Annotated in this window: 57 protein-coding genes and 3 tRNA genes (2 of these 60 cut by a window edge); 31 read left to right on the top strand and 29 right to left on the bottom strand. The window is 62.3% G+C overall.

Annotation, left to right across the window (positions count from 1 at the left end; all coding sequences use genetic code 11):
- The 7 genes from IV500_RS02320 to IV500_RS02290 all read right to left on the bottom strand — a co-directional run.
- On the bottom strand, positions 1-653 hold the 5' portion of the coding sequence (locus IV500_RS02320; RefSeq protein ID WP_196395190.1) for a YsnF/AvaK domain-containing protein. 76 nt of this gene lie to the left of the window's left edge; only the first 653 of its 729 coding nucleotides appear in the window; its start codon is at positions 651-653; its stop codon lies off the left edge, out of view.
- A gap of 28 nt (positions 654-681) precedes the next feature.
- On the bottom strand, positions 682-1,299 hold the full coding sequence (locus IV500_RS02315; protein ID WP_196395189.1) for an Asp23/Gls24 family envelope stress response protein: 618 nt from the start codon (positions 1,297-1,299) through the stop codon (positions 682-684).
- Positions 1,300-1,344: 45 nt separating this feature from the next.
- Entirely contained in the window at positions 1,345-1,932 is a 588-nt protein-coding gene (locus tag IV500_RS02310) for a DUF6286 domain-containing protein (protein ID WP_196395188.1), read from the bottom strand.
- The gene (locus IV500_RS02305; RefSeq protein WP_196395187.1) at positions 1,929-2,363 is read right to left on the bottom strand and encodes an Asp23/Gls24 family envelope stress response protein; all 435 of its coding nucleotides are present in this window, start codon (positions 2,361-2,363) and stop codon (positions 1,929-1,931) included. The genes IV500_RS02310 and IV500_RS02305 overlap by 4 nt, the downstream gene beginning before the upstream one ends.
- Positions 2,360-2,539: a hypothetical protein gene (locus IV500_RS02300; protein ID WP_196395186.1), complete on the bottom strand. Its 180-nt coding sequence runs from the start codon at positions 2,537-2,539 to the stop codon at positions 2,360-2,362. Before IV500_RS02300 ends, IV500_RS02305 begins: the two co-directional genes overlap by 4 nt.
- Positions 2,540-2,597: 58 nt before the next feature.
- The gene (locus tag IV500_RS02295; RefSeq protein WP_230854347.1) at positions 2,598-3,101 is read right to left on the bottom strand and encodes an Asp23/Gls24 family envelope stress response protein; all 504 of its coding nucleotides are present in this window, start codon (positions 3,099-3,101) and stop codon (positions 2,598-2,600) included.
- Positions 3,102-3,783: 682 nt separating this feature from the next.
- Complete coding sequence (locus tag IV500_RS02290) at positions 3,784-4,605, bottom strand: CPBP family intramembrane glutamic endopeptidase (RefSeq protein ID WP_312875791.1); 822 nt, start codon at positions 4,603-4,605, stop codon at positions 3,784-3,786.
- A gap of 147 nt (positions 4,606-4,752) precedes the next feature.
- Between IV500_RS02290 and IV500_RS02285 the strand changes: the two genes are divergently transcribed.
- On the top strand, positions 4,753-5,499 hold the full coding sequence (locus tag IV500_RS02285) for a formylglycine-generating enzyme family protein (RefSeq protein WP_196395185.1): 747 nt from the start codon (positions 4,753-4,755) through the stop codon (positions 5,497-5,499).
- Positions 5,500-5,643: 144 nt separating this feature from the next.
- On the opposite strand, the gene IV500_RS02280 is transcribed toward IV500_RS02285, so the two are convergent.
- Positions 5,644-6,315 (bottom strand): maleylpyruvate isomerase family mycothiol-dependent enzyme, encoded by a 672-nt coding sequence (locus tag IV500_RS02280; protein ID WP_196395184.1) that lies wholly within the window; start codon positions 6,313-6,315, stop codon positions 5,644-5,646.
- A 157-nt stretch (positions 6,316-6,472) separates the two neighbouring features.
- Between IV500_RS02280 and IV500_RS02275 the strand changes: the two genes are divergently transcribed.
- Positions 6,473-7,255 (top strand): class I SAM-dependent methyltransferase, encoded by a 783-nt coding sequence (locus IV500_RS02275; protein ID WP_196395183.1) that lies wholly within the window; start codon positions 6,473-6,475, stop codon positions 7,253-7,255.
- Positions 7,256-7,420: 165 nt separating this feature from the next.
- Here the strand turns inward: IV500_RS02275 and IV500_RS02270 are convergent, their stop codons facing one another.
- Positions 7,421-8,416: an alpha/beta hydrolase gene (locus tag IV500_RS02270; RefSeq protein ID WP_196395182.1), complete on the bottom strand. Its 996-nt coding sequence runs from the start codon at positions 8,414-8,416 to the stop codon at positions 7,421-7,423.
- A gap of 893 nt (positions 8,417-9,309) precedes the next feature.
- Positions 9,310-9,915 carry a phosphatidylglycerol lysyltransferase domain-containing protein gene (locus IV500_RS02265; RefSeq protein WP_196395181.1) on the bottom strand — a complete coding sequence of 202 codons (606 nt, stop codon included), beginning with the start codon at positions 9,913-9,915 and terminating at the stop codon, positions 9,310-9,312.
- Positions 9,916-10,970: 1,055 nt separating this feature from the next.
- Here IV500_RS02265 and IV500_RS02260 point away from each other — a divergent pair.
- Positions 10,971-11,387: a GNAT family N-acetyltransferase gene (locus IV500_RS02260; RefSeq protein ID WP_230854346.1), complete on the top strand. Its 417-nt coding sequence runs from the start codon at positions 10,971-10,973 to the stop codon at positions 11,385-11,387.
- A gap of 94 nt (positions 11,388-11,481) precedes the next feature.
- Positions 11,482-12,246 (top strand): ATP-binding protein, encoded by a 765-nt coding sequence (locus IV500_RS02255; RefSeq protein WP_230854345.1) that lies wholly within the window; start codon positions 11,482-11,484, stop codon positions 12,244-12,246.
- 300 nt (positions 12,247-12,546) lie between these two features.
- On the opposite strand, the gene IV500_RS02250 is transcribed toward IV500_RS02255, so the two are convergent.
- The 3 genes from IV500_RS02250 to IV500_RS02240 form a co-directional block, all read right to left on the bottom strand.
- Positions 12,547-12,885 (bottom strand): hypothetical protein, encoded by a 339-nt coding sequence (locus IV500_RS02250; protein WP_230854344.1) that lies wholly within the window; start codon positions 12,883-12,885, stop codon positions 12,547-12,549.
- Positions 12,886-13,155: 270 nt separating this feature from the next.
- Positions 13,156-14,124: a formimidoylglutamase gene (gene hutG, locus IV500_RS02245; protein ID WP_196395180.1), complete on the bottom strand. Its 969-nt coding sequence runs from the start codon at positions 14,122-14,124 to the stop codon at positions 13,156-13,158.
- 94 nt (positions 14,125-14,218) lie between these two features.
- The gene (locus IV500_RS02240; protein WP_196395179.1) at positions 14,219-15,664 is read right to left on the bottom strand and encodes an NCS2 family permease; all 1,446 of its coding nucleotides are present in this window, start codon (positions 15,662-15,664) and stop codon (positions 14,219-14,221) included.
- A gap of 176 nt (positions 15,665-15,840) precedes the next feature.
- Between IV500_RS02240 and IV500_RS02235 the strand changes: the two genes are divergently transcribed.
- Positions 15,841-16,458, top strand: a complete 618-nt coding sequence (locus IV500_RS02235; RefSeq protein ID WP_230854343.1) for a copper resistance CopC family protein — start codon at positions 15,841-15,843, stop codon at positions 16,456-16,458.
- Here IV500_RS02235 and IV500_RS02230 read toward each other — a convergent pair.
- Positions 16,455-17,042 (bottom strand): FAD-dependent oxidoreductase, encoded by a 588-nt coding sequence (locus IV500_RS02230; RefSeq protein WP_196395178.1) that lies wholly within the window; start codon positions 17,040-17,042, stop codon positions 16,455-16,457. The two genes, IV500_RS02235 and IV500_RS02230, sit on opposite strands and share 4 nt — an antisense overlap.
- A 351-nt stretch (positions 17,043-17,393) precedes the next feature.
- Here IV500_RS02230 and IV500_RS02225 point away from each other — a divergent pair, with 351 nt between their 5' ends.
- Positions 17,394-18,410: a universal stress protein gene (locus IV500_RS02225; RefSeq protein WP_196395225.1), complete on the top strand. Its 1,017-nt coding sequence runs from the start codon at positions 17,394-17,396 to the stop codon at positions 18,408-18,410.
- Between the two features lie 37 nt (positions 18,411-18,447).
- On the opposite strand, the gene IV500_RS02220 is transcribed toward IV500_RS02225, so the two are convergent.
- The gene (locus IV500_RS02220; RefSeq protein WP_230854342.1) at positions 18,448-20,052 is read right to left on the bottom strand and encodes a C40 family peptidase; all 1,605 of its coding nucleotides are present in this window, start codon (positions 20,050-20,052) and stop codon (positions 18,448-18,450) included.
- A gap of 344 nt (positions 20,053-20,396) precedes the next feature.
- Entirely contained in the window at positions 20,397-20,804 is a 408-nt protein-coding gene (locus IV500_RS02215) for a metallopeptidase family protein (RefSeq protein ID WP_196395177.1), read from the bottom strand.
- Positions 20,805-20,951: 147 nt separating this feature from the next.
- Here IV500_RS02215 and IV500_RS02210 point away from each other — a divergent pair.
- The 8 genes from IV500_RS02210 to IV500_RS02175 all read left to right on the top strand — a co-directional run bounded on the left by IV500_RS02210 (position 20,952) and on the right by IV500_RS02175 (position 23,727).
- A tRNA-Glu gene (locus IV500_RS02210) sits at positions 20,952-21,024 on the top strand.
- Between the two features lie 76 nt (positions 21,025-21,100).
- Positions 21,101-21,174: transfer RNA gene (locus IV500_RS02205), tRNA-Asp, on the top strand.
- Between the two features lie 58 nt (positions 21,175-21,232).
- A tRNA-Phe gene (locus IV500_RS02200) sits at positions 21,233-21,308 on the top strand.
- 162 nt (positions 21,309-21,470) lie between these two features.
- Positions 21,471-21,935, top strand: a complete 465-nt coding sequence (locus IV500_RS02195) for an Asp23/Gls24 family envelope stress response protein (protein ID WP_196395176.1) — start codon at positions 21,471-21,473, stop codon at positions 21,933-21,935.
- Positions 21,932-22,123, top strand: coding sequence for a DUF2273 domain-containing protein (locus IV500_RS02190; protein ID WP_196395175.1), 192 nt, complete (start codon positions 21,932-21,934; stop codon positions 22,121-22,123). The genes IV500_RS02195 and IV500_RS02190 overlap by 4 nt, the downstream gene beginning before the upstream one ends.
- Entirely contained in the window at positions 22,120-22,503 is a 384-nt protein-coding gene (locus IV500_RS02185) for a hypothetical protein (protein WP_196395174.1), read from the top strand. The genes IV500_RS02190 and IV500_RS02185 overlap by 4 nt, the downstream gene beginning before the upstream one ends.
- Positions 22,504-22,516: 13 nt before the next feature.
- A complete protein-coding gene (locus tag IV500_RS02180) occupies positions 22,517-23,110 on the top strand; it encodes a DUF6286 domain-containing protein (protein ID WP_230854341.1) in 594 nt (197 codons plus the stop codon).
- Positions 23,107-23,727, top strand: a complete 621-nt coding sequence (locus IV500_RS02175; RefSeq protein ID WP_196395173.1) for a hypothetical protein — start codon at positions 23,107-23,109, stop codon at positions 23,725-23,727. Before IV500_RS02180 ends, IV500_RS02175 begins: the two co-directional genes overlap by 4 nt.
- Positions 23,728-23,745: 18 nt before the next feature.
- Here IV500_RS02175 and IV500_RS02170 read toward each other — a convergent pair whose 3' ends face one another.
- The gene (locus IV500_RS02170) at positions 23,746-25,656 is read right to left on the bottom strand and encodes a glycoside hydrolase family 13 protein (RefSeq protein ID WP_230854340.1); all 1,911 of its coding nucleotides are present in this window, start codon (positions 25,654-25,656) and stop codon (positions 23,746-23,748) included.
- 158 nt (positions 25,657-25,814) lie between these two features.
- Here IV500_RS02170 and IV500_RS02165 point away from each other — a divergent pair, with 158 nt between their 5' ends.
- The 5 genes from IV500_RS02165 to IV500_RS02145 all read left to right on the top strand — a co-directional run bounded on the left by IV500_RS02165 (position 25,815) and on the right by IV500_RS02145 (position 30,567).
- Positions 25,815-27,095 (top strand): ABC transporter substrate-binding protein, encoded by a 1,281-nt coding sequence (locus IV500_RS02165; protein ID WP_196395172.1) that lies wholly within the window; start codon positions 25,815-25,817, stop codon positions 27,093-27,095.
- Positions 27,096-27,378: 283 nt separating this feature from the next.
- The gene (locus IV500_RS02160; RefSeq protein ID WP_230854379.1) at positions 27,379-28,293 is read left to right on the top strand and encodes a carbohydrate ABC transporter permease; all 915 of its coding nucleotides are present in this window, start codon (positions 27,379-27,381) and stop codon (positions 28,291-28,293) included.
- Entirely contained in the window at positions 28,290-29,180 is an 891-nt protein-coding gene (locus IV500_RS02155; protein WP_196395170.1) for a carbohydrate ABC transporter permease, read from the top strand. Before IV500_RS02160 ends, IV500_RS02155 begins: the two co-directional genes overlap by 4 nt.
- Positions 29,180-29,449, top strand: a complete 270-nt coding sequence (locus IV500_RS02150) for a hypothetical protein (protein ID WP_196395169.1) — start codon at positions 29,180-29,182, stop codon at positions 29,447-29,449. Before IV500_RS02155 ends, IV500_RS02150 begins: the two co-directional genes overlap by 1 nt.
- Before the next feature lie 104 nt (positions 29,450-29,553).
- The gene (locus tag IV500_RS02145) at positions 29,554-30,567 is read left to right on the top strand and encodes a LacI family DNA-binding transcriptional regulator (RefSeq protein WP_230854339.1); all 1,014 of its coding nucleotides are present in this window, start codon (positions 29,554-29,556) and stop codon (positions 30,565-30,567) included.
- A gap of 9 nt (positions 30,568-30,576) precedes the next feature.
- Here the strand turns inward: IV500_RS02145 and IV500_RS02140 are convergent, their stop codons facing one another.
- The 3 genes from IV500_RS02140 to nadE are packed head-to-tail and all read right to left on the bottom strand — an operon-like array spanning position 30,577 to position 33,088.
- Positions 30,577-31,419 carry a DUF8083 family protein gene (locus IV500_RS02140; protein ID WP_196395167.1) on the bottom strand — a complete coding sequence of 281 codons (843 nt, stop codon included), beginning with the start codon at positions 31,417-31,419 and terminating at the stop codon, positions 30,577-30,579.
- A gap of 3 nt (positions 31,420-31,422) precedes the next feature.
- Complete coding sequence (locus tag IV500_RS02135; protein WP_196395221.1) at positions 31,423-32,226, bottom strand: exodeoxyribonuclease III; 804 nt, start codon at positions 32,224-32,226, stop codon at positions 31,423-31,425.
- Positions 32,227-32,266: 40 nt separating this feature from the next.
- Positions 32,267-33,088: an NAD(+) synthase gene (gene nadE / locus IV500_RS02130; protein WP_196395166.1), complete on the bottom strand. Its 822-nt coding sequence runs from the start codon at positions 33,086-33,088 to the stop codon at positions 32,267-32,269.
- A 113-nt stretch (positions 33,089-33,201) separates the two neighbouring features.
- Between nadE and pyrE the strand changes: the two genes are divergently transcribed.
- Complete coding sequence (gene pyrE, locus IV500_RS02125; protein WP_196395165.1) at positions 33,202-33,774, top strand: orotate phosphoribosyltransferase; 573 nt, start codon at positions 33,202-33,204, stop codon at positions 33,772-33,774.
- A 16-nt stretch (positions 33,775-33,790) separates the two neighbouring features.
- On the opposite strand, the gene IV500_RS02120 is transcribed toward pyrE, so the two are convergent.
- Positions 33,791-34,531 carry an HAD-IIA family hydrolase gene (locus IV500_RS02120; RefSeq protein WP_196395220.1) on the bottom strand — a complete coding sequence of 247 codons (741 nt, stop codon included), beginning with the start codon at positions 34,529-34,531 and terminating at the stop codon, positions 33,791-33,793.
- A 205-nt stretch (positions 34,532-34,736) separates the two neighbouring features.
- On the opposite strand from IV500_RS02120, the gene IV500_RS02115 reads away from it, so the two are divergent.
- From IV500_RS02115 to IV500_RS02100, 4 genes are all read left to right on the top strand, one after another.
- Positions 34,737-35,399 (top strand): TrmH family RNA methyltransferase, encoded by a 663-nt coding sequence (locus IV500_RS02115; protein ID WP_196395164.1) that lies wholly within the window; start codon positions 34,737-34,739, stop codon positions 35,397-35,399.
- Positions 35,400-35,493: 94 nt separating this feature from the next.
- Entirely contained in the window at positions 35,494-36,513 is a 1,020-nt protein-coding gene (gene fbaA / locus IV500_RS02110; RefSeq protein ID WP_196395163.1) for a class II fructose-bisphosphate aldolase, read from the top strand.
- A complete protein-coding gene (locus tag IV500_RS02105) occupies positions 36,513-36,935 on the top strand; it encodes a DUF3151 domain-containing protein (protein ID WP_196395162.1) in 423 nt (140 codons plus the stop codon). The genes fbaA and IV500_RS02105 overlap by 1 nt, the downstream gene beginning before the upstream one ends.
- 295 nt (positions 36,936-37,230) lie before the next feature.
- Positions 37,231-37,893: a GntR family transcriptional regulator gene (locus IV500_RS02100; protein WP_196395161.1), complete on the top strand. Its 663-nt coding sequence runs from the start codon at positions 37,231-37,233 to the stop codon at positions 37,891-37,893.
- Between the two features lie 53 nt (positions 37,894-37,946).
- Here IV500_RS02100 and IV500_RS02095 read toward each other — a convergent pair whose 3' ends face one another.
- The 7 genes from IV500_RS02095 to IV500_RS02065 form a co-directional block, all read right to left on the bottom strand.
- On the bottom strand, positions 37,947-39,377 hold the full coding sequence (locus tag IV500_RS02095; RefSeq protein WP_230854337.1) for an MFS transporter: 1,431 nt from the start codon (positions 39,375-39,377) through the stop codon (positions 37,947-37,949).
- An 85-nt stretch (positions 39,378-39,462) separates the two neighbouring features.
- Positions 39,463-40,674, bottom strand: a complete 1,212-nt coding sequence (locus IV500_RS02090) for a M20 family metallopeptidase (RefSeq protein ID WP_196395160.1) — start codon at positions 40,672-40,674, stop codon at positions 39,463-39,465.
- Complete coding sequence (locus IV500_RS02085; protein WP_196395159.1) at positions 40,671-41,921, bottom strand: aminotransferase-like domain-containing protein; 1,251 nt, start codon at positions 41,919-41,921, stop codon at positions 40,671-40,673. Before IV500_RS02085 ends, IV500_RS02090 begins: the two co-directional genes overlap by 4 nt.
- Positions 41,922-41,924: 3 nt before the next feature.
- A complete protein-coding gene (locus IV500_RS02080; protein ID WP_196395158.1) occupies positions 41,925-43,106 on the bottom strand; it encodes a M24 family metallopeptidase in 1,182 nt (393 codons plus the stop codon).
- 58 nt (positions 43,107-43,164) lie between these two features.
- Positions 43,165-44,664, bottom strand: coding sequence for an NAD-dependent succinate-semialdehyde dehydrogenase (locus IV500_RS02075; RefSeq protein WP_196395157.1), 1,500 nt, complete (start codon positions 44,662-44,664; stop codon positions 43,165-43,167).
- A 10-nt stretch (positions 44,665-44,674) separates the two neighbouring features.
- A complete protein-coding gene (locus tag IV500_RS02070) occupies positions 44,675-47,701 on the bottom strand; it encodes an FAD-binding and (Fe-S)-binding domain-containing protein (RefSeq protein ID WP_196395156.1) in 3,027 nt (1,008 codons plus the stop codon).
- Positions 47,702-47,716: 15 nt separating this feature from the next.
- Positions 47,717-48,982: an aspartate aminotransferase family protein gene (locus IV500_RS02065; RefSeq protein ID WP_196395155.1), complete on the bottom strand. Its 1,266-nt coding sequence runs from the start codon at positions 48,980-48,982 to the stop codon at positions 47,717-47,719.
- A gap of 97 nt (positions 48,983-49,079) precedes the next feature.
- Between IV500_RS02065 and IV500_RS02060 the strand changes: the two genes are divergently transcribed.
- Positions 49,080-50,132: a D-2-hydroxyacid dehydrogenase gene (locus tag IV500_RS02060; RefSeq protein ID WP_312875790.1), complete on the top strand. Its 1,053-nt coding sequence runs from the start codon at positions 49,080-49,082 to the stop codon at positions 50,130-50,132.
- 156 nt (positions 50,133-50,288) lie between these two features.
- On the top strand, positions 50,289-51,578 hold the full coding sequence (locus IV500_RS02055) for an adenylosuccinate synthase (RefSeq protein WP_196395154.1): 1,290 nt from the start codon (positions 50,289-50,291) through the stop codon (positions 51,576-51,578).
- A gap of 45 nt (positions 51,579-51,623) precedes the next feature.
- On the opposite strand, the gene IV500_RS02050 is transcribed toward IV500_RS02055, so the two are convergent.
- A complete protein-coding gene (locus tag IV500_RS02050) occupies positions 51,624-51,992 on the bottom strand; it encodes a hypothetical protein (RefSeq protein ID WP_196395153.1) in 369 nt (122 codons plus the stop codon).
- 461 nt (positions 51,993-52,453) lie between these two features.
- Between IV500_RS02050 and IV500_RS02045 the strand changes: the two genes are divergently transcribed.
- The 5 genes from IV500_RS02045 to IV500_RS02025 all read left to right on the top strand — a co-directional run.
- Complete coding sequence (locus IV500_RS02045; RefSeq protein WP_196395217.1) at positions 52,454-53,272, top strand: carbon-nitrogen hydrolase family protein; 819 nt, start codon at positions 52,454-52,456, stop codon at positions 53,270-53,272.
- A gap of 23 nt (positions 53,273-53,295) precedes the next feature.
- Positions 53,296-53,712 carry an SUKH-4 family immunity protein gene (locus IV500_RS02040; RefSeq protein ID WP_196395152.1) on the top strand — a complete coding sequence of 139 codons (417 nt, stop codon included), beginning with the start codon at positions 53,296-53,298 and terminating at the stop codon, positions 53,710-53,712.
- 4 nt (positions 53,713-53,716) lie between these two features.
- Positions 53,717-54,139 (top strand): CoA-binding protein, encoded by a 423-nt coding sequence (locus IV500_RS02035; RefSeq protein WP_196395151.1) that lies wholly within the window; start codon positions 53,717-53,719, stop codon positions 54,137-54,139.
- An 88-nt stretch (positions 54,140-54,227) separates the two neighbouring features.
- Entirely contained in the window at positions 54,228-55,145 is a 918-nt protein-coding gene (locus IV500_RS02030) for a polysaccharide deacetylase family protein (protein ID WP_312875789.1), read from the top strand.
- A gap of 31 nt (positions 55,146-55,176) precedes the next feature.
- Positions 55,177-55,338, top strand: partial view of an MmcQ/YjbR family DNA-binding protein gene (locus tag IV500_RS02025; protein WP_196395150.1) — the 5' end (the start) only. The gene runs 252 nt beyond the window's last position; only the first 162 of its 414 coding nucleotides appear in the window; its start codon is at positions 55,177-55,179; the stop codon falls past the right edge of the window.

Genomic DNA, 55,338 nt, shown 5'->3' with positions numbered 1-55,338 from the left:
GTGATGATCTGCTTGCGGACTCTTACCCGCTCGACGGGAACGGTTTCCAGATGGACCACCGGGCGCTCGGCGTACAAAACTATTTCGTAGTCCTCCTCGCTCAGCACTGCGCCACCACCATCGTGGGTAGCGTCATTGATGGGTTCATGTTCAACACGGAATTCTTCGTGGCTCACCGACACGGTCAGCGTGACTTCTTCGGTCCCGATGTATTTACGCAGCCAAACCTTGTCGGTTTCGTGGATTTGCGGGTGGACGCGTAACTGCTCTTCAGACCGGGTCACCGTCACTGGACGGTCCGGTGAAGCCAGAAGCTGTCCGGCACCGCCACCAGTTGAGCCGGGGTTGTAGTAGCTATAGAGCCGGGCCTGTTCCGCCGCGCTGACGCCGCCCTCAGACCCTAGGTGGGGTGCGTCTTTGATCTGGTCTTTGCTATAGGGCACATGCAAGTCGTTGCCTTCCAGGGTCGCCTCTAGCAGCGGGACCAAGGACTCTGATGCGGCGGAATGGCCTGTACTGACCCGCACCAGCGACGGTTCACCGCTCTCACCGTCCAGATAGACCTGCCGTACCGCGCCAACCTCCTCCCCATTGGTTGAGTACATAACGCCGCCACCGACGATGACGGTCTCAATGTCCTGCGGACTGATCATGGAACCCTCCTCACGATGGATCCTTTCCCTATTGGACAACGGTGCCGGTGGAATGCACCACTGTTCCGGTGCTTTGGGTGCGCCCGCTGACGTCGATCTGCAGGCGGCTGCGCTGCAGGGGTGCCTCCAACGCGCGGGACAGGTCCGGCAAAGTGGACGTTTCGATTCGGTGAATGAGGTCCTGGACGTCGGTCCTGTCGTTGACCGTCACCTTCAGGGTCAGGTCGGCGGCGTTGGCTGTTCCGCGCAGCAGAGCCGAGGAAGTGACAACACCGGGGAGGGTATTGACCTGGTTTTCCACGGCCGTGGCCAGGACAGACGGTTCACAAACGGTGAACCCTTCACCGCCGTCATCATGGAGCCGGTAGGTGCGTGCAGCGTTCTTCCTCGGGATCTGGGTGATGACCCACAGCAGCCCCAAGAGACCGATGATGACACCGACGACCAGCATGATGGCCACCACCCAGGACGGTGCGAAGACAGCATGCAGATCACCGGTAACGATACGGTTTCCGGACCGGGCAGTATTCAGGAGTGCGTGCAGCGAGCCACTGGCCTGCAAGAGCAGGACGATGCCGGCGACGAGGACAACTAAGCCAAGAAGCGTCAGCCAGATGCGGTTCAGGGTTCCAGCTGTCTGTCTCATCGGAAACCGTCCTTCGAAAGATGGGGCACAGAAGTGGACATGTTCTCAGCCTTTGGATTGGATGGTAGCGGTCACGCGCGGGACAGGGTTCAGTCCGGCTGTTTTCAGGCTCTTCCGGACGCTGTCTGTCACCCGGTTTCGCAGGTCGCCGGTATCGTGCAGCGGTGTTTGGACGCTCAGATGCACCCGCTTAGTGGTCGCTGTCGCCGACGCGCTGCCGACGCCGTCGATCTGGCTGCATTGCGCTTTGGCTAGGCGCGCTACCGCGCGGCGGGTCATCACGGTCTCCTGCTCCTGGGCCGGCGCAGCCTTTCCCCCCGGGTTACTGCCGGCGTCATTGACCGTCAAGGCGTTGAACCCACCGGGAATGATGGCGCACAGCAACAGAATCACCCCAACCACCACCGCGGCAATCCCAATCCCCCACACACCGGGACTGTTCCATACCAGGGAGGTCAGCCAGTCCCTCGGTCCCTGCAGGACGGTCGGCCATATCCCGTTGACCAGCCGTGCGATGGTCAGCCACACCAGCACGACTCCGGCTGCCAGCAGCAAGATGCCAACTATCAGTGCCGGAACGGCCCTGCTGGGCCGGTGCTGTAAACGGGTGGAACGTCCATCACGGCGGCTCATAGCAGTCTCCTTCGCCCGTTGGTCTCAGTACCGGTCGTCAACCACGAAACCCTGATATCGACCTGGCGCACTTCAACCCCGGTCAGCTCCGTCACCCTAGCCCTGATCCGCCGGCGCAGCGCCTCGGTGGCCTGACGCAACGGAACCGGATACAGCATCCCCACTTCCACGCTCACAGTGGCGATATTCCCGGAAAGTTCCACCGACGCTTTGGGCCGGGCAGACAAATCCGCATGGGCTCCGATCCCCAGGAACCCTCCGGAGGAACCCCCGGCCGACGATTCATCACTGGCGACCTGACCGGCAATTTTTTCGATCACCTTGTTCGCCAAAACCGTTTGCCCCCGCGACGCCATCTCGCCGCCGTCACTGTCCTCGCGGGCATCATTGGCCCCGGGGATCGGCAGTCCAAGTGCGACCTGCGGATTCATCGGCTCGAGGCTTTACCGAACAAGGCCGCCATATCGAGTTTCCCCTCCGCGACCCGCCCGACGATCAGACCGATAAAGCCAAGGACCACCGCGGCCACCAACGCCCACCAGCCGCCGAACCCCAAAACGATTCCCAACACCAGACCTATCGTCAGGCACCAACGTGTAGTAGACATAACCATCCCTTCCTCACCGGCCTTTTCCTTACCGGGCGGGGAATCCCGCCCGGTGTCATTACTGCAGATCAGTCTTTTGATCCTTCTGGTCCTGCTGGTCATCATCGGGCAGGTGCACATCGGTGACATTGACGTTCACTTCGATGACCTCCAGACCGGTGGCGTGTTCCACGGACTGGATGACGTTCCGACGGATCCCCTGGCTGACCTCCACTATCGGGATTCCATACTCCACAACGATGGAGACGTCAATTGCCGTCTGGCGTTCACCCTTTTCCACGGACACGCCGCCACTAACATTGGTCTGCGAGCCGGGAATGCGTTCGGCCAAGGCGCTGAAGGCACGACGCCCGGCACTCCCCATGGCGTAGACGCCGGGAACCTCACGCGTTGCCATGCCGGCGAGCTTCTGGACTACGGTTTCCTCGATCGTGGTGTCCCCGCGGTCCGTATGCAGTGCGTCGTTCTTCTTCGGCTGCTCCTGCGGAGCGCTGTGCTTCTGCTCCTCAGGCGTGGCCATAACGCCGCTGGAACGTCCGGGGGTCTTCGTTGCCTCTGACATGAAAAACGTCTCCTTCTCGGGAATAGTAATCGTGCTTACAAAGAGAAAGACGAAACCAGCAGACAAACGTCACGCCACACAGCAAACTATTTTTAAAAAGTTGACCGCAAGCGCTCAGGCCAGTACCAGCCACGGCACGCTTACGACAGATTGGGGCAATCACCGGTACGCTGCCCGACGGAACGGATAGCCGATGGAAGATCACAAACCCGGCTTCAAGTCGGAACCCGGGCTTGCATGAAGGAAGCATCGTCGCCCGCGCGCAGTACAGCGGACCAGGGGGGCCTTCGAACACCCCCACAATCCGGATCGATCATTACACCTCAGAGCAACACTCATCGGCATCGACCCGTCGAATATACGCCGCGAAAACCACAAATTCAGGGTGCAAAGCGCGCCGAACGCGTCAGAACCCAGTCACGTCCGGATCGACGCTGTCCTCCCCGGAGCGCGTTACTGCGCTACTTTTCCATCCCAACGGACTTGCCTGCATGAGGCTGTACCATTCAGGGTTCCTCTCCGGAACGTTAGCGCCACAAAGCCATGAAGCCTCTTTTCGAGCCCATTGGCCCCGGCTGTTGACCCTCTTGCAGCCTGCCATCGTGGGATCCACCAGTCGGTGTAAGCCTCTTGCTCAATTCCGTTGCGGCGTCGCCGCCCGCTGGGATAGAGAGACGTCTCGTTATGCGGCCAGGAGCGCCGCTGCCACGGCCCATCCGTTAACGATGACGTGAACGACGACGTTGGCGAAGAGATTTCGGTATCGCCACCACATGATCCCGAGAAATAGCCCAAACGAGCCTTGAACGACAATGACGCGTGCGACGTCGAGGAAGAATTCGCCTGTGCCATGCGAACCAAGATGCATGAGCGCGAACGCGAGGGACCCTATAACGATTCCCGACCATGCCCCGAGGCCCGCTTCCAGTCGAGTCTGAAGCCATCGACGGTAAAAGAGCTCCTCACCAACGCCCGCTGTCAACGCCGTCGCAACCGCAGCAGTGACGACTAAAGCCGGATCCAAACCACCTATGTCGAAAGTTGAGTTCCACGGGGCAACCTGCGAAACGATCACCCACAGCACGATCACGATCGCTGGAGCCCACCACCGCGCAGCACTCTTACGAAAATCGATCTTCACACTTCGGCGGACCAGAAGTAGGAGTCCGCAGGGAATAATGATCAAAAGAACGAGCTTGCCGAGAACGTACAGCTCACCTTGAAGCGGAATCGTCGCGGAAATCAGCGGGAATAGCGCAGCTAGCACCAACAGGACTGCCGTCGTGATGACAAACCTTCGCCGTTCCTGCACAACCGCTATACGAGTAAGCGAACGTCTTGGAATCAGAAGAACCAGTGCAATTCCCACCGCCGACGGAAGTAACGTCACCCAGTATGCGATCGCCTCCGCACCCGGATCCGACGACACCGCGGTCCCCAAAGGTGACACCACGAGCAAAACCGCAAAACTGACAATCCAGAGAACGGCCCCAGCAGCCACCACCCATAATCCAAGCCTCCTGCCACCTCGAATCGGACTTTGCAACATCCAACTGACAGTACTGCATACCCTCAACACCGATCAGCTACCAGAACGGTTCGGGGTTCCGCTAACGGTTCAGCTAGCGGGACGGCATGGGAGCATTGTGAAATGTCTACCTTTGATCTTCGTCCGCTACCAGCCGGACAAGTGGAATTGCACGACGCACGACGAAAACGCCGTTGGACCGTCCATCTGGAACCATTCGAGATTGGGATCGCACCAGTCACCGAGGTTCAATATGCGCAACTCAAGTGTGATAGCGAAACGGGCACCCAAGCACCGCTGGTAGATATCAATTGGTTGGAAGCCATCAAGTTTTGCAATGAAGCGTCATTGAGCGAAAGCCTTTCCCCTGCATACATCTTCGAGGCAGACGAAGTGATTTGGCAGACGACCGCCTCCGGGTACCGGCTGCCCACCGAAGCCGAATGGGAATACGCGTGCCGCGCGGGTACCGTGGGACCGCACTACGGACCCCTTGATGCCATTGGGTGGACAGCGAATGACAAGCTAGAGAGCCCGAAAAAAGTTGGTGAAAAACAACCCAATGCCTTCGGACTCCACGACACCCTTGGAAACGTCTGGGAATGGTGCTGGGATCTACTCGATCCGGCCCGCTACGACGACTACCGAGTCTTCCGTGGGGGAGGTTTTGCCGACAAGCACTGGAGCGTCCGGGCCTCGACGCGTCGCGGTGGTGCCCCTGGGATGAGTCACCCAGATCTTGGCCTTCGTATGGCCCGGGGTGCCTTCGATGAAGCACCGGCAGTCCAAGGGTGGTCAGCGGAGGCAGACTCTGAACGTGGAAAGATCACTGGCATGCTGCCATCAGGGTGGACGCCCCGGCGGCACTAACTACGACCAACGCAGGCTTACCTGGATGCACACCGCTGAGTGTTGTGTCCCGCAGGACGTTCGGCCTACGGGAACTGTGCGGCTGCGCTTTCGGCACCAGCGGCTATTCTCTCTGTGGCCGCGCGTTTCGAGGGACTTGGGGGGCTACCAGGGGTTCAGCGTCGTCTCACTGTCCAAGGGCCCGCGTCCGGCCAACCATGCCATAAACAACTGCCGACTATTAGATGAATCGAGTCGGTCGGGGACGGTTGCAAGCAATACAGGAAGCTCCCAGTCCACATACTCATCCGGCCAATCCGACGGGCCGTAGCCCAGTCCGAGATCGACGTGGTGCATCTCCACCTCGCGGAGTCTGTGTGCCGGGCAACCAGCCACACCGTAATGCCCTCCGCCAAGGAAATGTCCATTGGGCCATCCTGCAGCAGTTGATTGCGTGAATATCTCTTCAAGACAATCCATGCTGGCTTTCAGATCGGCGATGATCTCACTAGCCGACCGCGTTGCCCCGTCTTCAATCTCGGTGCTGCGCTGTTGCTCACCACTTTGGTATTTAGGAACATCCCGGCCTCCAATCGCACCTGACAGTCTTCGCGCATGGGCGTCCGCATTGCGAGCAAGATGGGTCAGTACATGGCCCACGGTCCATCCAGGCAGCCGACTAGGCGATTGGACGTCCTCGTCCGTCAGCTGGGACACGCGACGCATCAACCGCCCCTGCGCTTCGCGGCACAATCGGGACGCCAGTTCCGGATTACTCCCAAGATCCACGAGTACATCAACCTTTCTTCGCCACTCGATCACCAACAACTCTGCCACAAGCGCTCACAATGACATGGGATGGCAGACACGATCCAGATAAGACACCGATCAACCGTGCAGGGGTTGCTGTGATGCACCACATTCTTCACCCCTGCAGGAGCAGATCCTCGGTGTTCAAAGCAGAGTCCCTCCTGATAATCGTTAGTCTGAATGCATGAATCAGACCCCTAGCGCACCAACAGCTTCCACTCACGGCGCTGTTCTGCATGATGAGGTTCGCCCGGCCTGGTCAGCGGAGGTGGTCTCGTGGCTATTGGGATCACCCTTGAGCGGTCAGCGACTGGCAGTACTGGATCTCGGAGCCGGCACAGGACTAGGAACACGGACCATCGCAACACTCGGACACGCCGTCACTGCAGTTGATACCTCCACCAACATGCTCTCCGTACTCCAAACCTCCTGCCAGGAACTGCCCTCCGAAGTCGCTAATCGCATCACGGCCCTTACCGGATCAGCAGAATACATCCCCTTGGGCGAACAGAGTCTCGACGCCATTATTTGCCTCCAAGCCTGGCACTGGGTCGAGCCCGAACAGGCCACAGCCGAATGTGACCGTGTACTCAAGCCAAACGGCATGATGGGCATGGCCTGGCACACCTGGGACCGCACCAACGAGTGGGTCCAGGCACTCGCTGCAATCGTCGAACCGAACGGAACCCCAACCGACCAAACACTCAGCGTGCCCGAGGAGTTGGCCGGACGAGGCACCTTTGAACGCAAGGAATACCCCCTCAACTACGAACTGACAGTCGACCAACTCGTTCAGCTCGCCAGCTCCTGGTCTTACGTAGCGAAGAGACCGGACCGAAACGTCGTCTTGACCAAAATCCGCAGCCTGGGCGAACAAGCAGCGTCGCCTCACACAGGCCTTGTCAGATTTCCGCACATAACGGCCGCCTTTAGACTCAAACAGCCAGGACAGCCAGTCGTAGGTTAGACCCAACGGCAATTCAAACAGACCTCATAAGAAGTGTCCGCAGGAGGTTCCCCAGCGGACAACCCCAATAGGTTGCAGTCACTGTTGACTCGGGCCATCCGACCAGTCGGTGGTGGAGCAGTTAACGGGTCTGGTTTTGGGCTTGTCAGGGCCCGTGATCTGGTGTCAGCTGCCTGAAGCGGTGCGGCCCATTGTTGTGTCCAGCCAGGTGAGGATCGTGTGCAGGCTTTGGGGGTCTAGGTGTGTGTCGGGGGCGTTGTAGCCGTTTCCTGGTGTGGCGGCGACTTCGGCCAGGGTGCGGGTATCTTCCTTGAAGACGTGGTTCGCGTTCGGGGGGAAGGCGAAGGTGATGTTTGCTTTGCCGGCGGCGGTGTTCTGGAGTGGGTCGCCGTCGGCGTGGACGTCGATCTGGACGTCGCTTCCCCCGATCATGATCAGAGTGGGGATCTGTACCTGGGCGAGGGAATCTTGGGTGGATTCGACCCAGAGTTCGCGGGCGAGGGGGAGGTTGGCGGGGGCCTCGAAGCTGGTTAGGACCATCTTCACGCTTTCGGGCAGGGCCGGGTCGGGGTTCATTGGTTCTCCGGCCGTGTAGCGGGCCGCGGCTTCTTGGACCTTGGGCAGCAGCGCCGCCCCACCCGGGACCTGGGCGGCCTGAAGGGCTAGTTGGGACAGCAATACCTCTTGGATCGGGCGGCCCGGCGGGGCTGCCAGGATGATCCCGACGAAGGGTACCTCCTGGGTGCTGGTGGCGTAGTGAAGGACGTGAAGGGCTCCTTCGCTGTTGCCCAGCCCGGCAATGCGGGTGGAGTCAACGAAATCGAGCATTGAGAGGAACTGGACGGCCGCGACGAGTTCATCCAGGTGGGATTGCATGCTGAGTTTCCCGATGAGCTGCGGGACGTTCTGCACCGCGTGCGGGCCGGAAACCCGCTTGTCATAGCGCAAGGACGCGATGCCGGCATCGGCCAGGGCGTCCGCGAAGAGCTGGCCGCTGCCGTTGCTGCCGGGCAACAAGGGCGAACACCAGTTACGGTCAGTTGGGCCGCTGCCCGCGACAAGGACCACCGAGGGGAAGGGTCCTGCACCGTCGGGCCGGGCCACGGTACCCTCCATGGTGATGCCATCAAGCTGCCAAGACACGTCCAAGGAATCACTCATGTCCACAGTCTCCCAGCGACGGCCGAGCGGTACAACCGCTGACGGGCAGACCAAGTCCAGCTGAAAGCGCCCGAGACTGTTGCTCCGTGGACGGCCCTCACGACAAACCGTTGCCCTGAAAAGGGAGGGGCCGCGATCAGCAGGTTTAGTTACTCGCCCGTCTGGCGACGAGGTAGAGCGGGAACGCCAACGCGAACAGCAGTAGACACAGCGCAGCCCAATCACTTGAGCGCTCCACGGTGAGCCCTAAGACCGTCACAGTCACGGGTCAGTGCTTCTTTTCGTGGAACCGCGCATCCTGTAACACCCACCCGGCCACGCCAATCAGGGGCGCACCCAGCATGAGGGGCAGCCACAACGCCAGCACCTGGTTATCCCTAAGGAAATTATACAATTAGCGCCTGAACGGACGACCCACGCACCCTGGGTCCGTTCACGGAATCCCCACGCGGTATTCGGCCAACAGGCGCACCGTGGCCAACCCAACTAACGCGTACCCGTTCGGGCTCCATACGGGCATGATGAACGAAAGCCAGAAGGCACGGTCAATGGCAATGTCGGGCTTGAACTGTTTGCTAACTCACTGACAGTTTTGACATCCAGAATTCTGGCGATTTTCGCGAAGCACGTGACTTCAGTCCAGAAAGTCTTGGCCGTGCCACAAGCGCCCCTTCTGAGACCACCAATCTGCGGCGACTGGCCCAACTGGATCAGATGACAAAATCTTGTGTTAGTTGATGGTTCCGCTTGCGGCAGCTTAGGCGCGGACACCGGCCTTATCGTGGCCGTCAGTACTGAGTGGGTCACTAATTATCTTGGGTCAAGGGAATGCATGTCCTAAAAACTAGATCGGACGCTGCCCGCCGGCCATGGCTACCGCTCTAAACGGCCTGTTACCGGTTGGCCTTGGCCTGACGCCTGACGGACCTGAGCCACACCCAGATCGCCCCTGCAAAGAACAGGGAAATTATCGCTACGGGTAGAACAAGGGAAACAAGAATAAGGTTGCCGACGACTGCAGCCACTACACTGATGCAGCAAAGAGCCACTCCTGTAACAGCCGTCACACGGACTATGCGCGTCCAGCTACGGACATTGCGGTCGGTCAGTGGGGTCAGTGCCGCCCTGGAAGCTACCACCGCTTCCGACTCGAACAACTGGGCCACAAATACTCCCACAACAATCGGGAAGACTGCCAGCCCGGGGTTGCCGACTGGACGATTGAGGACGACAACTGTAACGGTGCAGACGACGATGACGCCAATGAGCAGCACAAATTTCCACTTGTGCCGGGTCAAGACAACACGCCCAGCCCGTGTCCTGCCGACCACAATAACGGCACCCCAAAAAATGGCTGCAGCACCTGCCAGACTGATCGCTATACCAGTCAACGCAGCCGGTGACTTGCTCCAAATCATGATCAGCGAGATGACGGCAAGAACTAGGACCAATAAACCGCCGGCGATCCGGATACTCGTCTCAACCCGTCGGGATGCCATGTGCCAAGTGCACTACCCCAACAAGATGGTGTCAATGCCGAACTGCCCTAAATTCAGAAATGGGGACAGACCCGAATTAGCTTGACTCGACAATGAAGTGCCGAACCCGTCTCGTAGAGGGTTCCCCTCAGGAATTCCGCGAGGTGCCCCCGATTGGCGCATTCATTGCGGATACCCCGTGCAACTGTTGCCATGAGGGTAGCGCCGCCCTCGGTGCAATCTATGTGCATGGGCGAGCCACCACGCCTTCTTCAAACGAGTGAGTCCTCTTAGAAGCGCAACACCTGACCAACCACTACGACCGCAATGACAATGAGCGCCAGAGGAACCAGACGAATCCACCACCGGCCGGACCATAGCCGTGGCCAATTGCGTCTGGCCACTTCAGATTCTGTGATGCCTATGAAGTCGGTGATTCGGCGCCAGCGCCGCCGTTATGTTGCCATATTGGAAAGTATTGCACTCGGCAGCCCGAGTGTGCAGCCGCTCCCCATCGTCAAAACGACCGGCTGCCCATTTGAGCGAAGGGGCTGGGGCTGGGGCCTCTCGCATTTCACTTGAGCGATGAGATTCAAGGTCCTTCGACTTCCCAGCTATTCATCTGAGGCATACGCGGAGGCTACCCAGATAGCGTCCCGCAGAAGGTTCCCAACCGGGCACGGGCCAATCCCAGCAACTCAACGGTGCCGCACTGGTTCAAGAAAACCGTGTGCGGACCGGCTTGCGGACGCCACTCATGGTGGCCTTGGCTCGCATGTTGTCCACAATCTTTGATGCGTACAGCGCTTAACCGCAGCAATGACTGGATCACGCGAAATGACGTTTGCATCCCCAAAAAATAAATGCTCAAGGGGCAGGATGATGTGGTGACTACCAATAACGAGCAATTCCTTGTGGACCACGTCGAAAATAATCCGGCCCAAATGCGATGGCTGGCTGCCCCGGCAATGGTCGATCCCGTTGTGCGGCTCCAGCTTCGGCAGTGTTGGCGGGAGGTGTCGAACGCGGGCGGTGCCGTGGGATTCCCTTTTCCACCCGTTTCTGAAGAGCAAGTTATGGCATCACTTGATGACATGGTTCAATCTCTTGATGAACCAGGCAATTGGCTTCTGCTGGCCAGCATCAACGGGGAGCTGGCCGGGTGGCTGTTCCTGGCTGGCATTGCAAACGAGCTCACAGCACACTGGGCACGGGTATTGCGAGTCCAGACCGCCCTTAGCTTTCGGAAATGCGGGGTCGGGCGGGCACTCATGGACGAGGTGGAGAGGGCGGCCACGGAAGACCTAACTCTTGACCAACTCCACCTTGAACTGCGTTCCGGCATGGGACTTGAGGGCTTCTACAAATCTTGCGGTTGGCAGGAAATCGGACGTTGGCCAAAAGCTCTCCGCTTTCCGGACGGTGACCACGACGAAGTCCTCATGGCTCTGCCACTGCGCCAAACTTCCGGACCGGTCGTTAGCGCCCGGTAACCGTTCCCTTACCGGATGGACGGCGACTCGTCCCCCGGCAAACTGATTTTTCGGTTTTCTGAAGCGACCCCTATCCCGCTAGCAGAATCGTGTGGTGAGCGAATCGAGGACGCGGTGGCAGAACACAACGCACGACTGGGCGAGCTCCGTTGACGGTGAGCACCTCGCGCAGATCCGCCGACGCCCGACAGAGTTCGCTCCAGGTGGCAGCCTGTACTTGATTCTTGAGGTTATCGCCTACCCGGTTGACGAAGCAGAGAGTACAGCTGATGGATGCTGCGTTGTCACGCTGCATGTTGACGGGTCGGTTTCCGTTACGGACAACGGCCGAGGAACCGATACTCGTTACGACGACTCCGGACAACCGATAAAGAAACCAGTCATGGCGACCAGAGACCTCCGTTTCTTCGATTTCCCCGACGCTCAACTTCTTTCCGATGGTCACCCTCGCCGGGGCATGTCGGTCGTTGCAGCGCTAAGCGACTGGCTCGTGCACGCCAACCGACGCTCTAACGGCGCGAGGACCCAACGCTATGAAAACGGCGTACCGGTCACCGATCTGATCCAGATCCACGCTGACGGTACTACAGGGACAACGGTGCATTTCCTTCCCAACGACGCGATGCGCGGACCACTTGCAGTCGAGGCGGCGCAAATGAGGCAATTGGCCGTCTTTCCTAATCTAAAAGTCGAGATCATCACCGAGACGAGCGTGGCCTTCAGCCGATCTTGCTTTGTTCCGCGAACTTTTCAATCACTCTCGGACGGCATGCCCCACCCCCGTTCTAGAGAGCTCCCATTGGGCGTGCGGCACGAGGTTCCCCCTGCGGGCAGGGAAGGATGTGCTGACGACTTCTGAAATTCTGTGCAGAGCACTTCTGAACAATCAGGCCAGTGAACATGATTCCCGACATTTGTGCACTCGACTTCTGAAAATGACACCGCCGCACCGGCGCAAGCCTCAGACGGTAACGCTTCAACAACATCCGGGCAGCAATGCGCCGTTCAAATTCAATCGGGAAAACAGAACTGCGTCCCGGTGGGTACGTACATGTACAGAGCCATCCAAGAGCTCCCTGGCCTGCCGGTGATCGAAGGGACGACCGCCTCTGACTACAAGGCCCAATATGACACCCTTTGACAGTCGAAGAGATCCGTTTCACCGATGTCCGTCTCGATCATTCTCGGCAACATCTGCGACGACGTCAGCACCGGGGAGCCGGCGGCGTGGGCTGATCAAAGCCGCGGGCGGTCGTGCGATCCGGACGACTTCGCAGAGCTCCTGCGCGGACATCGGACCGGCGATACCGGCGCCGGTGGACTGCCGCCGGGCCGACCGGCCAGGGATCCGGGAGGCCAGGTCACGGACCGCATCTTCGGGGGTGCGTTTCTTCGACTCTGAGCGCAAAGCGGCGTTGAACGTCAGAGGCACCCAGGCCCGGACCGTCGTGGAGCCTTCCGGGTAGGTGTCCACGACCGCCCGCAATGGCCTGCGCATCCGGGGCGATGTTCATCTCAAATTCGTTCCACAGGCGGGACCCGGAATCCGGCGACAGCAGCTCGGTCCGGCTACCCCGTTACCAATCGACCCCGTGCCCCTACTGGGGCAGTAAATGTTACGGACACGAGCGGGCATGTGACTCAAAACAGGCGCAGCAGAGCCGGTTGAGATCACCGCACCGTTTCGCTACGAAGTCCAGATCGGCTTAGCGTGGCTTTCCCGAGCATTGGTCCTCAAGCTCAGGCCGGCGCCGCACGTGCGCGGACGTTAGCACAGCAGGGTATTGACCAGCCGCGCCGCCAGCCTGGCGGTGCGGTGGTCAACATCGAACTCGGGATTGAGCTCGGCCACGTCGGCGTGGAACAGTTTGCCGCTGGCGGCGACCTGCCGGCAGATGGCGGCAATGACCGCCAGCGGAACGCCGTAAGCGGCCGGGGCGCTGACGCCCGGCGCCACCGACGCTTCGAACACATCCAAATCGATGGTTAAGTACAGTACGTCAATACGCGCCAGGAAAGATTCGACAAACTCCCGGGCTCGTTCCAGGGAGCAGTCCTCATCGAGAAGATAGTCCACGTCCAGCCGGTCAGCGGTGCGGAAAAGAGCGCCGGTGTTGTTCGGCTCACTGATACCGACGACGGCGTAATTGAGGCTGCGCCCGGCCTCGGCTTCGGCATTGGCCATCTGCAGGAACACAGTCCCCGAACTGGGCACCGGCGCATCGCGTAAATCGAAATGGGCATCCAGATTCAGCACTCCCCAGCGGGCACCGTCGCGTACCCGCCGGGAGTTTGCGACGCCGAGGTAACTGGCGTAAGCGCTCTCATGCCCGCCGCCGAGCACTACCGTCAGTGCGCCGCCGTCGAGCATGGCGGTCAGGGCCGCGCCCGCCCGTAGCTGGCCGGCCGCCAACTCACCGCCGCAGACCTGGACGTCGCCGGCGTCGTAAAGCGTTCGCTCACTATGCCAGGCCAGCGAGCCCAGCGCGGACCGGATTTCCGCCGGGCCCGCGGCCGCACCTACCCGGCCCTGATTGCGGCGCACTCCCTCATCCGAGGAAAAGCCCAGCAGGACGGCAGGCCGCACGCTTCCGGCGGGCAGGTCACCATTAGATGCGGTTTCTGTGCTCAGCGCGTTGACTGCCTGCCACCAACGGCGGTGCTCGGCGCCGTCGCCGTCGTCGCGCCCGGTCCAGTGCTGCGCGGGAAGGTCAATGGTGTGAGGTGGCAGGTCCATCCTTCCAGCTCACACCATTGAACCCGGCGGCGCGAGCACTAAACGGCGGGATGTGTCCGGCATCCCGGACCGTTTCCATCGTATTGTCCGGTGTTTACTTGACCCCGAACAGTTGCTCGATGGGACCGATGCCGAAGAAAATCACGAAGGCCGCCGCAACCACCCACATCAGCGGATGAATTTCTCTGGCCCGGCCCTGGAAGCTGCGGATCAGCACGAACGCAATGAAGCCGGCCCCCAGGCCGTTGGCGATTGAGTAGGTGAAGGGCATCAGGATAAACGTCAGGAAGGCCGGGAGAGCGATCCCCCAATCCTTCCAGTCGATCTTGCCCACCTGGGAGACCATCATGAAGCCGACGACGACGAGGGCCGGTGCGACTGCCTCGAACGGAACGAGCCGGACCAGTGGAGTGACGAACATGGCGATCAGCAGCAGCACACCGGTGACGAGGCTCGCCAGTCCGGTGCGTGCACCCTCGCCGATGCCGGCCCCGGACTCGACATAGATTTGATGCGACGATGTGGACGCGCCGCCGCCGGCAACCGCACCGAATGCGTCCACCATCAGTACGCGGTCCAGATCCGGGATAGTGCCGTCCTTTTCGATGGTGCCCGCTTCGCCGGCCAGGCCCACCACGGTGCCCATAGCATCGAAGAAGATGCTCAGCAGGATCACGAAGGCCAGCAGGACCGCGGCGAGCGCGCCCAGGTGGGCAAAGGAGCCGAAAAGATCGAATTTCCCCACCAGCGTCAGGTCCGGCAGCTTCCAGTCGGAGAGCTCCGGAGCAACCAGCGACCAGCCCTGCGGATTGGCCGGCTTGCCCGGGGACACGGCGGGACCGATGTGCAGGGTGAGCTCGAGGATGTTGGCCAGCACGGTCGCGGCAATGATGCCGATCAAAATAGCACCCTTGACCTTTCGGACCAGCAGCGCAATTGTCAGCACCAGCCCAAAGACGAAGACCAGGGTGGGCCAGCCGAGCAGCTTGCCGTCAAACCCAAGTCCTACCGGCACCGTTGTGCCCGCCGCGTCCGGAACCCGGCGGACGAACCCCGCATTGACCAGCCCGATCAACGCGATGAACATACCAATCCCGACGACAATAGCGATTTTCAGGCCCTCCGGCACCGCTTTGAAGACGGCCGTCCGGAAGCCGGTCACCACCAAAATGAACATGGTAATACCGGAGAGCATCACCAGGCCCATCATGTCCGGCCAGGTCAGGCCCGGGTGGGTGGCCACCGTGACGGCGACAAACGCATTCACGCCCAAACCCGTGGCCAACGCGAACGGATGCTTGGCCCAGGCCCCCATGAGAATGGTCAGTACACCTGCCACGAAAGCGGTAGCCGCGGCGACGCGTTCGATTCCGAGGGAATTTCCGGAGGAATCCGCCGCGGAAAGAATCAGCGGATTGAGCACCACGATGTAGCTCATAGCGAAGAAGGTGGCGAAGCCGCCTCGGATTTCACGGGAGATATTGGATCCACGAGCGGTGATGTGGAAATAACGGTCAAGAGCGGAGTCTCCAGACGCCATGGAATGCCCTCCAGCACTAAGCAAAAATATCTGACTCTTCACAATAGTGCTTGAGGCGGGTACTCTCTCGCACGCATCGGGTGCGGCGACGTTTGTGCGTGGATGGAACGTGGGCCCGAATCGGCTCGTTGGCGTAGCGTTAGGGAAAATCCCCCCCGCTATCGGAGAGCTTGGTCATGACCGCAGTTACACAATCGCACATCGTCCGCTCGCGCCCACGGCGCGGCATCGTGACAATGGCGCTCGCCGCCGTCGTTCTCCTCATTGGATTGTTAGGTTCTGCCGGCGCAGCCTCCGCCCATGACAGCGTGGAATCCACGAGCCCGGCGGATGGCTCGACGGTCGCGACAGCTCCGGAGCAGATCACTATTACTTTGAATAACACACCGGGGGCTCTGGGGTCGGCTATTTCCGTCAAAGACAGCACCGGCACCGAATGGGCACAAGGCCCCGTGGCGGTGCTCGATGGGACCGTGACACAGCAACTTAAACCCGGCGAGCCTGCAGGGAAATTCACCGTTCTGTGGCGGATAGTTTCCTCGGACAGTCATCCGGTTGAAGGCACCTTCACGTTTACGGCCATCTCCGCCGCGGCGGGCCCCGGGGGTGCCTCTGCCGGAACACTGGTGCCGGTCGCACCGCCCACAGACTCCGCGACGCCGGCAGCAGCCGTTCCTGCCGTTCCCTCGGCCGACGGTATTCCGTGGGCCGTCGTTGTCATGATTGCTGTGCTGGTGGCACTGGTGACCGGGCTGGCCCTAACCGCCAAGCGCCGGCTCAATAAAGCGGATTAGGCCAAAGCGGGAGGGACCGGGACCAGGCTGCGTGCGGAAATTGCCCGACTGACCACTTTTGCCTGGTGCAGAATCTCGCGAGTGGTTGGTGCGAGCAGGTCGCCGGCGCCAACCCAGAAAAGCCCAAGAGCACGCATCGCACTGAGCACGTCCCGGCTGATCTTAATGCCCAGCGAGACCAAAATCCGGCGCAGTTGGTTCTGCGCGCAGCGGGTCAGCACAATATTATCCGCGAGCAGGATCCCATCTGCGGTATGGATAATCCACTTGGGTTGCTGATTGGGCCCAATGACTGCTCGGCTGAGGCGGACGGCACGAGTTGAATCACGCACGTCCAACTGGTGCCTGCTCGCGTAATGGCGCAGCAGCCGCAGGATATCGCTGCGGTCGCTCAGCTCTGCAGGATCCGCAAGCTCCGTGCGGCGCCCCTGAGCGGCGCCGCAGAGAAAGTCCAGGCCGTCGACCACAATCGCGTCGATACCCTGCCTGCTGAGTTCGGTGGCAACAGCCAGACCGGAAAACCCGGAGCCGATCACCACTGTGGTGGTTGATTCTCCGGACGGACTTTCGGGCGCACTCGTCATCGGGTACTTCCTCCTTCAACGGCGTTCAGGACCGCAGCATTCTTCAGCGCACGGCCACGGACCGCGGAAGCTGCGTAGGCAGTGTGGCTGGGTATGGAAAGAAACCATCGAACGAATCCGCACTTTCTCGAACACTACAGACGTTTCGAATTTCTGGGTAGCACTTTGCCGGCATTTGGCGGACGTGGACATGCCTGCTGTCCCGCCGCCGTCGTTGTACGTCTGTCCGGGACGGCCAACTTGACGCGCACTGGCTAACCGGCAATAGTCACATTCAGGGCCGCTGACTGGCGTCTGTGCAGTCGGCGGGTGCCGCCTGAACCACAAAGGAGCAATGTCGTGGACGAATCGATGGGCAGCAGTGACGCAGGGAATCAGGCTCGTGAAATTCCCGCACCTACTGGCATAGTCGTAGGGCTGGACGGCTCAGAGCAGGGGGATTGCGCGCTTGTCTGGGCCGCACGGGAGGCACAGCGGCGGGGCCGGCCGCTCCATTTGGTGACGGCCTACACAGTGCCGATTTTTGCCGCGTCCGGGCTGGACGGTGGTTATGCAACGGTTGACGACGACGTTATCCGGCAGGGCGCGGAGGCTGTCCTGCAGCAGGCCGCCGCCAAGGTGGCGGACTACAACATTGAAATGGACGCCCGGGTGGAAAACGGCGACGCGGCCGGAGTCCTGCGGGAAATGTCCGAGACTGCGGAGCTGCTGGTCTTCGGCTCGCGCGGCAAGGGCGGCTTCCTGGGGCGGCTGCTCGGATCCGTCAGCAGTGCACTGCCGGCTCATTCAAGCTGCCCCACGGTGACCATTCCGTTGATCTGTGGTGAGCGCCTTGGCGAACCGGCCTCCGCGTCATCAGCCCGGCGCGGTACGGCGGAGAAAGTGGAAGTACGCAATGTGGTTTCAGTCGGTGTGGACGGCTCCGACCGTGCGCGGCTGGCGGTAGTAAAAGCTGCCGAACAGGCCCGGCTTGCCGGCCGCACTCTGCAGGTAATTTGTGCGGTCCCGCCCTACAACGGTTCGTTGGCATGGGTGCCGACGCCGCTGGATAGAGAGTCACTGTTCAAGGACATTCGTGAGCAGTTGGCGGCCGGCAAGAGCTGGCTGCAGAGCCACTTCCCCGGGCTGCCGATTGAAACTGAGCTGGTCGAGGGCCCGCCGGTGGAGGTGCTGATCGAGGCCACCAAATCATCGGAGCTGCTGGTCCTGGGTACCCGCGGGCGCGGCGGCTTCGCCGGCATGCTCTTGGGCTCGACGACGGACGGCGTGCTGCATCACGCGAAGGGACCGGTCATGGTGGTTCAGGATAAGACCGGCGACCCGAGGCTCGACGACCGTGCGGACTTCGGCCCGGTATTTAAGGGCTGACCCTTCATCCCCGCGCTCACCAGGACTTGACGACCGGTTAGTACCGGGCGGCGTACGGATAGAGGGACATTCCGGACATCCAGGACAGCTCGGTGACTTGGATTCCCTGTGCAGGGCTAAGCGCCTGCACTACCTTGCCGCCACCAATGTAGATCGCTATGTGGCCAAAATTGCCGCTGCCGGCCGGGTATTCATCGAACACCAGAAGATCGCCGTACTGCATTTGGCTCAGTGGGACCCGGACCGGTGCATTCCAGAACTGTGGAGTGCCGGTCCGGGCAACGTTGATGCCGACCGAGGCGAAGGCCCGGTGAACCAATCCGGAACAATCGAAGACGTTCGGTCCGTCGCCGCCATAGACGTAGGGCTTGCCGATTTGATTCATTGCGAAATTGACCATACCGGCAATGCCGTTGCCCGTAGGAGGTGCAGCCACCGGCGGGGCCGGGGCCGGTGCTGGTGCCGGGGCCGGTGCCGGGGCCGGTGCTGGTGCCGGAGCTGGTGCCGGGGCCGGTGCTGGGGCAGGCGCCGGTGCCGGAGCTGGTGCTGGGGCAGGCGCAGGCTGTGCGACGACGGGCGCAACCACCGGAGCAGGGGCGGGCGGCGCAGGCTTGCTGGTCCCGTCAGTTCCTGCGTTGGAATTGCCGCCGCTTGGAGTTCCGGCAGCGGCTGTGCCACCGGCAGGCGGAGCGACGGGAGCTGGCTGGCTCGAGGACGCCGCGACTAGTGCCGTCAGCTTGGCCTCGGCTTTTTGCGTCTCCAGCATAGTGACTCTGGCATCTTCCAGAGCCACGGTCGTACTGTGCAGGGCCGCCAGCTGTTCCACGAGACCTGTGCGTTGACGTGCATTGTCGCTGACGACCGCTTTTTGCGCCTCGTTCGCGGCCACAGCCCTCGTCTTGGCGTCCTCGGCTGCCTTAGTGGCGTCGTCGGCGGCCTTGCGTGCAGCATTGGCCTGGTCCCGGAGCGAATTCGCGGTGGACGCGGTGAACTCAGCGGTCTGGAATGTCTTGCTGCGGTTCTCACCCAGCACCATTAGGGTGGAGGCCTGATACAACGAGTCCGCTGAGGCGGCCCCACTGAGCAGGGATTGCACGCTCGGCGTCATCCCGCCGTTCTTGTAGAGGTCTCCAGCCAGTTGGCCCACCTGTACCTTGGCCTTGACGGATGCCTGGCCGGCGGTGTCGGCCTTGGCCTGTGCGGCATCGGCTGCCGCGTGCTTGTCCTGTGAGATCACCAGCGCGCCGGTGTAGTCGCCGCTGGCGCGCATCGAGGTAGTGACGGTGCCCTCGAGATTCCTGGTGGCGTCGTCGAGCAGGGATTCAATTTTGTCGGTTTCGGTCCTCGTGGCTGCCTCGTTGCCCTTCGCCGCAGCGATGTCGTCGGCGGAAGGAGCCTGCGGGCTGGCAGGAAATGCTGCCGGGTAGGGGGCTGCTGCTTGCGCGGCCTGAGCCGGGGAGAGAAAAGAGCCGGTGAGCAGGACCGCGGTGGCCGCCATCGCGGTGCCGCGGGCCAAAGTACGCAGCCGGACATCGCTGAGATTGCGTCCCGTTCGCGGACCAACGCCAGCGGTGGAAAGTTCATCGGCGGTACCTCCGGACGGTGTCCGTGAGCTCCGTGTGCAACGCTGCGCCAGACTCATTCCATAACCTCACTACGGCTCGGCGCATGAATGCACGGGTCTGTAGACGTCTACAGACAAGCGATCGTCGATCGGGGAGGTATCGTTCCCGGAGCCGACCAGATAGCCGGCGCTTCGACGGAAGCGGGCTCGCGGGCGGGACAGGAGATAGCCGGGCTGCATTCACACAGCAGTCCCGAGGCTACGTTGCCTACGTCACTTTGGCAACATTAAACACATGAATAACATGAACAACACGGGTGTCATTTGGTCTCATTGGCGGCGGCGTGTCGTTGCCACCAGTGCCTCGGCTGCGCCGACGGTGCCGCGCAGCCCGCTGTCTGCACCCGCTGCTGCCGCCGACGTCAGCCCCACCCCAACGCATGCAGCCGTTCGTCGTCGATGCCAAAATGGTGCGCAATTTCGTGAACCACCGTCACAGTGATTTCGTCAATGACTTCCTCCCGTGAGAGGCAGCTGTCCAGGATTGTCTGTCGGTAGAGAGTGATCCTGTCGGGCAATGAGCCGGCATCCCACCACCCGTCGCGTTCGGTCAGCGGCGTTCCCTCATAGAGTCCCAGCAGTGACGTCTGTGGATCTTCGTTCGGCCCCGGGTTGTACCGCTCTTCAATGAAGAAGGCGACATTTGTCATAGCCTGCGCCAGTTCCGGCGGAATGCGGGCCACTGCGGCCTCGGCAGCGTCCTGAAATTCCGCCAGCGTGAGTTCGCACCGGCCAAAATACGGCATGGACGCCAGAGGATCACGAGGCATGGCTCCAGCGTACTCTTGTCCTGGCTCTACCCAGCCGGCGCTAAACGGCACCCGGCGTTTTGTGTATTCCCTGCCGAGGCCCTATAGTTTTCTAAGTCCACTTCGGGAGGATTGCAGGCAACTGTGAGGGTCTCGAATGTGTCCGATGCCCCCATCGTCTAGCGGCCTAGGACACCGCCCTTTCACGGCGGCGGCACGGGTTCGAATCCCGTTGGGGGTACAAGAGAGCAGCATGATCGGTTCGAAAAGACTGATATGATGTAACTCTTGTTTCATGCGGAAGCGTGGAATTGCAAGGCCCTGTAGCGCAGTTGGTTAGCGCGCCGCCCTGTCACGGCGGAGGTCGCGGGTTCGAGTCCCGTCAGGGTCGCTTTGGTTTGTGGAGAGATCCGTCAAATCAGGTGACGTAGGTAGTTTGACTTCACCAAGGCTCTGTAGCTCAGTTGGTAGAGCGTTCGACTGAAAATCGAAAGGTCACCGGATCGACGCCGGTCGGAGCCACCACTGGAAGACCCGTAGTTCCCAATGCATGGGAGCCGCGGGTCTTTTCGCTTTAACTCTGCCGGTGCAGGCGGCCTGGACGTAGCGTTGCCTGCATACGTGCCGGTGCATAAGGTTACGGTAAGAGCAAGGGCAGCAGGACTCAGCAGAAGGAGGCGACATGGGATGGAGCACCAGGGCGTGCCGTTGATGGCTGGATCCAGTCAGACGCCGGTTGCTGCGGTCAGGGCGGGACGGACAATAATTTCCGAATCGGCGGTGGCGAAAGTGGCGGGGCTGGCAGCGCGTTCGGTCCCGGGCGTTCATGCCCTTGGCACCGGCGCCGGACGTTCGCTCGGGAGCACCGGGGTGCGTGCCGAAGTGGGCGCAACGCAGACCGCGCTGGACGTCAATTTAGTGGCCGAGTACGGAATTGAGCTCCAGCAGATGGCCGACGGCGTCCGGGCTGCGGTTTATGTTGCTGTCGAAAACCTCGTGGGGTTGAACGTCAGTGAGGTCAATGTGGAAGTCAATGACGTCCATCTTCCCGGCGCCGGGCAGCAGAAGCTGCCGGGTCGTTCCCGGCACAGTGCCTTTGCGGTCCGTGCCGCGGCTGGGGAACGCCCCGCCGGATATGGAGAGCAGCTGTGAATCGAACCATCCTTGGCATCGGAATCGGTGCGTTTCTTGCCTTTATGGCATTCGCTTTTGGCTTCTGGGGTTTCGTCGGTGCGGCAGTTTTCATGGCTGTGGGAGCGCTGATTGGGCGGGCAGCCGATGGAAAGCTTGATCTGCGCAGCGTTGCTGACGCCGTCACGGGAAGACGCTCATCATCGTGACCGGCGGCGCCGCACGGCAGGGGGAGTCCGGTTCCTTGGCGGGTCACAACAGGATAAGCACACAGGCCCTGACCAGTGTGGCTCGAGGGGCTGCTGCGGAAATTTTCGATGTGGCGCCGGCAGACGTGCGCGTCAGCTTCGCCGATGACGGTGGCCTGCTTGCGCTGTCTGTGTCGTTGCCGATCGGCATCCCGCCGCTGACCGCCGTCGTGCGCGATCCCGATCGGGTCGCCGCCCACGGCGGACCCATTTGGTCCCGTGCGGTCCATGCGAAAGTTGCCATCCTTGACCGGGTGGCAGCGCTAAGCGGCTCCGGCCTGAGCCGCGTGAATATCCGGATTACCGGAGTCCGGGCGACGGAACGGAGCCGGGTCCGATGAAAAAGTGTCTGCGATGAGTAAGCCTGTTTCCGACGCGAAGCTAATGCGGCGAGTGCTCCGGCGCGAGAGCCATTCCTCCCGGGCTGCACTGTCCACTGTTGCTGCAGTGACCGTGACTGTTATTGCTGTCTATTTTCTGCTGGAGTCTGCGCTGCGTGCGCTTGGCCAGCCGCCTTGGCTGGCAGATCCGCTCACGGCGGCCCAGCGGGTCGCTGATCTTCCCGAAGGTATTGAACCGGGGCTGCTGGCTGCGCTGGGAGCTCTGCTGGCTTTGCTCGGACTGGTATTTTTTTTTACGGCCGTGCTGCCGGGGAAGCGGTCACGGCACGTGATTGCTGATGACCGGATAGCCGTAGTGGCCGATGATGAGGTGATTGCATCTGCGCTGGCCCGGTGTGCCAGGCTTGCGGCCGGGGTTACCCGGGAGCAGGTCCTGGTGGTCCTTTCGCGCCGGGCGGTGACGGTCAATATCCGTCCCACTTCAGGGGTACCGGTGGATGAATCGGCGGTACATGCCGCTGTGCAGGAGGAAGCGGGCCGGATGGCACTGGAACCGCGGCCGCAAGTGAGAATTAACGTGGCCGCCGTCGGGGTGGTCGGCGTATGAACGGCACGCCGCGGGCCCTTAACCGGCTGCTCCTTGGCCTTTTGGGGCTGATCTTCCTCGGAGCGGGAGCGCTTCTGATTGCTCTCGCGTCGATCCCCGTGGTGGGGCGTTGGTGGCAGGACTGGGCGAAGCCCGCAACGGAACAACTGAGTTCCCTGGCGGCGGGAACCATTTTGCCCGGGCGCAGTAACAGCTGGATCTGGATAGTGGTATCGCTGGTTCTGGTGGCGCTGATTATTGCGATGGTGGCGTGGATTGCGAACCAGGGCAAGGGACGCAGCAATATTCTCGCGGATGAATATGGTGACGCGGATGACGACGGCGCAGCCGGCCGGGTGGTTATCAGCGGCGCCGTGGCGGAGCAGGCGCTTAAAACGGCGCTGGCCGAACGTACGGACCTGCTGGCCGCGACGGTAAGCACCTACGAGGTACGCGGCCGGCCGGCGCTGCGGGTGCACGTTTTCCCGCGGCAAGGGGTCTCCCCGCACAAGGTGGCGGCAGAGGTGTCCACCCTGGTCCGGGCGCTGGACCTGGTGGCCGGCCGTCAATTACCGGTCCTACTGAGTATCGGATCGGGGACGCGAACCAGGTTTACCAGGGTCGACCGCGTCGAGTAGGGCACAGCGGGGAACGTCTTAAACCCGCGGAACCAGCCACACCGAGCTGTTCGCGGCCAGGACTTCGCCGTCGGCCGAGGAGGCGGTGCTGGCCAGTTCCACTGTGTAACCTTCCGGCAGCGGGATCGGCTCGTCGCCGACGTTCGCCAGCACCAGCAGCGATCCGTTTCGGTAGGCGAGGATCCCCTCGCCGGGCCTGTTAAGCGGGCTCCAGATCAGCAGACCGTGTCCGGTGTCGAGGCGCGCACGCAGGGCCAGGGCCCGGCGGTAGAACTCCAGGGTGGAACCGGGGTGTCCTTCCTGCCGGTCCACGGCATATTTTGCAAATGCCTCCGGTTGCGGAAGCCACGGCGCCTGTACCATGTCGGTGCCGCCCATGTCGGTGACACTGGCTGCGTTGACACTGGCTGCGGGGACACTGTCATCACTGACACCGTCAGCACTGACACCGTCAGCACTGACACCGTCAGCAGGGCCGCCAAATCCGTAACCGGGGGCGTTGGCCCGCCAGGGCAAGGGGACCCGGCACCCATCCCGGCCGCTCTCCGCCCCGTTGGTCCGAAAAAACGAGGGGTCTTGGCGGTCCTGGGCTGCCAAGGTGGTGTGCTCCGGAAGCCCCAGCTCCTCACCCTGATAGAGATAGGCCGATCCGGGCAGGCCGAGCATAATCAAGGTCGCCGCGCGTGCGCGTCTGAGACCGAGCTCCTCATCGGGCTGCTCGTCTTCGGAACTAATTCCCTTGGGGAAAGTTGTCGGATCGCTGAGCCCGAAGCGGGAGGCTTGCCGCACCGTGTCATGGTTGGACAGTACCCAGGTGGCCGGCGCGCCCACCCCTGAAGCGGCGTCGAGGGATTCATCGATCGCCTTGGCCATTCGCCGCGCGTTCCACCCGGCCAGCAGGAAGTCGAAATTGAAAGCCTGTTGCATCTCATCCTCGCGGACGTACCTGGCCAGTCGCGAGGCAGGCTCGACCCAGGCTTCGGCTACCATCATTCGGTCGCCCTCGTATTCCATAAGCACCTGGTGCCAATCGCGGTATATCTCGTGCACGCCGTCCTGGTCCAGGTACGGTGACGGCGGATCCATCGCCGGTTTCGGCCGGTACTGCGGCGGATCCGCTGACGGGTCCAGGACGTCGTGAAGCCGCTGCGGCGCAGCGGTGTGCGGAGCCTGGTCCGAAGCATCGCTGCCTTCGACCATCGCCGCCTGCCCGGACCAGTCCGGAAGTCCCTTTTCCTTGACAAGTCCGTGCGCCACATCGACGCGGAAGCCGTCCACCCCACGATCCAGCCAGTAATGCAGCACCGAGCGCATTTCCTCGCGCACCTCGGCGTTATCCCAATTCAGATCCGGCTGCTTGGTATCGAAAAGGTGCAGGTACCATTGTCCCGGCTGGCCGTCTTCCTGGAGCCGGGTCCAGGCGTTACCGCCAAAAATCGACTGCCAGTTGTTGGGCGGAATCTCCCCGTGCGCTCCCTTCCCGTCGCGGAAAAGGTAACGGTCCCGCGCCGGGGAACCGACCGGGGCCGCCAATGCCTCTTCGAACCACGCGTGCTCGTCGGAGGTGTGGTTTGGTACCAAATCCACGATGACCTTGATCCCCATGTCGTGTGCCTGCGCCAGCAGAGCGTCAAAATCGCGCAGTTCGCCAAAGCGCGGGTCCACGGCGCGGTAGTCTGCGACGTCATAGCCGGCATCGGCCTGCGGGGAGAGATAAAACGGGGAAAGCCAGATCGCGTCAATACCCAGCCGCCGCAGGTAGGGCAAACGGGAAGTCACACCGGGCAGATCCCCCATCCCGTCGGAATTGAAGTCCGCAAAGGAGCGCGGATAAATCTGATAGATCACCGCGTTGGCCCACCAGGGCGTCTGCGGACCGGCATCTGCCCCGACCCGCGAATCGCCGGACAGCGGGGTAGCGGAATCCATTTTTTCCTCCTGGGAGCAAAGATCACAATTTGATGTAAGCGCTTGCACAATCTTGAGCCAGCTTACTAGAGTGACTTGCACCACTCAATCTCACGCACCGGAAATTGCGCCGGAGCTGTGTGTATCAACTCATGTTTAGGTCAAGAGAAGAGCGCAGGATGAGAAACTCTAAGTCAATTGCACCCCTGGCGGTCGTGAGCGTGCTGGCATTGGCGCTGGCAGCCTGTAGCGGCGGTAGTTCCGGAGGATCAGGCGGGGCAGCCGGCGATGCGGCCAGCAACCTCACCGACCGCGGCCCTATTACCTACGTCCAAGGCAAAGACAACAGTAATGTCGTCCGTCCGCAGCTGGACAAATGGAATGCGGCCCATCCGGACGAGAAGGTGACGTTCAAGGAACAATCCGACAACGCAGACCAGCAGCACGATGACCTGGTGCAGAATTTCCAGGCCAAGAACGCCAGCTACGACGTTGCATCTGTGGACGTCATCTGGACCGCCGAATTCGCCGCAAAGTCCTGGCTGCAGCCGTTGAAGGACAAGATGGCGGTGGACACCTCGAAAATGCTGCCGGCGACCGTGAAAACGGGAACCTACAAGGACACGCTTTACGCCGTTCCGCAGGCTTCCGATGGCGGCTTGCTGTATTACCGCAAGGACCTGGTTCCCACTCCGCCCAAGACCTGGGACGAGATGATGGGCATGTGTTCGATCGCCAAGGACAAAGGGATCGGGTGCTACGCCGGTCAGTTCGCAAAGTATGAGGGCCTGACGGTGAATGTCTCCGAGGCGATCAACACCGCCGGCGGCACAGTGGTGGACAAGGACGGCAAGCCGACGGTAAATACGGATCAGGCCAAGGCCGGGATGAATAATCTGGTCAAGGCCTACAAGGACGGGAACATTCCCAAGGAAGCCATCACTTTCCAGGAGGAGCAGGGCCGGCAGGCTTTTGAGGGCGGGAACCTGTTGTTCATGCGGAACTGGCCCTACGTGTACAACCTGGCCAAGACGGATGGTACCTCCACCGTGAAGGACACCTTCGGCGTCGCTCCCTTGCCGGGCAAGGACGGTCCCGGTGCTTCCAGCCTCGGCGGCCACAATATGGCCATCAGCGCGTATTCCAAGCACAAGGCCACGGCTCTGGATTTCGTAAATTTCATGACCAGTGAGGAATCCGGCAAGTTCTACGCCACGCAGGGTTCGCTCGCTCCTGTGATGGCCTCGCTGTATACGGACCCGGATCTGGTTAAGCAACTGCCGTACCTCCCGGTGCTGAAGACCTCCATCGAGAACGCGGTTCCGCGGCCCGTGACGCCGTTCTACCCGGCTGTCACCAAGGCGATCCAAGACAATGCGTATGCCGCGCTGAAGGGTGAGAAGTCCGTTGATCAGGCTATGTCTGATATGCAGACGGCGATCAGCTCCGCAAGTTCCTAACAGCAGAGCCCTGCGGGCGGCCCGGCGCCGCCCGCAGGGGCCTGTGGCAGTAACTACCGGCTAACTACCAGCTCAAATCACAGCAAAGCCAAGCAGGCACGCCTTGTCTGCCGGAGCAGCGATCGATTCCGTTTGGAAAGGAGGGGACATGTCAATCGGAGCGGAACCAACGACGACGCACCGGGCTAAGAGCCCCAAACCGGAAAAACCGGTTAAGCAGGGAAAAGAAGCCAGCGGGGTCGGGCAGGACAACAGGGCCAAGAGCCAGGGCAAATGGGCAACGATGCTCATAGCTCCGACGCTGATCCTGCTGGCAATAGTCATTATCTACCCCGTCATTAATGCAATTGTGATGTCTCTGCAGCATGATCAGGGGCTCGATCCGGTCACGGGAACATTCGTGGCGGGCGGTTTTGCCGGCGTCTCCAACTACATCGGCTGGCTGTTCCAGCAGTGCGCATCACCCAACGGCGGGACGGAAGCGTGCGCCCCGGGAAGTGTCGGTTCGCAGTTTTGGAGCGCCACCTACACCACGTTTTTCTTTACCGTGATCACGGTAGTTCTGGAGACCATTTTGGGATTCTGGATGGCCATCATCATGGCCCGCGCGTTCCGTGGGCGCAGCGCACTGCGTGCCGCCGTCCTGGTTCCCTGGGCGATTCCCACCGCAGTCACCGCGAAGCTGTGGTTCTTTATCTTCGCCTTTGAAGGGATTGCCAACAAGCTCTTCGGCACGGCCGTCCTCTGGACGGGTAGTTCAGGGCCGGCACGAGCGGCCATCATCATCGCCGATGTCTGGAAGACGACGCCCTTCATGGCCCTGCTGATCCTTGCCGGGCTGCAGATGATCCCGGCAGATGTGTACGAAGCCGCCAAGGTCGACGGCGCATCGACCTGGCAGCGGTTCACCCAGATCACCCTGCCGTTGGTCAAGCCGGCGCTCATGGTGGCCATTTTGTTCCGCGTGCTGGACGCGCTGCGGATGTACGACCTCCCGGCCATTATGACCGGCGGCGCCAATGACACCACCACACTGTCCCTGCTGGTAGTGGCACAGATCCGTAATGGCTTCAATTCAGCTGCGGCGCTTTCCACCATCACGTTCCTGATTATCTTCATCGTCGCTTTCATCTTTATAAGATTCCTCGGCGCGAACGCCGTGGACGCGGCCTCCGGTGGAAAGGGGAAAGGAAAATGACAGCTTCAACACTGAAGGCTGCGGCGTTTGATTCGGCACCGAAAACGGCCGCCCGGAATCGGGCCCGGTGGGCCAGCGGCAGGACATACATTAGTGCAGCGCTGATTTTCATCTGGTGCCTGCTGCCGTTTTACTGGATGATCGTGACGGCATTCCGGGACGTCGGCTACACCTTCGATCCCACGCCGTTCTTCACGCACGTCACCTGGGACAACTTCATCACGGTGTTCTCCACCGACTTGGGCAACCACTTTGCCCGGAACCTGCTGAACTCCTTCATCATTGGCGGAGTAACCACCGTCGTCGCTCTGGTGGTCGGCGTCTTCGCAGCCTACGCGTTGGCGCGGCTGGAATTCCGCTTCAAGTTTTTGGTTCTCGGATTCATCCTTGGTGCCTCGATGTTCCCGGGCGTTGCCCTCGTCACGCCGCTGTTCCAGCTGTTCACCAACATTGGCTGGTACGGCAGCTACCAGGCCATGATCATTCCGGACATCTCCTTTGTACTCCCGCTCACCGTCTATACGCTGACTTCGTTTTTCCGCGAAATGCCGTGGGAGCTGGAGGAGGCCGCCCGGATCGATGGCTGCACACAGGGACAGGCTTTCCGCAAGGTGATAATGCCTCTGGCTGCCCCTGCCATCTTCACCACTGCAATTCTGGCGTTCATCGCGGCCTGGAACGAGTTCCTGATCGCCAGCCAGCTCTCCAACGATGAGACTAAACCGGTCACGGTGGCCATCGCGTACTTCGCGGGGGCCCAGCCGCATCAGGAGCCGTACACGGCGGTCATGGCGGCTGGAACGGTGGTCACCATTCCGTTGGTGATTTTGGTGCTGATCTTCCAACGCAAGATCGTTGCCGGGCTGACGGCCGGGGCGGTGAAATAATGCGCGGCTCCGCACGCGTACCGGCGCCGGGCCGGGCGGTCCGGCCAGGTGTCAGCCATCGCCAGCGTTCGGGGGAGGATTTTGACATCATCATTGGCTTCCTCGCCTTCTGGGGAGTAATTCTGCTGGCGATGACGCTCTGGCTGGAAATCACGGGTCAGCCGGCTTTGGGCTGGGCGATGGGGCTGTTGGCCATTGTGCTGGCCCTGTGGGGAATGCTCCGGCTGCGCCGCAAATTGCCCCAGCGCCGGGCAAGGCGCCATATGTAGCTCCGCAAACGGCCAGCACGGCCGGTACCGCCGGTACGGCCAGCACAGCCAGGACCCGGCCACACCCGCCAGGATGCCCTAACAGCTTGAAGATGAGGGGACTGATGGTGGCAAGTATTGAAGATGTAGCGGCCGCCGCCAAGGTCTCCACCGCCACCGTTTCCCGCGCCATCCGCGGGCTGCCAAGGGTCAGCCCGGTCACCCGGGCCCGAATTTTGGCCGTGGCAGATGACCTCGGATACGTTGCCTCTCCGTCGGCCAGCACGTTGGCCACCGGGCGTACGCGGACCATTGGAGTGCTGGCTCCGTTCGTGGACAGGTGGTACTTCGGCCGTGTCATCGAGGGCGTGGAGCAGGAGCTAAGGGAGCATTCCTATAATCTCCTCCTGTTCAGCCTGGGCGGGTATGCCTCAGACAGGCAGCGGCTGTTCAACCGGAACATGGTGCGCAAACAAATGGACGCGCTGGTGGTGCTTTGCTTGTCCCTGTCCGATCAGGAGCTCGAACAGCTGCACCGCACCGAGATCCCGCTCGTCGCCGTCGGCGGTCCGGTCAGCGGCTGCAGCAGCGTCCGTATTGATGATTCACTGGCGGCCGCTGCCGCGACGCAGCATCTTCTTGATCTGGGCCACCGGGATATCGGCCATCTGCATGGCGGCTGGGAAGACCAGCTGAACTTCACTGTTCCCGGTTTGCGGACCGAGGGGTTCGAGTCGACGCTGCACGCCGCCGGCCTGGGACCTCGCTCGGAATGGGAGGTGGAGGGGGACTATACCGTTCGCAATGGAGTTCGCGCCGCCGTCCGGCTGTTCGACAGCCCGTCCCCGATGCCGACGGCTGTTTTCTGTGCCTCGGATGAAATGGCGCTGGGATTGATGTTTGAGGCACGCCGGCGTGGAATCCGGATCCCGGAGGACTTGTCCATCATAGGCATCGACGACCACGAGTTTTCCGAGCCTGCGGGGTTGACCACCGTCGGGCAGGATCCGACCGCGCACGGCTCGATTGCGGCCCGCATGCTGATCGCCGAGCTCGCGGGCAAGACCGGGGCCGTGCGGGACAGCGTGGTGGCACATCAGCTGATTGTCAGGGGTACGACGGCGCCGCCGTGCCGTTGAGCGGATCAGTCAGGATGCGCGGGCCAGCTGCCGGATGGGTATCCAGCGCGACGCCAGCCTGCGGTAGGCGGCCGCCGCTCCGGTCAGGTCTCCCTCGGCCAGGCATTCGAGCCCCAGCCTTACGTCCATCGGGGAATCATCGGGGTAGACGCGATCCGCCACCGGGCCGTAATCGAGCTCCAGGATGGATTCGTCCCGGAATCCCTCAAGCCAGTTCGCCACGTTTGCCAATTCTTCGTGCAGGTCCAGCTCTTCCGCTGTGCCTTCGAGCATGGTCAGGCAGGCTTCGGCACGCCGAAGCGCAATCGTCAGAGGCACCTGGATCCGTACCGTCAGAATGCGGCCCGAAGACTCCACCACCTCGGTCCGGTCCGTCTCCGTCACCAGCACAAACCAGCTGAACGGAATGCCCCACGTGGATATCCTGGTGAACGGCGGGCCAGGATATCCCGGCGCTGCCTCCGTCCGGCGCTGATGTGGTTCCCGGAACCGCTCGGGCACCAGCATGCCGGCCAGTTGCGCAGTGTACCCCCGGTGGAATTCGTCCACTGCAGCAAAGGAACGGATCACCATCTGGCCCGGGGAGTACAGGAGCGGCCCGTCCTCGGCAAGGCGCAGCGTGCGGATTCTGTCCGCGGCGGCTGTGGGCAGCGGATCTCCATTGGGCCGGGTAACCCGGCCCAATGAATCGGCAAGTTCCTGCACATCCACGGCCGTCCGGCTCTGATCCGGCAGGAGGTGTTCCCCGATGTAGCGCTGCTCCAGCGTGGTAAATGCCGTCATCGGGGAGAATATGCGCAGGCTGGAGACGAAAGGAAGCGACGTTCCACCCAAATACAGCCCGCTGCGCATGGATCAGCCCAATTCCACGACGACGGGCGCGTGATCGGAGGCACCCTTGCCCTTGCGTTCTTCCCGGTCGATGGCAGCCCCGGTGACGCGGGCGGCCAGCGCCGCGGAGGCCAGGATAAAGTCGATCCGCATGCCTTGCTTCTTGGGAAAGCGCAGTTGGGTGTAGTCCCAATATGTGTAGACGCCGGGCCCGGGGGTGAAAGGACGCACCACATCGGTAAAGCCGGCTGCTTCGAAGGCATGAAAGGCCGCGCGCTCCGGAGCGCTGACATGTGTCAGGCCTTCATTAAGGAAGTAATCGATGTCCCACACATCCTCGTCACGTGGAGCGATGTTCCAATCACCCATGAGGGCAATTTGGGCCGCCGAGTCCGAGGACAGCCCGGATACGGCGTGTTCCTTCAGGGCTGCCAGCCAGGAAATCTTGTAGGGCATATGCGGATCTGACAGCGATCGGCCGTTGGGTACATACAGGCTCCAGACGCGGACGCCATTGCAGGTTGCCGCGATCGCGCGGGCCTCCTGAATTGGGTCCTTGTCGTCCTTACCGAAGGCCGGCTGGGCAGCGAAGGTGCGTTCGACGTCGTCGAGCCCTACCCGGGAGGCAATAGCGACTCCGTTCCACTGGCTGAATCCGAAGTGTGCCACCTCGTACCCGTTGTTCTCGAACATTTCCCACGGGAAATTCTCGTCTTTGCACTTGGTTTCCTGAATGGCCAGAACATCCACGTCGGTTCGGCGCAGCCAGTCCTCCACGCGGTCTGCGCGGGCACGCAGCGAGTTAACATTCCAGGTCGCTATTTTCATGGGCTTCGCAGTCTTCACATCATCCAATTTACCGAACTCCTTACTTCCACCAGGTATCCAGCAGGGACACCGGGACAGTGCGTTTATGCCGGGTGGCGAGGTAGCGCTTTTCAATAGCCTGCGCATCCGTCACTAAGACGTCCTTCCCCTCCAAATAATCGTCGATCACGTCGTAGCGCAGTCCAAGCTCGTCCTCGTCGGTGCGGCCGGGCACCCCATCCAGCAGATCCGCCGTCGGTACCTTGTCGTAGAGCCGCGCGGGCGCATTGAGCTCACGCAGCAGCGCACGGTTCTGGCGCTTGTCCAGCGTGTACAGCGGCAATACGTCGGCGCCGCCGTCACCGAACTTCGTAAAGAAACCGGTCACCGATTCGGCCGCGTGGTCGGTCCCGATCACCAGGAGATTCCTGGCGCCGGCCAAGGCGTATTGAGCCACCATTCTTGCCCGGGCCTTGATATTGCCTTTCGTGAAATCCGCAATTGACTCCCCGGTGGTGGCCGCGAACTCAGCCACAAAACCATCCACTGCCGGCGCCACGTTATAGCTCCACGACGTCTTGGGCGCGATAAACTCCATGGCCCGCTGCGCGTCCTCCTCATCGGTCTGCCGGCCATAGGGGAGCCGGACCGCGACGAAGTCCGCGGCTGTCCCGGCGCCGTTCAACTCCTCTACCGCCAGTTGGGCCAGCCGGCCGGCGAGGGTGGAATCCAGGCCTCCGCTGACGCCCAGCACAAAGCCGCCGGCCCCCGTAGCCAGCAGGTACTCCTTGAGGAAGTCCACCCGGCGGCGGATTTCAGCAGCGGGATCAATACTGGGTTTTACGCCCATTTCCGCAATGATTTGTCTTTGGAGTTCACGCATACGTGCAAGCCTACTGTGCTGCTTTAAACGACCGTGCGGCTTGGCGGGGAACTTGCCCCCGGCCCGGGGAACTCCGGTGCCGGAGAAACCGCTCCCTATATAGGATGGAAGCCATGACTGCGCCCCTGGATCTGCCCGCTGCCCGTTCCCGCCTCCTCGAACTGATCAAGGAACTGGCCATCGTCAGGGGCAAGGTGATCCTCTCCAGCGGCGCCGAGGCGGATTACTACATTGATCTTCGCCGCATCACGCTGCATCACGAAGCGTCCCGGTTGGTGGGGCAGGTCATGCTGGCACTGCTCGACGATGCCGGGATCACCGGCATCGCCGCAGCGGGAGGGCTCACTATGGGCGCCGATCCGGTGGGAACCGCCCTGATGCATGCCGCCGCGGACCAGGACCGGGCGATTGACGCGTTCGTAGTCCGGAAGGCGCAGAAGTCCTACGGCATGGGCCGGCAGGTGGAAGGTCCTCAAGTGCGCGGCCGGCGCGTTGTGGCCCTCGAGGACACCTCTACTACCGGAGGCTCCGCGATGACCGCCGTAGAAGCCCTGCGGCGCGCCGGCGCTGAGGTGGCTGCTGTGGCAGTGATCGTGGACCGGGATACCGGTTCCAAGGAGCGGATCGAGGCCGAGGCCGGCGTCCCGTACCTCTTTGCCTTCAGTAAGACCGATCTGGGGCTTTAAGTCATCGGCTCCGGCGCTAAATACGCGGAATCAGATCCGCTACCGAATTCAGGATTTCATCCGGCCGGAACGGGTAAGCGTTCACGTCCTCGGGTTGCGTGATTCCGGTCAGGACCAGGACGGTGTGCAGCCCCGCCTCCATGCCCGCGATAATATCCGTGTCCATCCGGTCGCCGATCATCGCGGTGGTCTCCGAGTGGGCCTCGATACGGTTCATGGCGGAACGGAACATCATCGGATTCGGCTTGCCGACAATGTACGGATCCCGGTTGGTTGCTTTGCTGATCAGCGCGGCGATCGCACCGGTAGCGGGGAGCGGCCCTTCCTTGGATGGACCGGTGGCATCCGGGTTGGTGGCAATGAAACGTGCGCCGTCGGCAATCAGCCGGATCGCCTTGGTAATGGCTTCGAAGGAGTAGGTGCGCGTTTCGCCGAGCACCACGTAATCCGGATTCTGATCCGTGAGAATAAAACCTGCCTCGTGCAGGGCAGTGGTCAGTCCGGCCTCGCCGATCACGAAGGCCTTACCATGCGGCATCTGGCCCTTGAGGAACTGCGCCGTGGCCAGCGCGGATGTCCAGAGGTTTTCCTCCGGTATTTCCAACCCCGAACCCCTCAGCCGCGCCGAGAGATCCCGCGGCGTATAAATAGAGTTATTGGTCAGCACCAGAAAACGCTTGGACGTATCCACCCACCGCTGCAGCAGTTCGACGGCGCCCGGGACAGCCTGGTTTTCATGGACCAGTACGCCATCCATGTCCGTCAGCCAGCACTCAATGTCCTGCGTCCTGCGCGGTTCGAGGTTTCCCACGTCAGCGTCCTCCTGGTTGTTGATAACTGGTTGAAAAAAGCTGAATGCGAACGCCGCTGTCCGTCGCCAGTCTTTCAGAAAACAGACTTTCAGGCTACGCGCATCACCGGGCAGGGACTTCGGCACGCAGCGGCAACGGTACTGTTGACAGGTGAATACGCAGCAAGGCGACGACGGCGGCACGCCTGCGCCGGATCCACACCAGCCGGCGGTGGGCGTCGGCCCGTGGCAGGGCGCCCGGCCGGCCGGTGACCACTGGGACCAGGAACTGCTGGCCGCCGGCGATACCCGCAACGTCGTGGACGAGTACCGGTATTGGAATCACGAAGCGATCGTGGCGGATCTGGACGCCAAACGCCACAACTTCCACGTCGCCATCGAGAACTGGCAGCATGACCTCAACATCGGTTCCGTCGTCCGCTGCGCCAACGCTTTTCTGGCCAAGGAAGTGCACATCATTGGTCGACGGCGGTGGAACCGACGCGGTGCGATGGTCACGGACCGCTATCAGCATGTGCGGCATCATCCCAGTGTCGAGGAATTTGTCCAATGGGCTCAGTCCGAGGGCCTGGCCGTGATCGGAATCGACAACTTCCCCGATTCGGTCCCGCTGGAAACCTACGACCTGCCCCGCGATTGCGTCCTGGTCTTCGGCCAGGAGGGACCGGGTCTGACCGATGAGGTGCACGCGGCGGCTGCGGCCACCTTGTCGATTGCCCAGTTCGGCTCCACCCGGTCCATCAATGCCTCAGCCGCTGCAGCCATCGCGATGCACGCGTGGATCCGCCGGCACGTTTTCAGCCAGCATATCTAGGGACTTCCGGCAGCATACTGCCGCGTCGTCCGGGTCTGGCTAGGATGGAGGTAGTTCCGTCATGTCAGCTACCGCCCCTTCTTAAGGAGTCAGCATGCCCATTGCAACCCCGGACAAATACGTCGAAATGATTAACCGCGCCAAGGCCGGCGGCTTCGCCTACCCGGCGGTCAATGTCACATCATCGCAGACCCTGAACGCGGCACTGCAGGGTTTCGCCGATGCCGGCAGCGACGGCATCATCCAGGTCTCCACTGGAGGCGCAGCATACTGGTCCGGCGCGTCCGTGAAGGACATGGTTGCCGGGTCTCTGGGCTTCGCCGCATTCGCCCGTGAAGTAGCAAAAAAATATCCGGTCAACGTGGCGCTGCATACAGACCACTGCCCCAAAGACAAGCTGGAGGGCTTCGTCCTGCCCCTGCTGGCGGCCTCGGAGGCAGCCGTGAAGGCCGGAAAGGACCCGATCTTCAACTCGCATATGTGGGACGGCTCTGCGGAAACGCTGGAGGAGAACCTGCGCATCGGGCGTGAGCTGCTGGCCCGCACCTCGGCTGCGCACATGATCCTCGAGGTTGAGATCGGTGCCGTGGGCGGGGAGGAAGACGGCGTGGAGAACGCCATCAATGAAAAGCTCTACTCCACTGTCTCTGATGGTCTGGCCACTGTGGAGGCCCTGGGCGCCGGGGAGCATGGACGCTACATTACGGCCCTGACCTTCGGCAACGTGCACGGCGTGTACAAGCCCGGCGGTGTTAAGCTGCGGCCGGAAATCCTCAAGGAAATCCAGGAACAGGTCGGAGCAAAGCTGGGCAAAGACAAGCCCTTTGACCTGGTTTTCCACGGCGGGTCCGGATCCAGCCAGCAGGAGATCAAGGACGCCGTCTCCTACGGGGTTATTAAAATGAACATCGACACGGACACGCAGTATGCCTACACCCGCCCGGTTGCGGACCACATGTTCAAGAACTATGACGGCGTACTGAAGATTGACGGCGAGGTCGGCAGTAAGAAGACGTATGACCCGCGGGTCTGGGGTGCTGCGGCCGAGAAGGGTCTGGCCGCGCGTGTTGTCGTGGGCGCCCAGGAACTCGGCTCCGCCGGCAAGACCTTCTGATGTCAGACGAATTCCGCAGGAACCTGCTCGGTCCGGAGCCCACGCTGCTCCCGGGTGAGCCGGACGTCGAATCGCGTTTGGCGGCCGGCGACGAGGCCGTCGATCTGGCGGCAAGGCACCCGACGTCCTCGCTCTTGTGGGCCATTCTGGCCGACGAAGCCTTCGCGGAGGGCCGGGTCATCGAGTCCTATGCCTATGCCCGCACAGGCTACCACCGGGGACTGGATGCGCTGCGGCGTGCCGGCTGGAAAGGAACCGGGCCGGTTCCTTTCCAGCACGAGGGGAACCGGGGGTTCCTGCGTGCGTTGTATGCCCTGGGCCGGGCAGCCGGCGCCATCGGTGAGACCGAGGAAGCGGCGCGGATCTCCACCTTCCTCAACGATTCAGATCCGCTGGCTGCCGCGGCCATCGAGGCCCGCTAGCTGCACCGCAACGGGGCGGCCGACCGCACGTGTCGGCTAAGTGCCTGGACGTTGAACCGACTGTGCCGCAGGCGTCCTTTTCAGACTTGGAAAGGACACCAGCGGCACAGTCGTTTAAGCGGCGCCGGGTTCAGCCCCGGATATTGTCTTCGCGCAGCGCAGCGGAGCGGCAGCGCCGCCGTCGGCTTGGATGGTCTGTCCGGTGGTGTGAGTGTTCTCCTCGCCGGAGCCGTTGAGGAGCCGATTTATTAGATTAGGATTGTAAACAGTCCAACAATTCACAGATCGGCGGCAGATGCAGAGATTCGAACCCCTGGTGCAGGAGTCGACGCCGTCGATCATCGCCCGGAAACTGCGCCAGGCTATCGGCTCAGGCGCGATAGCGCCCGGAGCGCAACTGGCGGAGGCCGAGCTGGCCAAGGAACTTGGTGTGAGCCGCGGTCCGCTGCGCGAAGCCATGCAGCGGCTGAACCAGGAAGGCCTGCTGATCAGCATCCGAAACCGCGGGTTGTTCGTCATCACAATGACGGACGACGAGGTCAGGGACATGTACGTGGCCCGGACTGCCGTCGAACGCGCGGCTACGGAAGTTATCCTGCAGCAAAATCATCGGCTGGTCGGTGCCGGCCTGCTGGACATTGTCGCGGGCATGAAAGATGCTGCCGCGGCGAAAGATCTGGACGCGCTTTCCGAGGCGGATATGGAGTTCCATGCGACGTTGGTCGGCGCCGCCGGCAGCCCCCGTCTGCAGCGGATGCATAACACCTTGCTGACCGAGACCAGGATGTGCCTGACGGCTCTTGCGCACAGGTACCCGGATCCCCAGGCCCGCGTCGCCGAGCACTACGCCATTGCAGAGGCCATCGAATCCGGGAACGAGGATCTGGTGGTCGGCCTTCTGCACAGCCATATGGAGGACGCGCTCAGCCGGCTGACCGGACCGACGGCGTCCCCTTGAATCTCAGACGCGCCGGATGGGGCCATTAGGCGAAAAGCCCCATCCGGAACACCTCAGCTGCTGGTTTGCTTTTCTTTGCGCAGGAACGCACGGAAGGCGGCGCTGGATGTGCCGGGGATGCGCTCACCGCGCAGCGTGCTCTGAGCAGACTCGGGCATACAGAGGATGGCGACCAGTCCCACCACTCCGGCGCCCGCCAGGTACCACCCGGGCACCAGTGTTGACCCGGTTTCCACGATCAGCCATTCGTTGATGCTGGCCGCGGTACCGCCGAAGATGGCCGTCGAGACGTTGTAACCGATGGCGAATCCGGAGTACCTGACCTTGGTCGGGAACAACGCCGGCAGCGTAGAGGAGACGGAGCCGATCATAATGACCAGCAAAAAGCCCAGAATCGCCAGCCCCAGCAACTGCAGGAGGAGATTGCGGGAACCGAGCATGGCGAAGGCGGGCACCGACAGCAGGATGAAGCCGACGGCGGCGCCGAGCAGCAGCGGCTTGCGGCCCACTCGATCGGAGAGGGCCCCGATTGGATTGATGATGCACATCATCAGGACCATGATGACGACGAGCATCATGGTGCTGGTCGCGGTATCGTGGCCCAGATTCTTGCTCAGGTACGAAGGCATATACGCCAAAATCAGGTAGTAGGCCACGTTGAGCAGCACTACGAACCCGGTCAGGATCAGTATCTGGCGCCAGTTGTATCGGAACAGATCCAGGAAGGGCCGCTTGGCGATTTCATCGTTTTGAGCGGCCTCGGTAAAGACCCGCGGTTCCTTCAGCCGCGTTCTTATCCACAGGGCTGTCAAACCGAGCGGAAGGGTCAGCAGGAACGGCAGCCGCCACCAGCCGGCCAGCATGCCCGCGTCACCGACCACCACGATCATCACGGTGCACAGGGTGGCTCCGGCGACGGTGCCGGCGAGCGTGCCGAATTCAAGGAATGCACCGTAAAAGCCGCGTCGTTTGTCCGGGGCGTGTTCGGCCATGAAAACCGCGGCACCGCCGTACTCTCCACCGGTGGAAAATCCCTGCACCAGCCGGCACAGCAGCAGCAAAACCGGGGAGACATAGCCTACCTGATCGAAGGTCGGCAGGATTCCGATGGCCGCGGTGGCCAGCGTCATCATGGTGATGGTAAAGACCAGCACCTTCTGCCGGCCGATCTTGTCTCCCATCGGGCCCAGAATGATACCGCCGAGCGGGCGGACGAAGAAGGAAATGGCAAGAATGGCGAAGACGGCGAAGAGGCCAAGCCCGTTTTGGCCCTGTTCGCCGAAGAATATCCGCACCATGTACACGGCCAAATATCCATACACCGCGTAGTCAAACCATTCGACGGCGTTGCCCAAGGCGGAGCCGGCGATTGCCTTTCGTAATTCTTTTCGCTCCTCGGGCGGCATGTCCTTTCCATCGGTCAGGTCTGCCCGCGCGCCATCGGGATCCAGCACCGGTATCCGGCCGTACGTTGAGTCAGTCATCAGTTTCTCCTTCTCGGTAACGAGGTGACGCCTTTGTCTTTGAGGAAGCTGTCTTTGCGGAAGCTGTCGTTGCGGCAAGTTCTCTTCAGGAAAATCCATGCCGGAGAATCATTAGCGCATAGGCGCGGGCAGCAACGGCGAGGTCGGCAATGCGCACGGACTCATTTATCTGGTGGGCCTGATCATTGAGACCGCCAGGGCCCAGCACAATAGTCGGCACCCCCAGATCGCGGGCAATGAAGCCGCCATCGCAGGCGGCACTCCAACCACCGACCACCGGATCAGGATTCGATTCGTCCGGTTCCGCGCCGGCGCAGCCCTCGCGCACCGCTGCTACTGCGCCGCGGACCAGGGGGTGATCGACGGGGGTACGGAACCCGGGCATTTCCATGGCTATTCCGCCGCGGACGCTGATGCCGTCCCCGGTAAGGCCGGAGCCTTCGATCCGCTCCATCAGCTGGGTCAGGATCATGCCTGCATCCTCATCCGGCATCAGCCGCCGGTCGATGGAAAGGGCACATTCAGCGGCGACCATGGACGTGCCGGTGCCGCCGTGAATCAGACCGGTGTTCCAGCTGCCGGCCCCCAGCAATGGGTCCTGTGTCCGTTGGAGCTGCTCCTGGTCCGCACGGATCAGGAGCAGAATGCCGGCGGCGGCATCGATCGCGTTCCGCCCGTCGGCAGGCCTGCCGGAGTGGGCAGACCGGCCGGTGACCGTAAGCTCCAGGTAACTGTCCCCGCGGCAGCCGATGACCACCGTCAGATCGGTTGGTTCTGCAACTACGCAGGCGTCATAGGTTCCGGCCGACGCGGACGCCGTGAACGCCCGGATCCCCAGGCCCAGATCCTCCTCATCCACCGTGCAGGCCAGCGCCACATCTCCGGGCAGCTGCACGTGCGCTTCCTTGAGCGCTTTCAAGGCAATGACGACGGCGGCGAGTCCGCCTTTCATATCCGTGGAACCGCGGCCGTACAGCCGGCCGGCGCGGACGATCGGATCAAACGGCGGATGCTCCCAGCCGGCACCAGCGGGCACCACATCGGAATGGCCAAGGAACAGAAAACCCGGCGAATTTCCGCCCGGCAGCACGGCCGTGAAATTCGGCCGCCCCGGGGCCACGGCTGCCGTGCTGGTTTCCAGCCCCGCATCCCGGCAGGACGCCTGAAGTACCGCGACGGTTCCTTCCTCAGTCCCGCCCGGGTTTTCGCCTCCTGCTGCCACGAGCCGGGACGTGAGATCAACAAGCTCCGGTGTGGAAATCAGGTTCAGCACCCGGTCCTGAAGACTTTTACTCACGCGCCGGTCCCGGTCCTTCGGCCGACGAGCTCCCGGTCCATCGCCCGGGCCAGGCGTTGGATGCCTTCCTCCGCGCGATCGATCGTGGTTGATGCGAAGCAGAGTCTCAGGGCGTCGTCGAACTTGCCGCCGGCGGAGAGCGCCGGTCCGGGAATGAAGGCGACACCTTCCGCGAGGGCCGTTTCGAACAGCCGGCGGGTCGAGGTCTGCGCGTCCGCGCCCTGTAGGGTCAGCCACAGGAAGAAGCCGCCTTCCGGATCGGTGCTGCTGACCCTGTCGCCGAGGTGCCGCCGCAGGCTTTGCTGCATCGCGTTTTTCCTGCTTCGGTATTCGGTCCGCAGGCCGGCCAGATGGCTGTCCAGTCCGCCACGGCGAATGAACTCCGCAACAATATGCTGCGCCGGAACGTTGGTGCAGGTGTCCATGGCCTGTTTCGCATTGATGACCAGCTGGCGGATGGCCGGGTCGGTGTCCACCCAACCCACGCGCAGGCCCGGAGCCAGGATCTTGGAAAATGTCCGGACTGAAAACAACAGCGGATCGGCAGGGCTCAGTGACTGGAAGGAGGGCAGATCCGTACCCTCGAAACGCAAGAGACCGTAGGGGTCATCATCAATAATGACGGCGTTCCACAGATGCGCCAGTTCCAACAGCTGTTGCCGGCGGGCGAGCGAGAGCGTCGTTCCGGACGGATTCTGGAAATTGGGGATCGTGTAGATGGCTTTCGGCGTCCGGCCTGCCATAGCCACCAGATCCGGGAGTGCCTCAACAACCAGACCGTGTTCGTCGATGGGTGCTTCGAGCAGATCGGCCCCGTAGCTGAGCGCCGTGGCGCTTCCATTGGTGTAGGTGGGGCTTTCCACAATCACCAGATCGCCTGGGTCGATGAAGATCTTGCAGGCCAGATCCAGGCCCTGCATACCGCCGGCCGTGATCGTGACACGGTCCGCGGCAGTGGGGTCGGCAGTGTCCTGCAGGTATCCGAGAAGATTCTCGATCAGCCGGGGCTCGCCCTCGGTGGCCCCGTAGGTCATCGAGCTATGGTCCAGCACACTGGCGGCGATATCGCGGAACTCCTCCAGCGGCACCGCCTCGTCGGCAGGGGAGCCCATGGCAAAGCGGACAATGTCATGCTTTTGGGCGGCCAGTAATGACGTGCTCGAATCGATCACCGAACCGATCAGGCTTGATGCGCGGCCGGCCAAGGGCAACGCTGCAGCGGACCGGGTGGGGTTTGTCCGGGTCATCGTCTAGCCACCTTTCTGGATGAGTTCACGCGGGAAACTGGTAAAGGTTTCCACGCCGGTCGCTGTGACGCGAATGGCTTCGGAAAGCTCGTAACCATAGTTGTCCATCCACATCCCGCCAATCACGTGGAAGGTCATATTCTCGGCGAGGACACTTTCGTCCTCCGACCGCAGTGAAATCGTGCGCTCCCCCCAGTCAGGCGGGTAGCCGATACCAATGGAGTAGCCAATCCGTGAGGGCTTCTCCAGGCCGTGCGTGGCCAGCGTCCAGTTCCAGGTCCGCGCCAGCTCGCGCACGGGCACTCCGGGCCGGACCTCGGCCAATACCGCATTAAGACCATCGGCAACGGCGTCGGAGAGCCGAACCAGCCGTTCCGGGGCCTTGCCGAGAACCAGGGTCCTCGCCAGCGGCGAGTGGTAACGGTGATGGGCGCCGGCCAGTTCAATGACCACCGCCTGGTCCTTTTGGAATCGTTCCTGGTTCCAGGTCAGATGAGGAGTGTCCGCTTCGTCACCCGTCGGCAGGAGTGGGACAATGGCCGGATAGTCCCCGCCGATCCCGGCAGTCCCGGAGATCTGGGCGCGGCTGATCTGGGCGGCGGCATCGCATTGGCGCACACCGATCTCGATGGACTCCACGGCGGTGCGCATCGCGGACAAACAAACCTGCGCGGCTGAACGCATGAGCTGGACCTCCGCCGGCGACTTGATGGAACGGACCCAATTGACCAGCTCAAAGCTGTCCACCATGGTCCATTCCGGGATGGCATTGACCAGCGAGCGGTAGGCCTTGGGCGAGAAGAAGTGTGAGTCCATCTCCAGGCCGACACAGCCCTTGGCCGCCGGAGCGATGAGGTGCCGCTCGCGGAGGGCAAAGGATACCCAGTCAAAGGGGTGCACGTGCGGGCGGTGCACGTATTGTTCCGGGTAACCGATGATGCTCTCCCGGGGAAGCCAGCTGGTGCGGAAGGCGCCATCGGCATCCATGGCCCGGGCGAAGAGGATCATCGGTCCGTCCGCCGGGACAAAGACCAGCTGCGGTGTGTAAAAGGACCAGGCGTTGTAGCCCGTGAGGTAGTAGATATTGGCCGGGTCGGAGACCAAGAGGGCGGCGAGGCCCTGATCGGCCATTCGGCTCCTGACCCCCGCCAGCCGGGCGGAGTACTCTTCTGTGCTGAATAGCAAGATATCACCTAAAAAATTGGACGGTAGATTGTCTACAATCTAGCGGGTGTGGTCTACGTCACGCAAGGGCACGTGGAATGGCCAGGTATTTTGTCTCCAGGAACTCCTCGATGCCGGCTCTGCCGCCCTCCCGGCCCAGCCCGGACTGCTTGACCCCGCCAAACGGTGCGGCGGGATTGGAAACCAGCCCGGTGTTAAGCCCCACCATGCCCACCTCCAGCTCCTCGCTCACACGCATGGCCCGGTCGACGTCCTGGGTGAAGAGGTAGCCGACCAGCCCCCATGGGGTGTTGTTGGCCAGCCGAATGACGTCCTCGTCGTCGTCGAACTCGACAATGGCGGCCACCGGTCCGAAGATTTCCGTAGACATCAGGTCCGAGTCGGGACTGACCTGGGCCAGCACGGTCGGCGTATAGAAGAATCCAGGACCCGCCGGCGCCGAACCCCCGGTCATGACAGTGGCGCCCCGCCGTACGGCGTCGTCGACGAGGGACTGGACCTTGGTGCGGGCCTTTTCCTCCACCAGCGGTCCAACATCGGTGCCGGACCGGGCGCCGTCGCCCACCCGCAGGGCAGCCATCGCGGCCGCCAGCCGGCGGCCGAATTCAGCGGCGACCGAATGGTGCACAAAGAATCGGTTTGCCGCGGTGCAGGCCTCGCCCATATTGCGCATCTTGGCGATCATCGCCCCCTGTACGGCCTTGTCCAGGTCGGCGTCGGCAAACACGATGAAAGGCGCGTTGCCGCCGAGTTCCATCGATGAGCGCATGATGTTGCGCGCGGCCTGGGCCAGGAGAACCCGGCCCACTTCGGTGGAACCAGTAAAGCTGACCTTCCGCGCGATGCCACTGTCCATCCACGGCTCCACCACGGATCCGGCATCGGTGGTGGTCACGATATTCAGCACGCCGTCGGGCAGCCCGGCCTCCTCGAGAATGCCCGCCAACGCCAGCGAACTCAGCGGTGTCAGTTCCGCGGGTTTGAAAACCATTGTGCAGCCCGCCGCGACGGCCGGGCCGATCTTGCGGGTGCCCATGGCCAGCGGAAAATTCCACGGAGTCACCAGGACACACGGCCCCACCGGCTCCTGGCTGACCAGGATCCGGTTCCTGCCGTCACCGGTAATAGTGTGGTCCCCGCCGATACGGACAGCTTCCTCGGAAAACCAACGGAAAAATTCGGCCGCGTAGGCCACTTCTCCGGCAGCCTCGGCCAGCGGCTTGCCCATTTCCGCGGTCATGACGCGCGCCAGCTCATGCTGCCTGGCCATAATCAGGTCGTAGGCCCGGCGAAGGATCCCGCTGCGCTCCCGCGGTGCCGTTCGGCCCCAGGCTTTCTGCGCCCGGCCGGCGGCCTCGATGGCGCGGCGTGCATCCTCCGGGCCGCCGTCGGCCACCGTCGCAATGACCTCACCGGTTGCGGGGTTGAGCACCTCAAAGGTTTTTCCCGATGCGGGGCATTGCCACTGTCCGTCGATAAGGAGACCGGTGTTGATGCGGCCGATCAGCTCGCCCACGGACGCCTCGTAGGCCTGGCCGGCAGTTACAGTTTGTGTCATAGCGGGTTTCCTATCTCATCTGCTGGCTCGACTGGACGGTCGGTTCCGGGTCCAGTAACTGCGCCAGATGGTACGGATTCCGGTTCGGTTCCAGCTTTGCCACCTGCATGAGGCAGCTAAAGCCGTCGGTGAGCACCGGCGTGGTCGGGGGAGTCGCAGCGAGGGCAGGCAGAAGGGCCTGCTCTGCCACTTTCATGCTGATTTCGTAATGTTCCGTTTCGAAGCCGAAGTTCCCGGCCACTCCGCAGCAGCCGGTGGCCTCGCGGATGTCGGTGATTCCGACTGCCCGCAGCGCCGCCTGTTGGCTGCGCTCACCAAAAACGGAGTATTCGTGGCAGTGCGTCTGGACCGTAACCGCCTGCGGGGCCGCGCCGCCGGGCCAGACCGGCCGCCAACCGTCGGCGGCAAGCTCGGACACCGCGGCCGCGAAACTCCGTACCCTGCGTGCTACCCGCCGCGCCTGATCTGTCCGAACCAGATCCGGCAGATCTTTCTTCAGCGCCGCGGCACAGCTCGGTTCCAGGACGATGATCGGGCGGTCGCTGCCATCATCGAGAGTGGCAGCGGCCCTGGCGAGCAGTTTCCGCGCCGTACCCAGCTGTCCGGTGGATATCCAGGTCAGACCGCAGCAGGCGTCGGCCGTGCATTCAGCCGTCCGGCCCGCAGAGGCCAGAACACGCTGCGCGGCGCCAGCGACTTCCGGCCGGAAACCGCGGGTAAAGGAGTCAACACAGAGGACGACGTCGGCCGGCGGGGTCCGGCTGCCTTTTACGGCAGGGTCCGCCGTCCGGTGCTGGCCGGTGATTCCACGCTGCCAGTCTGTGCCGCCGGCAAACTTTGGAAAGGCCCGGTGTGTGGTGAGCCCGGCAGCCTGGGCCAGCAGCCTTCCGGCCGGACCTGCCATCACGGCATTGACCAACGGGGCAATACGGCCGGTGAGTTTGAGCCAGCGGGGCAACCAACCTAGGGCATAGTGCGAACGCGGTCGAAATCTGCCCGTATAAAAGTGGTCGAAAAACTCGGATTTGTACGTCGCCATATCCACGCCTACCGGGCAGTCGGTGGCGCATGCCTTACAGGAAAGACACAGATCCAGCGCTTCCCGGACGTCCTCGGACTTCCACCCCTGAGCCACCGTGGGGGAGCTGCGCACCATGTCCTGCAGCACGCGGGCGCGGCCCCGGGTGGAATCCTTCTCATCTGAGGTGGCCCGGAAACTTGGACACATAACGCCGCCGGAGGAACTGCGGCAGCGGCCCACACCGATGCATCCCTGCACAGCGTGGACAAACGGGTCCAGTCCCTCCGGGGCTGTAGCGGCCGGCGCCAGCTCGAAGGACGTTCGCCACTGGCGCTCCGGGATTCCAGCCAGGGCCAAATCCGCAGTGATCGGTGCCGGTTCCACCACGGAGCCGGGGTTGAGAAGATTTGCCGGATCCCAGATGGCCTTGAACACGCGAAAAGACTCCATGATGACGGGGGAATACATCACCGGCAGCAGCGCTGAACGGGCGCGGCCGTCACCATGTTCGCCGGAGAGCGATCCGCCATGCCGGACCACCAGCTCCGCCGCCGCACGCACGAAGCGGTCGAAAACGCCTCGTCCTTCATCCGAGCGCAGGTCGAAGGTGATCCGCACATGCATACAGCCCGCCCCGAAGTGCCCATACAGAACGCCCTGCAATGCATAGGCCTGCAGCAAGTCGCGGAAGTCACTGAGGTAATCGGCCAGCCTGTCCACGGCGACGGCCGAATCCTCCCAGCCGGGCCAGGACTCTCCGCCGCTGTTCCCTCCGCCGCTGTTCCCTTCACCGCTGTATAGTCGGGCGGCCAGGCCTGCGCCATCTTCGCGGACGCGCCACAGAGAGGCCCGCTCGCCGGGATCGGGCACCACCTTTGCGTCCCGGATACGTCCGTTTCGGCGCAGCGCCGCCAGCAGGGCGTCCGCCTGCGCGGCCACGTCGTCGGCATCCTCGCCGTCCAGATCCACGTATAGAAACGCGTTCCCGGCCGGCAGGCCGCGGACAGAATCCGCGCCGCGGCGGTACTGCATCGTCTTCACAATGGCATCATCGATGCCTTCGATCGCGGCCGGATTGAAACCCAGGATGTCCGGAACATCGCGCGCCGCCTCCACCACATCCGGGTAGCCGAGACAAAGTAACAAGGCGCGGGCCGGCTTGGGGACTAAACGGAGGGTGGCGGAGATTACGATCACGCAGGTACCTTCGCTGCCGACCAGCGCACGCGCCACATTGAAATGGTTCTCCGGCAGCAGCTCGGCAAGGTGGTATCCGGAAACCTGCCGGGGGATGGTGCCCAGATCCAGCCGGAAGGGTGCCAGATATTCCCCCGCCAGGCGGCTGAGAGCGGCTGTTATCCCGAGGGCGGCGGCAACGGCGGCGCCATCCTGCGGGTCAGTTGCCGCTACCCCGCGCGGACCAGCCGTCAAGCGGTACCCCTCGGCGGTGACCAGCTGGAGTTCAAGGACATGATCGGACGTTCTGCCGTACCGGACGGAATGGTTGCCGCAGGCGTCATTCCCCACCGCTCCGCCAATGGTGGCCCGTGACTTGCTGGACGGATCCGGCGCAAAGGTCAAGGCTCCCGCGGTGGCCCGTTCCACGTGATCCTGCAGGGCGGTAATGACCACGCCGGCCTCAGCGACGATGCTGTTCTGCCGGCGGTCCAGGCCGCGGATCCCGTGCATATGGCGGGAAAAGTCCAGGACCAGCCCGGTGCCGATGGCGTTGCCCGCCATCGATGTTCCGCCGCCACGGGAGGTCAGCGGCAGAGACCGGGTGTGGGCGAAACGGGCGACGACGGCGACATCTTCCGCGGTGCGCGGAAAGACGACGGCGAGCGGAGGGACACGATAGTTGGACGCATCGTAGCTGTACTCGGACCGGCGTCGGGAGGAGGAATCCACGTCAATTCCCGCCGCGCGGAGTTCGTCGAGATCCGGTTCCGGCCGGCCATCCGCGGCTCGGCCGGCGCCCGGGGCATTGCCCGGGGTGTTGCTGTCTACGGTTTTCATGGGGTGAGCGTACCGCTATCCACGCACTGCGGACAGGGCGTCTTCGAGGGCCGCGTCGAGGGACCGCAGGCCCAGATCCACCTCGTCTTCGGTGACATTCAGGGCCGGGATGATGCGCAGAACATTGCCGCGGGCTCCGCAGGTGAGCAGCAGCAGATCCTGTTCGATCGCGGCCTGCTGCACTGCCGTGGCGGCCTGCGGATCCGCGTCCCCGTCCCGGTTGACGAATTCCAGCGCCAGCATCAGGCCAATACCGCGGACATCCCCGATCCCCTGATGGCCGGCACCGATCCGCTGCAGCCCGCTCAGCAGCTGATCGCCCCGGATCCGTGCATTCGCCACCAGATCTTCGTCCCGAATGACGTCTAAGGTGGCGACGCCGGCTGCCGCGGAGACGGCGTTGCCGCCATAGGTGCCGCCCTGGGAGCCGGGCCATGCCATAGCCATGACCGCCGTCGGGGCTGCGATCGCCGAGATGGGAAAGCCGCTGGCAATTCCCTTGGCGGTAATCAGGATATCCGGCGTGATGGAGGAATGCTGATGACCCCAGAACTTTCCTGTACGGCCGACACCTGTCTGCACCTCGTCGAGGATCAGCATGATGCCATGGACCGTGGCGCGCTCACGCAGACCCTCGAGGAAGGCCGCCGGCGTTTTCAGGTATCCACCGTCGCCCAGCGCGGGTTCGATGATGAAGGCCGCGGTATCCTGCGGACTGGAAATGGAGGCAAGCAGGTAGTCCAACTCGCGCAGAGCGAAGGCCACGGCGTCTTCCTCCGGCCAACCATAACGGAAGGCATAGGGGAAGGGGGCGATGTGTACCCCGGACATCAGCGGAGCAAAACCCGAGCGGAACTTGGTCCCCGCCGTGGTCAGCGAGGCCGCGGCCACCGTCCGGCCGTGGAAGCCGCCTTGAAAGGCGATGATATTCGGCCGTGCCGTAGCCATTCTGGCCAATCGGATCGCTGCCTCCACGGCTTCTGAGCCCGAGTTGGCATAAAAGACACTGTCCAGTTCGGCGGGCAGGAAATTGCCGAGCTTTTCCGTTAGCTGCAGCAGCGGCTGGTGCAGCACGGTGGTGAATTGGGCGTGGATGATCTTGCCGGTCTGCTCGCGTGCCGCCGCTACGACACGAGGATGGCAATGGCCGGTGCTGGTGACGCCGATTCCGGTGGTGAAGTCCAAATACCTCCGACCGTCGGCGCCATAGATGAAGGATCCCAGCGCGTGGTCAACGATGACCGGCGTGGCTTGTTTGAGTGCGGGGCTAAGCGAAGTCATTGTTCCATCGTGAAAGGCACAACGCAGATTGTCAACAATAAGACGATGATACGCAAAATCCGTTGACAAGCCCGCGGTGCCTCCTTAGCGTGGGAAGGTGCCCGATCTACAGAAGCCGCGTCTTGTCATTCTCACCGCTCCGGGGGTCTCCGAGCCTCACAACCTGGCCGACCTGCAATGCAAAACGGACATTGTGCTGGCCACTGCCGAGTCGCTGGAGACCGCCATGCAGGGTGCTGATATTGTGCTGCTCTGGGATTTCTTCTCCTCGGCGCTGCGGGACGCTTGGGCCGGTGCGGACTCGCTCAAATGGGTCCACGTTGCAGCGGCGGGCGTGGATGCGATTCTCTTTCCGGACCTCGTCCGCTCCGAAGTTCAGCTGACCAATGCGCACGGAACCTTCGATGCGCCTATTGCGGAATTCGCGCTCGCCTCCGTACTGGCGCATGACAAGCAGATTCATCTCAGTCATGATCTGCAGCACGCACACCGTTGGACACACCGGGAAACAGCCCGCACCGGCGGATCCCGGGCGCTGATTATCGGAACAGGAGGCATCGGCCGGAAGATTGCGCGGCTGTTCCGGGCAGTAGGAATTGAGGTCCGCGGAGCAGGGCGTACGGGCGCCGGGGAAGACCCGGATTTCGGCACTGTGCTGCCAACCGCTGAACTGGCGCGACACGTTGGCTGGGCGGACCATGTAGTGGTGATTGCCCCGCTGACCGAGCAGACCCGCGGCGTGATCAACGCGGAGGTGCTGGCCGCCATGAAACCAACGGCCCATCTGATCAACGTTGCGCGTGGGCAGCTGGTGGACGAGGGAGCGCTCATCGCGGCGCTGCGGGCCGGCAGCATCGCCGCCGCCTCGCTGGACGTCGTCGCCGTCGAGCCTCTTCCGCCGGAAAGCCCGCTGTGGGAACTGGAGCAGGTACACCTATCCGCGCATATGTCCGGGGACGTCGCCGGCTGGCGCAATGATCTGGCCGATCAGTTCGCCGACAACCTGGACCGTTGGCTCGCCGGTTCACCCCTGGCGCACCGGGTGGATAAGGCGCTGGGCTACGTACCCCGGCCCGCGATGCCCGGTCCGGATGGCGCTTCTCCAGAGGGGGGCCGAAGTCGGCTAAACGGCGCGGCCGAAGTCGGCTAAACTTGGCGGGTAAGAGCCCCCAACTTACGACACTGTCCCCGACCGGCATCTTTTGCCGGCCGGGACCCGTGCGAGTGGGGCATTCTGATGTGTGGCGCATGGCCGGTTGCCCCAGTGGGTCCGCGGTCTAGTGCCCAACCAATGGGGGAGGATCCCATGCCCGCAATCGTAATCGTCGGTGCCCAGTGGGGCGACGAAGGCAAAGGCAAGGCAACCGATCTGTTGGGCGGCCGCGTGGACTACGTGGTCAAGCCGAACGGCGGAAACAATGCCGGGCACACCGTCGTCGTCGGCGGTGAGAAGTATGAGCTCAAGCTCCTTCCGGCCGGCATTCTGAGCCCCAATGCCGTACCGATCATCGGCAATGGCTGCGTGGTGAACCTCGAGGCGCTCTTCGCCGAAATCGAGGGGCTGCAGGCGCGCGGCGCCGATACCTCTAAGCTCCGCGTCTCCGCCAATGCCCACCTGGTGGCCCCCTACCATCAGGTACTGGACAAGGTCACCGAACGGTTCCTGGGCAAGCGCGCCATTGGCACGACGGGACGCGGCATCGGTCCGGCCTACATGGACAAGGTGGCCCGGCTCGGCATTCGCGTGCAGGATGTGCTCGACGAGTCGATCCTGCGGCAGAAGGTGGAAGGGTCGCTGCAGCAGAAAAACGAACTGCTGGTCAAGGTCTACAACCGCCGTGCGATCAGCGTCGACGAGACGGTGGAGTACTTCCTGGGCTTCGCCGAACGGCTGCGGCCGCTGATCATCGATTCGGAATACGTTCTCAATAAGGCGCTCGACGACGGCAAGGTTGTCTTGATGGAGGGAGGCCAGGCCACCTTCCTGGACGTGGACCACGGCACCTACCCCTTTGTGACGTCATCCAACCCGACGGCGGGCGGCGCCTCCGTCGGCTCCGGCATCGGACCCGCCCGGATCAACCGTGCGGTGGGCATTATCAAGGCTTACACCACGCGAGTAGGTGCGGGACCGTTCCCCACGGAGCTGTTCGACGAAATGGGCGAGTATCTGCAGAAGACGGGCGGGGAATTCGGGGTCAATACCGGACGCCCGCGGCGCTGTGGCTGGTACGACGCGGTGCTGGCCCGCTATGCCTCCCGGGTGAACGGCTTCACCGACTACTTCGTCACCAAACTGGACGTGCTCACCGGGATAGCCCGGATCCCGGTCTGCGTGGCCTACGACATCGACGGCGTTCGTTTCGATGAGATGCCCATGACCCAAACGGATTTCCACCACGCCAAGCCGGTCTTTGAATATTTTGACGGCTGGACCGAGGACATTACCAGGGCCAGGACCATGGCGGATCTCCCGGAAAACGCACAACGCTATGTCCGGGCCCTGGAATCCATGTCAGGTACGCGGTTTTCCGCCATTGGTGTCGGCCCCGACCGGGACCAGACCATCGTGATTCACGATCTGATCAACGCCTGACGTCGTAATGACTCCGATCCCGGTAAATGATGCGCGTCCTGGCCGTCATTTGACGGGATCGGCGTCACAAGTGGCTCCAGCGAGTTCCTGCGTTCGAGGCGGCCGGGTAACGGCCCAGCGCTTCGCGGGAAAGTCCATCAGCCAGTTCGCCTGCCGCAAAGTCGTGTAACCAAGGATCATGTCCATCCGCGTTTCCAGCGATTCGTTGGCGTTGGACAGATCGACTGCAGCCACCCGGTGTGCCGGAAACCGGTAACCACCTATCTCGGGGCCCACCATAATGAATGTCCGGGTTTCAACTCTGCTACCGGTCGCGTCAGTCCCGAAGGTTGACTGAACCTCCTGGAAGCCGCAGACGTTTGGCATAAGAAAACCCACGTCGACCACGGTAATTCCCGCTCCGGTAGATGACATTGGTAATACCGGAGGATGTCCATTCCGATCAGCGCACGTGCCCGCGAGGAGTGTCGTCCCGCCCTGATGATTTCCAGCGGATCGCGTCGCATTGGCCCGACGCTGACCTCCGGAACCCTAATAACGTCGTCATCGATCGCTTCGAAAACAGCGTGCGAAGCATGCCTGCCAGTGCGGGCAAAAGCGGCTGAGAACTTATCATAAGGGACCAGCGTGCGGCCCGGCCCGGAGTCCAAAAATGAATTGGTAGCTCCGATTTGCGACTCTTCCCTGAACGGTGATGTCCGCGCAACCGGCGTCCTCGGGGTCGGGAATCACAACGAGCGGTCGGTGTGGCATACCCGCATTTTAGCCGACGGGCGACGCAGTTAATTGCCGGGATGGGTGTTACAAACGCACCGGGCGCCAAAGAGCCGGAAGCGACTACGCTGGAACCGACGGCAACGAGCACGGGAGTGGCGATGAAAGTCAGCGTAGGTCAATTCAACCCAGGTGGGGATGTCGACGGAAACCTCGGCATCATGCGCCGGCTCGCGTCGGCCGCGCGGGACGAGGGATCCGCATTGATCGTCTTTCCGGAGGAATCGATGTTCTCCGTCGGTCAGGTGGAAGGAGATTTCACGGCCGCCGTGGATGCTCGCTGGAGTTCTTTTGTGCAGGGCGTATCGCGCATCGCCAGCGAGATCGGTATTGCGGTCATCGCCGGTGGGTATGAGTCCAGCGGTGAAAAGCGTCCCTTCAATACCCTGATTGCCATCGGCGATGACGGCAGGATCCTGACTACTTACCGCAAACTGCACCTATATGACGCGTTCTCGTATCAGGAATCGCTGCGGATTAAACCGGGCGACGGCGGCATTAAGGTGGTGTCGATCGGCGGCCTGCGGGTGGGGATAATGACCTGCTACGACCTTCGCTTCCCCGAGCTGGCGCGCGCCCTGGCGGTGCAGGGTGCCGAGCTGATTACGGTGTCGGCAGCCTGGTTCAAGGGTGAGCATAAGATCGAGCACTGGGAGACTTTGCTTAAGGCCCGCGCGATCGAGAACACGTGTGCCGTGGCGGCCGCGGGTTCATCCAGCGACCATTGCGTCGGCCATTCGGTCATCCTGGACCCGATGGGGGTTGCGCAGGATTTCCTCAACGATGAGGCGGAGGGCGTGGCGACGGCTGAGGTCAGCCGAAAGCGTATCGACGAGGTCCGGGAATTCCTGCCCGTCCTGCAGAACCGCCGGTCGGCGCAGGATTATCAGGTCATTGACGTGTCCAGAACCGGTGGCTAATGTCAGGAATACGGGAGGAACCGATGAACGATGATCAGATTGCCGAGGGCCTGGCGCCGCTGGTGCCGATCGGTCTGGAGGACATTCCGCTGGACGGTAACTGGCTGGAGCCCCCGTTCAACAATGACGAATCGGGCAGGGCCGTCATTTTCAACGATGGCGATTTCCAGTTCGTGGCGGTCAACCGCAGCACCGGTGCGGTCTATTGCGTCTGCGAAGATGACGAGAGTCTGATGGCGTCCTCCCTGGCTCAGCTGGTGGATATCGCCACCGTCTGGGGAGCGATCGACCGAGACTCGGTAGGCCCGGAGGATGACGATGCAGACTTTGCCAAGGTTGCCATCGACTTTGAGCAACGGCTGAAGAAAATTGATCCCGCCGCCGCCCGGCCAAACGAATTCTGGTCCCTATACGCCGAAGAACTCAGCAACAGTAGTTAGCCGAATGCTTCCCGTAAACGATCCGCAGGTCATCGCCGATTTGCTGTCCACACCAGCCAGATGGGCCATTGTCGGGCTGTCCAACAACCCGAACCGTGCCGCTCTGGGCGTGTCCATGATGCTGGCGAAGTCATTAGGCATGGACATTGTCCCGATCTCGTTGAAAGGCGATGATGTGCACGGGGCCACCGGCTACCAGCGCTTATCTGACGTCCCTGGACCGATTGATGTGGTGGACTGCTTCGTGAATTCCCAGCGGGTTGGGGCAGTCGTGGACGAGGCTATTGCCATCGGCGCCAAAGCGGTGTGGCTTCAGCTCGGCGTTGTTGATGCGGCGGCCGCGGAGCGCGCATTAGGAGCCGGTCTTCGGGTGGTGATGGACCGTTGCCCGGCCATCGAGGCGCCGAAACTCGGAATCGGCCGCTGAATCGGTTTAAGAATCGCACCGTACCAAGCTGGCATTCTCAGTCTGCTAAGGTGCAATTCGTAGTCATCCCAAGTCAGCAAGGACAGTAGTGCCCCATCAATTCACATCGTTCCGACACCCGGGCCGGCGGATAGGGACCGCTCTTGTCGCCGTCGTTATCTGCGCGTTAGTGCTGACAGGCCTGTGGATCTCCGGGGAAGTAAGGCAGGCCGTCCCGGTTACGCGGGCGGCCGGGACAGGAACGTCGCCGTCCCTGTCCGATACTCCCGTGACCGGGCCTGCGCAATCAGGGACGTCGACGTCTCCGGCCGGTACCGTGGCGTCGACGACGGCGTCCGAACCGGCCGTTGTAGCGCCGTCGGCCGCTCCAGTACCCGCGGACCCGCCGCTCGTGCCGGACTATATTCTGCCGCCGGTCACTGACGGCATGGTTCCGGTGCTGACCAAGGTGCCGACCGAACAGAAGGTTCTCTTCCTGACCATCGACGACGGCGCCACCAAGTTGCCGCAGGACCTGAAAATCCTCCAGGACAACGGGATCAAGGCATCCCTGTTTCTGGCCCAGTCGTTTATCAGCGGCAACCCGGCATTCTTCAATGATTTCGTGGCGGCCGGCAGCGTTGTGGAGGACCACTCGGTCAGCCACGCCTTGAACCTGATCCAGCTTCCCTACGCCGCCCAAAAGGCCGAGATCTGCCAGATGGCAGACTTCGTTCAGCAACACTACGGCCGTCGCCCGGTCTTCTTTCGCCCGCCCGGCGGACCCTATACGAATGTGACCCGTAAGGCTGCTGCGGACTGTGGCATGAAGGCAATCATTGACTGGGAGGCGAAGGCCAATGCCGGGAAAATGGACTATCAGTACGGGGCTGCGCTGCGGCCGGGCGAAATAGTGCTAATGCACTTCCGGCCGGAATTCGCCGCGGACATTCAGGCATTTCTGGCAGCTCAGAAGGCTGCTGGACTCAAGGTGGTTCTGCTGGAGGACTATTTGAAAACCGGGTGATCGTGAACGTGTCTCGGTATAAACTCCAGCTGTGGACAGGAAACAGCTCCGGGCCGTGTGTTTGGACCTCCCGGGTGCCGTCGAGGAGTTTCCCTTTGGGCCGGAGACCTCCGTGTTCAAGGTCAGGCCAGCTGTCAGCGGGAATTTCCGGCATACGGCAAAAATGTTTGCGTTGAGCCGCCTTGACGCCGAC

The sequence above is a fragment of the Arthrobacter terrae genome (assembly GCF_015708085.1).
Classification (GTDB): Bacteria; Actinomycetota; Actinomycetes; order Actinomycetales; family Micrococcaceae; genus Arthrobacter_M; species Arthrobacter_M terrae.
The sequence above is the reverse complement of the archived record's forward strand: the minus strand, read 5'-3'. Positions and strand labels throughout refer to the sequence as shown.

What these genes read in the sequence shown, in the direction of transcription:
- IV500_RS02305 (WP_196395187.1), bottom strand. Translation starts at nt 2,363, where the DNA reads ATGAATCCGCAGGTCGCACTTGGACTGCCGATCCCCGGGGCCAATGAT.
- IV500_RS02035 (WP_196395151.1), top strand. Translation starts at nt 53,717, where the DNA reads ATGCTTCCCGTAAACGATCCGCAGGTCATCGCCGATTTGCTGTCCACA.
- IV500_RS02050 (WP_196395153.1), bottom strand. Translation starts at nt 51,992, where the DNA reads ATGTCATCTACCGGAGCGGGAATTACCGTGGTCGACGTGGGTTTTCTT.
- IV500_RS02270 (WP_196395182.1), bottom strand. Translation starts at nt 8,416, where the DNA reads ATGAGTGATTCCTTGGACGTGTCTTGGCAGCTTGATGGCATCACCATG.
- IV500_RS02220 (WP_230854342.1), bottom strand. Translation starts at nt 20,052, where the DNA reads ATGAGTCTGGCGCAGCGTTGCACACGGAGCTCACGGACACCGTCCGGA.
- IV500_RS02145 (WP_230854339.1), top strand. Translation starts at nt 29,554, where the DNA reads ATGGTGGCAAGTATTGAAGATGTAGCGGCCGCCGCCAAGGTCTCCACC.
- IV500_RS02040 (WP_196395152.1), top strand. Translation starts at nt 53,296, where the DNA reads ATGAACGATGATCAGATTGCCGAGGGCCTGGCGCCGCTGGTGCCGATC.
- IV500_RS02310 (WP_196395188.1), bottom strand. Translation starts at nt 1,932, where the DNA reads ATGAGCCGCCGTGATGGACGTTCCACCCGTTTACAGCACCGGCCCAGC.
- IV500_RS02135 (WP_196395221.1), bottom strand. Translation starts at nt 32,226, where the DNA reads ATGAAAATAGCGACCTGGAATGTTAACTCGCTGCGTGCCCGCGCAGAC.
- IV500_RS02250 (WP_230854344.1), bottom strand. Translation starts at nt 12,885, where the DNA reads ATGCGCAGGCCATTGCGGGCGGTCGTGGACACCTACCCGGAAGGCTCC.
- IV500_RS02180 (WP_230854341.1), top strand. Translation starts at nt 22,517, where the DNA reads ATGAGTAAGCCTGTTTCCGACGCGAAGCTAATGCGGCGAGTGCTCCGG.
- IV500_RS02235 (WP_230854343.1), top strand. Translation starts at nt 15,841, where the DNA reads ATGACCGCAGTTACACAATCGCACATCGTCCGCTCGCGCCCACGGCGC.
- IV500_RS02265 (WP_196395181.1), bottom strand. Translation starts at nt 9,915, where the DNA reads ATGGCATCCCGACGGGTTGAGACGAGTATCCGGATCGCCGGCGGTTTA.
- IV500_RS02155 (WP_196395170.1), top strand. Translation starts at nt 28,290, where the DNA reads ATGACAGCTTCAACACTGAAGGCTGCGGCGTTTGATTCGGCACCGAAA.
- IV500_RS02095 (WP_230854337.1), bottom strand. Translation starts at nt 39,377, where the DNA reads ATGACTGACTCAACGTACGGCCGGATACCGGTGCTGGATCCCGATGGC.
- IV500_RS02065 (WP_196395155.1), bottom strand. Translation starts at nt 48,982, where the DNA reads ATGACTTCGCTTAGCCCCGCACTCAAACAAGCCACGCCGGTCATCGTT.
- IV500_RS02085 (WP_196395159.1), bottom strand. Translation starts at nt 41,921, where the DNA reads ATGACCCGGACAAACCCCACCCGGTCCGCTGCAGCGTTGCCCTTGGCC.
- IV500_RS02300 (WP_196395186.1), bottom strand. Translation starts at nt 2,539, where the DNA reads ATGTCTACTACACGTTGGTGCCTGACGATAGGTCTGGTGTTGGGAATC.
- IV500_RS02195 (WP_196395176.1), top strand. Translation starts at nt 21,471, where the DNA reads ATGGAGCACCAGGGCGTGCCGTTGATGGCTGGATCCAGTCAGACGCCG.
- IV500_RS02230 (WP_196395178.1), bottom strand. Translation starts at nt 17,042, where the DNA reads ATGACGAGTGCGCCCGAAAGTCCGTCCGGAGAATCAACCACCACAGTG.
- IV500_RS02140 (WP_196395167.1), bottom strand. Translation starts at nt 31,419, where the DNA reads ATGCGCAGCGGGCTGTATTTGGGTGGAACGTCGCTTCCTTTCGTCTCC.
- IV500_RS02165 (WP_196395172.1), top strand. Translation starts at nt 25,815, where the DNA reads ATGAGAAACTCTAAGTCAATTGCACCCCTGGCGGTCGTGAGCGTGCTG.
- IV500_RS02315 (WP_196395189.1), bottom strand. Translation starts at nt 1,299, where the DNA reads ATGAGACAGACAGCTGGAACCCTGAACCGCATCTGGCTGACGCTTCTT.
- IV500_RS02075 (WP_196395157.1), bottom strand. Translation starts at nt 44,664, where the DNA reads ATGACACAAACTGTAACTGCCGGCCAGGCCTACGAGGCGTCCGTGGGC.
- IV500_RS02105 (WP_196395162.1), top strand. Translation starts at nt 36,513, where the DNA reads ATGTCAGACGAATTCCGCAGGAACCTGCTCGGTCCGGAGCCCACGCTG.
- nadE (WP_196395166.1), bottom strand. Translation starts at nt 33,088, where the DNA reads ATGCGTGAACTCCAAAGACAAATCATTGCGGAAATGGGCGTAAAACCC.
- IV500_RS02240 (WP_196395179.1), bottom strand. Translation starts at nt 15,664, where the DNA reads ATGGCGTCTGGAGACTCCGCTCTTGACCGTTATTTCCACATCACCGCT.
- IV500_RS02070 (WP_196395156.1), bottom strand. Translation starts at nt 47,701, where the DNA reads ATGAAAACCGTAGACAGCAACACCCCGGGCAATGCCCCGGGCGCCGGC.
- IV500_RS02120 (WP_196395220.1), bottom strand. Translation starts at nt 34,531, where the DNA reads ATGGATGGCGTACTGGTCCATGAAAACCAGGCTGTCCCGGGCGCCGTC.
- IV500_RS02160 (WP_230854379.1), top strand. Translation starts at nt 27,379, where the DNA reads ATGCTCATAGCTCCGACGCTGATCCTGCTGGCAATAGTCATTATCTAC.
- IV500_RS02055 (WP_196395154.1), top strand. Translation starts at nt 50,289, where the DNA reads ATGCCCGCAATCGTAATCGTCGGTGCCCAGTGGGGCGACGAAGGCAAA.
- IV500_RS02285 (WP_196395185.1), top strand. Translation starts at nt 4,753, where the DNA reads ATGTCTACCTTTGATCTTCGTCCGCTACCAGCCGGACAAGTGGAATTG.
- IV500_RS02275 (WP_196395183.1), top strand. Translation starts at nt 6,473, where the DNA reads ATGAATCAGACCCCTAGCGCACCAACAGCTTCCACTCACGGCGCTGTT.
- IV500_RS02170 (WP_230854340.1), bottom strand. Translation starts at nt 25,656, where the DNA reads ATGGATTCCGCTACCCCGCTGTCCGGCGATTCGCGGGTCGGGGCAGAT.
- fbaA (WP_196395163.1), top strand. Translation starts at nt 35,494, where the DNA reads ATGCCCATTGCAACCCCGGACAAATACGTCGAAATGATTAACCGCGCC.
- pyrE (WP_196395165.1), top strand. Translation starts at nt 33,202, where the DNA reads ATGACTGCGCCCCTGGATCTGCCCGCTGCCCGTTCCCGCCTCCTCGAA.
- IV500_RS02100 (WP_196395161.1), top strand. Translation starts at nt 37,231, where the DNA reads ATGCAGAGATTCGAACCCCTGGTGCAGGAGTCGACGCCGTCGATCATC.
- hutG (WP_196395180.1), bottom strand. Translation starts at nt 14,124, where the DNA reads ATGGACCTGCCACCTCACACCATTGACCTTCCCGCGCAGCACTGGACC.
- IV500_RS02215 (WP_196395177.1), bottom strand. Translation starts at nt 20,804, where the DNA reads ATGCCTCGTGATCCTCTGGCGTCCATGCCGTATTTTGGCCGGTGCGAA.
- IV500_RS02175 (WP_196395173.1), top strand. Translation starts at nt 23,107, where the DNA reads ATGAACGGCACGCCGCGGGCCCTTAACCGGCTGCTCCTTGGCCTTTTG.
- IV500_RS02260 (WP_230854346.1), top strand. Translation starts at nt 10,971, where the DNA reads ATGGCATCACTTGATGACATGGTTCAATCTCTTGATGAACCAGGCAAT.
- IV500_RS02225 (WP_196395225.1), top strand. Translation starts at nt 17,394, where the DNA reads ATGGGCAGCAGTGACGCAGGGAATCAGGCTCGTGAAATTCCCGCACCT.
- IV500_RS02045 (WP_196395217.1), top strand. Translation starts at nt 52,454, where the DNA reads ATGAAAGTCAGCGTAGGTCAATTCAACCCAGGTGGGGATGTCGACGGA.
- IV500_RS02150 (WP_196395169.1), top strand. Translation starts at nt 29,180, where the DNA reads ATGCGCGGCTCCGCACGCGTACCGGCGCCGGGCCGGGCGGTCCGGCCA.
- IV500_RS02295 (WP_230854347.1), bottom strand. Translation starts at nt 3,101, where the DNA reads ATGTCAGAGGCAACGAAGACCCCCGGACGTTCCAGCGGCGTTATGGCC.